General features: G+C 41.2%; 52 protein-coding genes, 1 other RNA gene and 4 pseudogenes (2 of these 57 cut by a window edge). 30 read left to right on the top strand and 27 right to left on the bottom strand.

All coding sequences use genetic code 11. The annotated features are described in order from the left end of the window. Positions 1-762, top strand: the 3' end of a protein-coding gene (locus C9J12_RS01490; RefSeq protein WP_107241086.1) for an ABC transporter transmembrane domain-containing protein. The gene continues 981 nt to the left of window position 1, outside the view; only the last 762 of its 1743 coding nucleotides appear in the window; its start codon lies off the left edge, out of view; the stop codon is at positions 760-762. Continuing rightward, positions 762-2540 (top strand): SmdB family multidrug efflux ABC transporter permease/ATP-binding protein, encoded by a 1779-nt coding sequence (locus C9J12_RS01485; RefSeq protein WP_107241085.1) that lies wholly within the window; start codon positions 762-764, stop codon positions 2538-2540. Before C9J12_RS01490 ends, C9J12_RS01485 begins: the two co-directional genes overlap by 1 nt. Before the next feature lie 64 nt (positions 2541-2604). On the opposite strand, the gene tesB is transcribed toward C9J12_RS01485, so the two are convergent. After that, positions 2605-3474, bottom strand: a complete 870-nt coding sequence (tesB, locus tag C9J12_RS01480; protein ID WP_107241084.1) for an acyl-CoA thioesterase II — start codon at positions 3472-3474, stop codon at positions 2605-2607. Between the two features lie 121 nt (positions 3475-3595). Between tesB and C9J12_RS01475 the strand changes: the two genes are divergently transcribed. Next, on the top strand, positions 3596-4015 hold the full coding sequence (locus C9J12_RS01475; protein ID WP_107241083.1) for a YbaY family lipoprotein: 420 nt from the start codon (positions 3596-3598) through the stop codon (positions 4013-4015). Between the two features lie 88 nt (positions 4016-4103). Here C9J12_RS01475 and C9J12_RS01470 read toward each other — a convergent pair whose 3' ends face one another. Further along, on the bottom strand, positions 4104-4415 hold the full coding sequence (locus tag C9J12_RS01470) for an MGMT family protein (RefSeq protein WP_107241216.1): 312 nt from the start codon (positions 4413-4415) through the stop codon (positions 4104-4106). Between the two features lie 97 nt (positions 4416-4512). Here C9J12_RS01470 and C9J12_RS01465 point away from each other — a divergent pair, with 97 nt between their 5' ends. The 4 genes from C9J12_RS01465 (at position 4513) to C9J12_RS01450 (ending at position 6431) form a co-directional block, all read left to right on the top strand. Further along, positions 4513-5244 carry a VP0952 family biofilm-associated protein gene (locus tag C9J12_RS01465; RefSeq protein WP_107241082.1) on the top strand — a complete coding sequence of 244 codons (732 nt, stop codon included), beginning with the start codon at positions 4513-4515 and terminating at the stop codon, positions 5242-5244. Positions 5245-5411: 167 nt separating this feature from the next. Next, positions 5412-5508, top strand: an RNA gene (ffs, locus tag C9J12_RS01460) — signal recognition particle sRNA small type. Positions 5509-5835: 327 nt separating this feature from the next. Continuing rightward, on the top strand, positions 5836-5991 hold the full coding sequence (locus tag C9J12_RS30585; protein WP_170111695.1) for a hypothetical protein: 156 nt from the start codon (positions 5836-5838) through the stop codon (positions 5989-5991). Between the two features lie 158 nt (positions 5992-6149). After that, positions 6150-6431 (top strand): tRNA modification GTPase, encoded by a 282-nt coding sequence (locus C9J12_RS01450; protein WP_107241081.1) that lies wholly within the window; start codon positions 6150-6152, stop codon positions 6429-6431. 172 nt (positions 6432-6603) lie between these two features. Here C9J12_RS01450 and C9J12_RS01445 read toward each other — a convergent pair. The 5 genes and pseudogenes from C9J12_RS01445 to C9J12_RS01430 form a co-directional block, all read right to left on the bottom strand. Further along, positions 6604-6822, bottom strand: a pseudogene (locus tag C9J12_RS01445) (IS6 family transposase); the annotation flags it as partial. 126 nt (positions 6823-6948) lie between these two features. Further along, positions 6949-7533: an SGNH/GDSL hydrolase family protein gene (locus C9J12_RS01440; protein WP_227876246.1), complete on the bottom strand. Its 585-nt coding sequence runs from the start codon at positions 7531-7533 to the stop codon at positions 6949-6951. Beyond that, positions 7472-7627, bottom strand: a complete 156-nt coding sequence (locus tag C9J12_RS31005) for a hypothetical protein (protein ID WP_227876245.1) — start codon at positions 7625-7627, stop codon at positions 7472-7474. The genes C9J12_RS01440 and C9J12_RS31005 overlap by 62 nt, the downstream gene beginning before the upstream one ends. An 89-nt stretch (positions 7628-7716) precedes the next feature. Next, positions 7717-8379 carry a CatA-like O-acetyltransferase gene (locus tag C9J12_RS01435; RefSeq protein WP_107241080.1) on the bottom strand — a complete coding sequence of 221 codons (663 nt, stop codon included), beginning with the start codon at positions 8377-8379 and terminating at the stop codon, positions 7717-7719. Between the two features lie 207 nt (positions 8380-8586). After that, the gene (locus C9J12_RS01430) at positions 8587-9624 is read right to left on the bottom strand and encodes an alkene reductase (RefSeq protein WP_107241079.1); all 1038 of its coding nucleotides are present in this window, start codon (positions 9622-9624) and stop codon (positions 8587-8589) included. A gap of 157 nt (positions 9625-9781) precedes the next feature. Here C9J12_RS01430 and C9J12_RS01425 point away from each other — a divergent pair, with 157 nt between their 5' ends. Next, a complete protein-coding gene (locus C9J12_RS01425; RefSeq protein ID WP_107241078.1) occupies positions 9782-10681 on the top strand; it encodes a LysR family transcriptional regulator in 900 nt (299 codons plus the stop codon). A gap of 78 nt (positions 10682-10759) precedes the next feature. Here the strand turns inward: C9J12_RS01425 and C9J12_RS01420 are convergent, their stop codons facing one another. Beyond that, on the bottom strand, positions 10760-11293 hold the full coding sequence (locus C9J12_RS01420; protein WP_107241077.1) for a peroxiredoxin-like family protein: 534 nt from the start codon (positions 11291-11293) through the stop codon (positions 10760-10762). 13 nt (positions 11294-11306) lie between these two features. Then, positions 11307-11864, bottom strand: a complete 558-nt coding sequence (locus C9J12_RS01415) for a nuclear transport factor 2 family protein (protein WP_227876244.1) — start codon at positions 11862-11864, stop codon at positions 11307-11309. Positions 11865-12457: 593 nt separating this feature from the next. Between C9J12_RS01415 and C9J12_RS01410 the strand changes: the two are divergent. Beyond that, a pseudogene (locus C9J12_RS01410) lies at positions 12458-12694 on the top strand (carbohydrate porin); the annotation flags it as partial. 49 nt (positions 12695-12743) lie between these two features. On the opposite strand, the gene C9J12_RS01405 reads toward C9J12_RS01410, so the two are convergent. Next, on the bottom strand, positions 12744-13730 hold the full coding sequence (locus C9J12_RS01405; RefSeq protein ID WP_107241075.1) for a LacI family DNA-binding transcriptional regulator: 987 nt from the start codon (positions 13728-13730) through the stop codon (positions 12744-12746). Between the two features lie 248 nt (positions 13731-13978). Here C9J12_RS01405 and C9J12_RS01400 point away from each other — a divergent pair, with 248 nt between their 5' ends. The 3 genes from C9J12_RS01400 (at position 13979) to C9J12_RS01390 (ending at position 18029) form a co-directional block, all read left to right on the top strand. Then, entirely contained in the window at positions 13979-15418 is a 1440-nt protein-coding gene (locus C9J12_RS01400; protein ID WP_107241074.1) for a sucrose-specific PTS transporter subunit IIBC, read from the top strand. A gap of 191 nt (positions 15419-15609) precedes the next feature. Further along, positions 15610-16533, top strand: coding sequence for an aminoimidazole riboside kinase (locus tag C9J12_RS01395; RefSeq protein WP_107241073.1), 924 nt, complete (start codon positions 15610-15612; stop codon positions 16531-16533). Positions 16534-16574: 41 nt separating this feature from the next. Continuing rightward, entirely contained in the window at positions 16575-18029 is a 1455-nt protein-coding gene (locus C9J12_RS01390; protein WP_107241072.1) for a sucrose-6-phosphate hydrolase, read from the top strand. Between the two features lie 328 nt (positions 18030-18357). Here C9J12_RS01390 and C9J12_RS01385 read toward each other — a convergent pair whose 3' ends face one another. Continuing rightward, positions 18358-19155, bottom strand: a complete 798-nt coding sequence (locus C9J12_RS01385; RefSeq protein ID WP_107241071.1) for a hypothetical protein — start codon at positions 19153-19155, stop codon at positions 18358-18360. Positions 19156-19436: 281 nt separating this feature from the next. On the opposite strand from C9J12_RS01385, the gene C9J12_RS01380 reads away from it, so the two are divergent. After that, the gene (locus tag C9J12_RS01380; protein WP_107241070.1) at positions 19437-20321 is read left to right on the top strand and encodes a DMT family transporter; all 885 of its coding nucleotides are present in this window, start codon (positions 19437-19439) and stop codon (positions 20319-20321) included. A 186-nt stretch (positions 20322-20507) separates the two neighbouring features. Here C9J12_RS01380 and C9J12_RS01375 read toward each other — a convergent pair whose 3' ends face one another. Beyond that, the gene (locus C9J12_RS01375; protein WP_107241069.1) at positions 20508-21398 is read right to left on the bottom strand and encodes a LysR family transcriptional regulator; all 891 of its coding nucleotides are present in this window, start codon (positions 21396-21398) and stop codon (positions 20508-20510) included. A 130-nt stretch (positions 21399-21528) separates the two neighbouring features. On the opposite strand from C9J12_RS01375, the gene C9J12_RS01370 reads away from it, so the two are divergent. From C9J12_RS01370 to C9J12_RS01350, 6 genes and pseudogenes are all read left to right on the top strand, one after another. After that, positions 21529-22077, top strand: a complete 549-nt coding sequence (locus tag C9J12_RS01370; RefSeq protein WP_107241068.1) for an NADPH-dependent FMN reductase — start codon at positions 21529-21531, stop codon at positions 22075-22077. A gap of 8 nt (positions 22078-22085) precedes the next feature. Further along, positions 22086-22190, top strand: a pseudogene (locus tag C9J12_RS31500) (DNA starvation/stationary phase protection protein); the annotation flags it as partial. Positions 22191-22275: 85 nt separating this feature from the next. Beyond that, positions 22276-23157 carry a glutathione S-transferase C-terminal domain-containing protein gene (locus C9J12_RS01360; RefSeq protein WP_107241067.1) on the top strand — a complete coding sequence of 294 codons (882 nt, stop codon included), beginning with the start codon at positions 22276-22278 and terminating at the stop codon, positions 23155-23157. Positions 23158-23510: 353 nt separating this feature from the next. Then, the gene (locus tag C9J12_RS30580; RefSeq protein ID WP_170111694.1) at positions 23511-23663 is read left to right on the top strand and encodes a hypothetical protein; all 153 of its coding nucleotides are present in this window, start codon (positions 23511-23513) and stop codon (positions 23661-23663) included. Then, a complete protein-coding gene (locus C9J12_RS01355) occupies positions 23660-24595 on the top strand; it encodes a DMT family transporter (RefSeq protein ID WP_011217735.1) in 936 nt (311 codons plus the stop codon). Before C9J12_RS30580 ends, C9J12_RS01355 begins: the two co-directional genes overlap by 4 nt. Positions 24596-24607: 12 nt before the next feature. Continuing rightward, positions 24608-26068 (top strand): sodium:solute symporter family protein, encoded by a 1461-nt coding sequence (locus tag C9J12_RS01350; protein WP_107241066.1) that lies wholly within the window; start codon positions 24608-24610, stop codon positions 26066-26068. Positions 26069-26173: 105 nt separating this feature from the next. On the opposite strand, the gene C9J12_RS01345 is transcribed toward C9J12_RS01350, so the two are convergent. Continuing rightward, positions 26174-27085 (bottom strand): AraC family transcriptional regulator, encoded by a 912-nt coding sequence (locus tag C9J12_RS01345; RefSeq protein ID WP_107241065.1) that lies wholly within the window; start codon positions 27083-27085, stop codon positions 26174-26176. 499 nt (positions 27086-27584) lie between these two features. Between C9J12_RS01345 and C9J12_RS01340 the strand changes: the two genes are divergently transcribed. After that, the gene (locus C9J12_RS01340; protein ID WP_107241064.1) at positions 27585-28817 is read left to right on the top strand and encodes a serine/threonine protein kinase; all 1233 of its coding nucleotides are present in this window, start codon (positions 27585-27587) and stop codon (positions 28815-28817) included. A 423-nt stretch (positions 28818-29240) separates the two neighbouring features. After that, entirely contained in the window at positions 29241-31283 is a 2043-nt protein-coding gene (locus C9J12_RS01335) for a DUF885 domain-containing protein (protein WP_107241063.1), read from the top strand. An 80-nt stretch (positions 31284-31363) separates the two neighbouring features. Here the strand turns inward: C9J12_RS01335 and C9J12_RS01330 are convergent, their stop codons facing one another. Beyond that, positions 31364-32152 carry an AraC family transcriptional regulator gene (locus C9J12_RS01330; protein WP_107241062.1) on the bottom strand — a complete coding sequence of 263 codons (789 nt, stop codon included), beginning with the start codon at positions 32150-32152 and terminating at the stop codon, positions 31364-31366. A gap of 98 nt (positions 32153-32250) precedes the next feature. Between C9J12_RS01330 and C9J12_RS01325 the strand changes: the two genes are divergently transcribed. Continuing rightward, on the top strand, positions 32251-33549 hold the full coding sequence (locus C9J12_RS01325; protein ID WP_227876243.1) for an MFS transporter: 1299 nt from the start codon (positions 32251-32253) through the stop codon (positions 33547-33549). Positions 33550-33964: 415 nt separating this feature from the next. Further along, a complete protein-coding gene (locus C9J12_RS01320; RefSeq protein WP_107241061.1) occupies positions 33965-34453 on the top strand; it encodes a hypothetical protein in 489 nt (162 codons plus the stop codon). A 141-nt stretch (positions 34454-34594) separates the two neighbouring features. On the opposite strand, the gene C9J12_RS01315 is transcribed toward C9J12_RS01320, so the two are convergent. After that, positions 34595-36484, bottom strand: coding sequence for an ATP-dependent zinc protease family protein (locus C9J12_RS01315; protein ID WP_227876242.1), 1890 nt, complete (start codon positions 36482-36484; stop codon positions 34595-34597). 300 nt (positions 36485-36784) lie between these two features. On the opposite strand from C9J12_RS01315, the gene C9J12_RS01310 reads away from it, so the two are divergent. Next, positions 36785-37177: a DUF3316 domain-containing protein gene (locus tag C9J12_RS01310; protein WP_107241060.1), complete on the top strand. Its 393-nt coding sequence runs from the start codon at positions 36785-36787 to the stop codon at positions 37175-37177. Positions 37178-37224: 47 nt separating this feature from the next. On the opposite strand, the gene C9J12_RS01305 is transcribed toward C9J12_RS01310, so the two are convergent. The 7 genes and pseudogenes from C9J12_RS01305 to C9J12_RS01275 all read right to left on the bottom strand — a co-directional run bounded on the left by C9J12_RS01305 (position 37225) and on the right by C9J12_RS01275 (position 46681). Beyond that, positions 37225-38592, bottom strand: coding sequence for a heavy metal sensor histidine kinase (locus tag C9J12_RS01305; RefSeq protein WP_107241059.1), 1368 nt, complete (start codon positions 38590-38592; stop codon positions 37225-37227). Next, the gene (locus C9J12_RS01300; protein WP_107241058.1) at positions 38589-39266 is read right to left on the bottom strand and encodes a heavy metal response regulator transcription factor; all 678 of its coding nucleotides are present in this window, start codon (positions 39264-39266) and stop codon (positions 38589-38591) included. The genes C9J12_RS01305 and C9J12_RS01300 overlap by 4 nt, the downstream gene beginning before the upstream one ends. Before the next feature lie 54 nt (positions 39267-39320). Beyond that, positions 39321-39884 carry a cupredoxin family protein gene (locus C9J12_RS01295; protein ID WP_107241057.1) on the bottom strand — a complete coding sequence of 188 codons (564 nt, stop codon included), beginning with the start codon at positions 39882-39884 and terminating at the stop codon, positions 39321-39323. A gap of 124 nt (positions 39885-40008) precedes the next feature. Beyond that, positions 40009-43133: pseudogene (locus tag C9J12_RS01290) on the bottom strand (efflux RND transporter permease subunit). Then, positions 43130-44671 carry an efflux RND transporter periplasmic adaptor subunit gene (locus tag C9J12_RS01285; RefSeq protein ID WP_107241056.1) on the bottom strand — a complete coding sequence of 514 codons (1542 nt, stop codon included), beginning with the start codon at positions 44669-44671 and terminating at the stop codon, positions 43130-43132. The pseudogene C9J12_RS01290 and the gene C9J12_RS01285 overlap by 4 nt, the downstream one beginning before the upstream one ends. Positions 44672-44679: 8 nt before the next feature. Continuing rightward, positions 44680-46032, bottom strand: coding sequence for a TolC family protein (locus C9J12_RS01280; protein WP_107241055.1), 1353 nt, complete (start codon positions 46030-46032; stop codon positions 44680-44682). A 193-nt stretch (positions 46033-46225) separates the two neighbouring features. After that, a complete protein-coding gene (locus C9J12_RS01275; RefSeq protein WP_227876241.1) occupies positions 46226-46681 on the bottom strand; it encodes a hypothetical protein in 456 nt (151 codons plus the stop codon). Between the two features lie 568 nt (positions 46682-47249). Here C9J12_RS01275 and dmeF point away from each other — a divergent pair. Continuing rightward, on the top strand, positions 47250-48206 hold the full coding sequence (dmeF, locus tag C9J12_RS01270; protein ID WP_107241054.1) for a CDF family Co(II)/Ni(II) efflux transporter DmeF: 957 nt from the start codon (positions 47250-47252) through the stop codon (positions 48204-48206). 19 nt (positions 48207-48225) lie between these two features. Continuing rightward, positions 48226-48642, top strand: a complete 417-nt coding sequence (locus C9J12_RS01265; protein ID WP_107241053.1) for a MarR family winged helix-turn-helix transcriptional regulator — start codon at positions 48226-48228, stop codon at positions 48640-48642. 92 nt (positions 48643-48734) lie between these two features. On the opposite strand, the gene C9J12_RS01260 is transcribed toward C9J12_RS01265, so the two are convergent. The 4 genes from C9J12_RS01260 to dinG form a co-directional block, all read right to left on the bottom strand. Then, a complete protein-coding gene (locus C9J12_RS01260; protein WP_107241052.1) occupies positions 48735-49991 on the bottom strand; it encodes a hypothetical protein in 1257 nt (418 codons plus the stop codon). A gap of 247 nt (positions 49992-50238) precedes the next feature. Next, positions 50239-50415, bottom strand: coding sequence for a pleiotropic regulatory protein RsmS (rsmS, locus tag C9J12_RS01255; protein WP_107241213.1), 177 nt, complete (start codon positions 50413-50415; stop codon positions 50239-50241). A gap of 149 nt (positions 50416-50564) precedes the next feature. Beyond that, positions 50565-51116 (bottom strand): primosomal replication protein PriC, encoded by a 552-nt coding sequence (priC, locus tag C9J12_RS01250; protein ID WP_107241051.1) that lies wholly within the window; start codon positions 51114-51116, stop codon positions 50565-50567. 118 nt (positions 51117-51234) lie between these two features. Beyond that, positions 51235-53313: an ATP-dependent DNA helicase DinG gene (dinG, locus tag C9J12_RS01245; protein WP_107241050.1), complete on the bottom strand. Its 2079-nt coding sequence runs from the start codon at positions 53311-53313 to the stop codon at positions 51235-51237. Between the two features lie 537 nt (positions 53314-53850). Between dinG and C9J12_RS01240 the strand changes: the two genes are divergently transcribed. Further along, positions 53851-54852 carry a porin gene (locus C9J12_RS01240; protein ID WP_107241049.1) on the top strand — a complete coding sequence of 334 codons (1002 nt, stop codon included), beginning with the start codon at positions 53851-53853 and terminating at the stop codon, positions 54850-54852. 179 nt (positions 54853-55031) lie between these two features. Beyond that, positions 55032-55682, top strand: coding sequence for a YccT family protein (locus C9J12_RS01235; RefSeq protein ID WP_107241048.1), 651 nt, complete (start codon positions 55032-55034; stop codon positions 55680-55682). Positions 55683-55838: 156 nt separating this feature from the next. Here the strand turns inward: C9J12_RS01235 and C9J12_RS01230 are convergent, their stop codons facing one another. Then, complete coding sequence (locus tag C9J12_RS01230) at positions 55839-56201, bottom strand: TraR/DksA C4-type zinc finger protein (protein ID WP_107241047.1); 363 nt, start codon at positions 56199-56201, stop codon at positions 55839-55841. 542 nt (positions 56202-56743) lie between these two features. Between C9J12_RS01230 and C9J12_RS01225 the strand changes: the two genes are divergently transcribed. Together C9J12_RS01225 and apt are read left to right on the top strand one after the other, a co-directional pair. Continuing rightward, entirely contained in the window at positions 56744-57142 is a 399-nt protein-coding gene (locus C9J12_RS01225; protein WP_107241046.1) for a YbaN family protein, read from the top strand. A gap of 155 nt (positions 57143-57297) precedes the next feature. Beyond that, positions 57298-57671, top strand: the 5' portion of a protein-coding gene (apt, locus tag C9J12_RS01220) for an adenine phosphoribosyltransferase (protein WP_041393955.1). It continues 187 nt past the right edge of the window; 374 of the gene's 561 nt are visible here — the first part of the coding sequence; it begins with the start codon at positions 57298-57300; the stop codon falls past the right edge of the window.

The following is a 57671-nucleotide window of genomic DNA, read 5'->3' as shown; positions in this document are numbered from 1 at the left end:
CTTGAAATGACAGGCCAAACATTGCATGTGGATATTGAGCGATTTCATTGGGGCAAACAAGAACAAGCGGCAATGCAGCACGTCCTATTTGATTTAAGTGCTGGGCAGATGCTGGGTGTTGCAGGGCCAATAGGCAGTGGTAAGTCAACACTGCTGGCGTTATTACTGCGTCAGCAAGAATTACAGCATGGGCAGGTTATGTATGGAGATGTATCAATAAAAGCGGCTGATTTACATCAGTGGCGCAGTCGATTTGCTGTAGTGAGCCAAACGCCATTTTTATTTTCTCGTTCTATTGCTGACAACATTGCACTTGGTCGACCTGAAGCCACTCATGAGCAGATTCGCCATGCGGCACAATTAGCGTGTATCGATGACGATATTCTTCAATTTCCGGAAGGGTATTACACCTTAGTGGGTGAAAAAGGGATCACACTGTCTGGTGGGCAAAAACAGCGTATTGCCATTGCACGGGCCTTATTGCTTGAGGCAGAAATATTGGTATTGGACGATGCACTGTCTGCGGTTGACGGTAAAACCGAACATACAATCTTGCAGAATTTACAAGCAACGAAAACAAAGCAAACAGTGATAGTGATTGCTCACCGTTTAACTGCATTAGAACAAGCAGATCAAATCTTAGTGTTGCAGCATGGTCAGGTTGTTGAACAAGGCAAACATCAGAACCTGATTAAAGACGATGCTTGGTATGCAGAGATGCATCGTTATCAGCAATTAGAACGCGCAATCAAGGAGGCATAATGGAGAATAAAGCCGTCAACAAAGCCGTTTTAGTGCGTCTATTACAGTATGCCTTGAACGATAAAAAGAAATTATCCATCGCGATTGGGCTTTTGTTCGCAGGGGCTCTGGCTGATGTATCAGGGCCATGGTTAATTCACCATTTTATTGATAACTATATTGCGAAAGATAATTACCCGATAGAAGCCATCGCTATGTTAGCTGCTGCCTATATTGGTTTAATGATTATTGGGGCTGGGTTGAAATACGCTCAATCCATTCGTTTTAATACGATTGCGATTGGTGTAGTGCAGACAGTACGCAAACAGCTCTTTGGTAAAGTACTTAATCAACCATTATCTGCCTTTGACTACATGCCTACGGGCAAGCTTATTTCGCGAATTACCAATGATACTGAATCAATTAAAGATTTTTATGTCTTTGTTATTGCTACGGTATTAAAAAATGTCACTCTGATCAGTGTCATGCTGGTGGTCATGAGTTTCTTAAGTTGGCGTTTAACCGTTATTGTCTTGATCTTATTACCCATTGTTATTTTTATCATGGTGATTTATCAGCGAAAAAGTGCAGATGCGTATCGAAAAATGCGTGATTTGTTGGCTGATATTAATGCCTCGATGAGTGAATCTATTCAGGGAATGAGCTTAATTCAATTGATGCGCCAAGAACGTGCGTTCAGCGAACAGTTTTCATCACTGACCAATAATCATTTACGGGCACAAGTCGGGGTGATGAAATTAAACGGTTTGTTATTGCGCCCACTTATCGATTTGCTATCGGGAATCGCCTTAATATCATTGGTCGCATTATTTGGAGTGAGCGGTGTTGAGTTAATCGGGGTCGGTGTGCTTTATGCGTTTATCAGCTACTTGGGGCGGGTAACGGAACCATTAATTGAAATGACGCAGCAATTATCCTTATTGCAGCAAGCCTTAGTTGCCAGTGAGCGTATTTTTGCCCTGATCGATGCAAAGCAGCAAGACTACGGTGATGACGAACAAGCGATCCTGCGGGGTGAATTGCAATGCCAGAATATCAGTTTTAGTTACGACGGTGAACAGACTGTCTTAAACAATATTAATTTACACCTGCATCATCGTGGTTTCTTGGCATTAGTTGGGCATACCGGCAGTGGTAAAAGTACATTAGCCTCGTTGATGATGGGTTTTTATCCTGCATCACAAGGGCAAATTTTGGTTGATAAGCGTCCACTTACTCACCTACATAAAACCGTATTTCGTGATGGTATCGCGATGGTGCAGCAAGACCCGCATATTCTGAGTGACACAGTACGGGAAAACATCCAATTAGGGCGTAATGTTACAGACGCTGTGATTTGGGACGCTTTAGACAAAGTCGGGCTGGCCGAGCAAATTCGACAATATTCAGACGGTCTAGATACGTTATTTGGCAGTGGAGAGGCGAACCTGTCGGCGGGTCAAAAGCAGCTACTTGCATTGGCTCGAGTGCTGGTGGCGAAACCGAAAATCTTGATTTTAGATGAAGCGACAGCAAACATTGATTCAGGAACAGAGAAGAAAATTCAGCTGGCGTTAAATGTATTGCGTAAAGATATGAGTATTGTGGTTATCGCTCACCGTTTATCAACCATTATGGATGCAGATGAAATTGTGGTACTGCATCGTGGCGATATTACCGAGCGTGGAACGCATCAGCAGCTATTGACGGAGCAAGGGCATTATTGGCAGATGTATCAACTGCAACAGGCGAGTGAGCATTTACATCAGTTAGAAGAAGAGAAGATAGTCGCTATTTAGGGCGAGCTCAAGAATAGAAAGATAAAACGGAGGGTGATTATGACAAATAATCACCCTCCGTTTTTTACTCAGAAGCCTGATGCTGACGCATTAAGCCTTCTTGAACGGCTGAAGCTACAAGCTCACCTTTTTGGTTGTAAATTTCACCACGTACCAAGCCTCGCGCACCACTGGCTGATGGGCTTTCGATAACATACAGTAGCCACTCATCAAGACGGAAAGGACGGTGGAACCACATAGAATGATCAATTGTAGCAACCTGCATTTTCGGGGTTAAAAGCGTAACGCCATGTGGTTGTAAGGCTGTAACCAGAAAGCCCCAATCAGATGCATAAGCCAATACATACTGGTGGATACGAGGATCATTCGGCATCTCGCCATTAGCCTTAATCCAAAGGTATTGTTTGGGATCTGCAGCTTTAGGTTTTAGTGGATTAACAACGGTAACAGGGCGTACTTCGATAGGGCGGTCACGACCAAAGGTTTCAACGGCTTTTTTAGGAAGATACTGCGCAATAGATTGAACAAGTTCCTTTTCTGATGCTAACCCTTCGGGGCCCGCAACATTTGGCATTGTTGATTGATGATCAAATCCTGCTTCTTCTGCTTGATAAGAGGCCGTTAAGTAAAAAATGGGTCTGCCATTTTGAATGGCTTTCACTCGGCGTGTACTGAAGCTTTTACCATCTCGAAGTTTTTCAACATCGTAAATAATTGGTTTTTCAGGATCACCAGGTAATAAAAAGTAGCTGTGAAATGAATGAACATGGCGCAGGCTATCAACCGTTTCTTTTGCGGCAGAAAGAGACTGACCGATAACTTGACCACCATAAACCTGAGGTAAGCCCAAATGTTCACTCTGTCCACGGAATAAACCTTGCTCCAGTCGTTCTAATTGTAAAAGATTGAGAAGTTCATTCAGTTCTTTACTCATTGTGGATCCTATTACCATGTTATTATTAAGGAGTTATTACCAAACTAGAACACAAACTTATGTGTTATTAAACAGTAATTACATTTCAGCTTAATGGAGTTTTAGTTTTTAAGGGTTAATCATGAAAAAGTTTTTTGCACTATTGTTTACGCTGATTTTAGCTCTTGTTATTACAGCGTGTACCACTTTAGTGCCAAATGACAATGATATGGGTACTGTAACGGGCTCTCTAGCTTATCGTGAGCGTATTGCGCTTCCTGATAATGCGCGTATTACAGTGGCCTTATCTGATGTATCGAAAATGGATGTAGCTGCGGAAGTCATTAGTAGTCAGGCATTTATGTCTGAAGGCAAGCAAGCTCCTTATGACTTTTCACTTGGGTATAAACTCCAAGATATTAAAAGTAATCATACTTATGCGATTAGTGCTCGTATTGAAGTAAACGGTAAATTGATTTTTATTACCGACACCGCAAACCATGTGATTACAGATGCGTCTACAACCAATAATCTAGATTTAATGTTGGTTAAAGTACAATAAAAGAAACAACCTGAATTCGACCTTTACAGCCTGATTAAAATATTATGCTGTAAAGGTAAGCTATCTTGTTTATTACATACATCGTTCACTACACTGGGTCACCGTTCCATCGGTAATGACGCAGCGATATTTTTCCGCTTTCTGATACATCGATACCCTCTGCAAGCAACTTTTCTCGCTGACGAATCAGATCATTACCGGCTAACGAAATCATCCCTTTAGCATTAACGACTCGGTGCCAAGGAATTGTCGACCCTTCTGGCAACGTTGCCATTAAGCGTCCAACATGACGTGCATAACCAGGAAAACCTGAAAATTTAGCGATTTCTCCATAGGTAGATACTTTTCCATATGGAATTTGATGTACTTGGGTGTAGATTTGAGCTGAAAAATCGTCCATATTTAAACCTGATGTAAAATAAATTTGATATTGACCGATAGCTGCTGTTTTCAATGTATTTCAATAACACTATCGGATAACGCAAGGAGGTGCTGCCATGTTGTATGCCGCGTTACTCGTTTTTGTCAGCATAGTTTTGACTGTATTAGGTGTTACTGCCTTAGGTTATAGTCAAGGAGATGTTCCTGCACTCGCTTTAGCGATTCCAGCCCTGTGGTTGCTCCCTCAAGGTGGAGCCGCTGCTTGGCTTTTATTGATTGGCTTAGCCTCTTTTGGTGCTGTATTGCCGGAGCAATCTTTAGCATTATCAATTAGCCTTTTTATGATGTTACCCATTTTTTCTGTCACCTTCTCGCCTAAAAGCAATTGGCAATTAGGCGCATTACTTGTTTCTGTTGTTCTTGCAATGGATGTGGGGTTAATGGCTTTGCAAGGTGAAGGGAAATTGCCTGGTAGCGTTGGTGCTACCGTCGTACAAATTGTTGCTGTATGTATTATTTGGTATGCCGCTCGATCTTGGCGCACTGTAGAAGGAAATACGTGGTGGCCATTATTTTTAGTGGTACCGCTATGGGTTGGGGGATTACAGCATGCTGCGTTAGTTGCCTTGTGTATCACAGGGTTAATTGCGGCACTGCAAGGTATGAAAAAGGTTAAAGTCGGAGATTGGGTGCCTCGCTTGGCTTGGGTATTACCTGCAGTTGGGTTTGCGACATTAGTGATTGTGCCGCAGTTTGACGTGCCTAACCCTGTCTTAGTTGCATGGCTATTGATACTTGGTGGGGCGTTATTGGGTGAATTCCTATTGGAAGACCCTGAAGAAGTATAGGGCGATACCTAGCTGATTTGTAATCACTTTTTAATCACAACAAATCACTTTGAGTAATAATTCAGCAGTTGATTCGGTGAAGTGATATAACACCTTGCATTGTATGCAGCCTTGGTAGATAATCCTTCCCGTTCTCAAGAAGAACTGAAAGAATCTATGGAGGCCCCCATTGGTCCTCCCGCAACACTAACCTGTGAACTCGGCCAGACCCGGAAGGGAGCAACCGCAGCAGGTGACGTGTGTGCCGGGATGTGGCTGGTGGGGGCTTCCACCCATCTAGCGTTTGGTGTTTTCACCATAAGCCTGCATATCTTCCCTAACACCTTGTATAAGTTATTTTTGTTGTAGTAACACAACAAACGGGCAGCTCTATTTGTATCGCCGAAAGCTAAAACATTCCCGCGTAAAGAACCTTTTTAAGTTTGTCAGTGCTAAAATGAATCAAGTCATATCTTGAGTTTGATGCTTGCTTCCACCTCGAATAATTCATCATCCATAAAGTCTTTTATTGCCCAGCCTGAAGGTTTTATTTATATCGTTCTAATTAGATAAACAATACTATCTATACTAATCACCAAAAAGGATTAAAAAATGACTGTAAAACACACCCCTACAGGTATCGTACATAAAGGCACTAAAGGTGGAACTACAGGATGTCGTATTAATACAAAAGTTCGTTCAAAGCATTGGGTAGCCTCAACAGAAAAAGTTACTTGCGATAAGTATGGATGTAGAAACGAAAAATAATATTTTAACTGCGATTTTTCGAAAGGCTGCCAACTGGCGGCCTTTTTTGTTTCTGAGTGCGCAAAAGCATTTCATCAGACTTTAACTTACACGTTGCAATTAATTGCTTTTAATGGCTTAATAATACATCGTTTTATTGTATTTCAAATGGATTAAAAATGAAAAAATTATTATTACTGCCTCTAATTGCTTTCGGCTTGTCTGGCTGTTCTGGTATTCATCAAACAGACAAAGCGTTTGATGCACATGCAGAAAGTGTCAATGTGTTGTTTTTGCAATTCCCTGGTGGTGATACTCAAGAGCGTGCTATGGATTTAGTACCTAGTAATGCTGAAATCGTTACGGTTAAATCGACTGTTTCGGATACATCCTCATTCCTTGGTGTACTAAATCGCATCATCGGTATGGATCAAACTAAAGTTGCTGGCGTAATCAAATAATAAGACTGAAAATCCACCCTATGGCGTACGGATTTTATATCGACTGTCTAGTCCTAAAATAGGTTGACGCTTTTATGAAGTCAGTTGGTATTCCCTACTGGCTTTTTTGTGCACTTCACTTGGTGGTCCCACTCCCAAACTCATGTGCGGCCTTAAGTCGTTATAAATAGTTATCGACTCTTCTACACACCGACTTCTTCATCTTACGAGCCCGATGCACTAATAAGGGAGCATATTTGATAACCCACCGATTCAAGGTAGAGTGATCAACATGGATGCCGTGCTCTGCAAATATTTCTTCTACTTTACGATAGCTGAGTCTATAAGAAGCGTAATAGCGAACAACTTGAAGGATGATGTCGGACGAAAAGTGATGGCCTGAAAAATTGATAGTTGTTGTGCTAGAAGCAGTGAGTGGTGACGGAGATCATATCTCACGGCTTCAGTTTGCGATAAAACCGTTAAAGCAAGGGCGAATGCCGCAACAACTTATTAAGATATCACCAAAACTATGCCGTTATAACCAGCGTGCTCTAATGACTTGAGCAACAGCATTTCCCCAGTGTTGATAGATATTAGGTCCAGGATGGAATCCATCACTCGCCATTTGATCGGGTTCTAATTGATGCTCAATAGTAATTATTTCGCAATCACTTTGAGTAGAGATCCAGAGTGCAAGCTTTCGATTAAAGGCTTTGGCTTTACTGCCTAAATACCAACGAAGCGGGTTGGGAAGCGCAGGAAACTTATCCATCGGGGGGATCTTGGTGAGAATAATTTGTTGGCAAGAAAAGTAATCACGTAACTGAGCAACGAGGTACTTTTGCTGTTTCATCCATTCGCTTGAACTCAACTGCGTCGTCACATCGTTCACTCCTAAAGAGACAATAACAATGTCGTAATCTTGCTTAGGGTGTTCAGAAAGCTTTCGCCACACTTTCTTTGTCGTAGCACCCGTTTTAGCGATTAACTGCCAATCAATTCTAAATTGATCACATAGCGCGCTAATAAGCTGCCCTGATAACGCCTGTGATTGATGTTCAAAGCGGCAGAATCGCCAATAAGAAGTAGGCGAGAGGCTTACCTTGTTCTTCAATTCCATGACGTGGACCTGCAGCTTCTTTTAATCTACACATGGAAATCCCTTGCGGTAACAATACCGGAGCCATAAGCAATAGTACTAATTGATGTAACATGACATTTCCTTATCAAATGTATTTCTCACCTGTGCTATGGATGAAAAGTAGGTCACAGAGGTGACCTTTTTCTAATTCGTTTTACCCATTTAATTGTTTAAATCTAACAACGATGGCTGATTGAATAATACTTGTAAGATATTAATGAATTGGCCGACATGAAGACCATCCATCATCCCGTGGTGTACTTCTATCGAAAGAGGCATTCTCATGCGATCACCATTTTGAGTTAATTTTCCTAACGCCATTTTTGGAATACTGTCTGGATGTTTGGTGTCTCTTGCGTGCGTCATGCTGGTGAAATCAACCCAGGGTAGTACTGTCATATGGATAGTATCTTGGCGTATTTCTTGGCCAATAAACTGTTCCACAATAAACGGCGAGTTTTTTATTCTTATTTCAGTTTTAGTCGCACTCTGGGTGAATTTTTTAAAAATAGACGCATAGGGGAGGTCGCAAAATCTTACCGTATCGTCATTGGCGAGCAAGGCGACGCTGACACACATTGGTGAATAGATGCGCACTTCATCTTCTACAATGCGATATGCCATCGGCTCAAATTGGTTAAGGGCTTGTTGAGTTAGGAAAAGGTAAGCATGGAAAAAACGATGACCGTGCTGCTTACAATAATGATATAGCTCAGTAACATCGATGTTTGAACAGATGTTATACCAAGGATGAGTGAAATCTTGGTAGAACTTGAAATGTTCTGCGCGTAACCATTGGCTTGTATCCTGTGTTTTATATGTCATTGAATTTCAGTTTAAATCTATATCTATGATGATTGCGATGATGATATTGTTTATCGAAAAAATTGGAAATAAAAATTTCCCCACAGTTTGTTGGCCAAATAGAAGTAACGACCTGTTTTCTAAAATGGTTAGAAAATCAGTGGCTCTAAGAAGCAGAGCCACAAATACGCAGCAACAATTGAGTTTGAATCGTGGCTTTTCAGTATCTTAAAAAAGCTGGTTTAGCATCTCAACGTCGTATGAGACCAAAGGTAGCTGTTGGCGAACTTTTATTACATAATCAGGGTTTGCGATCAATGGACGACCAATTGCGACTAAATCTGCATCTCCATCAATAAGCGCTTTGCCCCCCGTCTCAGCACTATATCCACCACATGCAATAACAGTCCCTTTGTATAGTCGTTTTATATATTGGGTTACGGTAGCATTCAAATGTGGCTGATAATTATCTTCGAACATTCCGGTGTGAACATAAGCTAAGCCATATTCGTTTAAATGTTTGAGTACATAATCGGACACTTGAATATCACGTTCATCATGATCTAAATGCAAGTATGCGGTAGGTGAAAGTCGCACACCGACATGTCCAATTTCTTTTTTTACCTTTCTAATAACTTCAAATAGTATACGGCTCATGTTTTCTGGTGTACCGCCCCATTGATCAGTACGACGGTTCGTATCCCAGTGCAAGAATTGGTCAAGCAGATATCCGTTGGCCGCGTGGATCTCAACACCGTCAAATCCCGCTTTTTTGGCATTTGCAGCTGCATGAGTAAAATCTGAGATTATTTTCTTAATTTCTTCGCTTGTCATTGCTCTTGGTGTTTCATACTGTAAATCTGCTGTACGTGGAACGCGCCCCTTTAGGGGAACGGCTGAAGGAGCTAGAGGCTTCTCACCGTTTAAATAAATAGGATGGGATACTCGACCTGTATGCCATATCTGAGCAAAGATTTTTCCGCCATTACGATGAACCTTTTCTGTTACTGCTTTCCAACCCTCTACTTGCTCAGGTGAATAAATCGCAGGTGTATTTGGATAGCCTTGAGCTGTTGTCGAAATCATCAAGGATTCAGTGATGATTAGTCCTGTATCAGCTCGGCGAGCATAATAGTCTGCCATTGCTGATGTCGGAATAAAGTTATCATCAGCCATGCTACGGTTCATAGGGGCCATCACTATGCGATTCTTTAACGTCATATTCTGATTTAGTTGGTATGGTTCGAATAAGATGTTATGAGTCATCTGTAACTCCAAAAGTATGCTTTGAAAGATGTTCAAACTATAAACCGCCAAAGAAGCGAATAGAACTAAGGCAAATAGAACACCATGTATTCCAATATAGAATAGCTTGGCGATAATTGAGTATAATCGGCCTTAGAGAATTTAATCAGGAGAGCATATGGATCAGTTGGGTGCGATGCGAGCTTTTGTGCGAGTGGTGCAAATGGGCAGCTTTTCAGCGGCAGCAAGAGAGCAAGATACCACCCAAGCGACCATCAGTAAGAAGGTTGCAGCATTAGAAAAAAAATTAGGAGCGAAATTATTGTCGCGTACCAGTCGAGAACTGTCTTTAACCGAAGTCGGGGCTGATTATTATGAAAACTGCGTGATTATTCTCAGTGAGCTCGATGAAGCGGAAGCCCAAGTTCGTTCACAAATTGCTTTGCCATCGGGGTTGTTACGTGTTGCAGCCCCCGTTGTATTTGGCCGCCAGTTTATGGCTCCCATTTTAGTTGAATTCTTAAATGCTTACCCAGAGATTAAAGTTGATCTGATGCTAAATGATAAGCATATTGACTTGATAGCCGATGGTGTAGATGTCGCGATACGAGCCAAGCAATTGGAAGATTCTACTCTTGTGGCAAGACACTTATTCAATAACCCATTGGTTGTGGTTGCATCTCCTGAATATCTTCAGAAAAATACGAAACCTCAGAATCCAGATGAGTTGAAAAATCACAATTGCATCGTTTACTCGATGTTGAAGTCGATCAATATTTGGCATTTTGAGAAGGGGAATAACAATATTTCTGTACCTGTGACAGGCAGTTTTCGGTGTGATAATGGTGATGTGATATTACAGTTGGTACTTGATGGTGCAGGTATTGCGCAGTTACCTGTATGGATGGTGGATGAGCATATTCGCTCTGGTAAATTAGCAATGGTGTTAGAAGGGTATATATCAAAACCTCTGCCATTTAACGCCATTTACCCTCAAAATCGATATGTACCGCTAAAAGTACGTTGCTTTATTGAGTATTTGAAGCAAAAGCTAGCAGATAATCCGTTGTACCAATGATATTCCTTATACTGTTCACGAAACAATGAAGGTGATGATATCGCCTTCATTGTTTCGTAAGTATTATTGTATTTTAACTTACACAAAAGTCCCGCGGATTGGGTAATTATTATTGGGATTGCGAATAAATTTTAACCCCTGTAACAATACATTCAGATCAGGCCGTGCAAAAGGTCCATTCGACATGTCCAATACTTGCACTTTTCCTTCATGATTGATTACAAATAACGCAGGCTCCGCAAATGGGTGATCCGTTTCTTGTTCCGATCTAGGAGTAGAAATATATAGCCCTAACGTTTGCATTTGCTCGGGGCTTAAATCGTAAGCTAATGGGTAACTGATTTTCAGTTCTTCTTTGTGTTGACGAGCTTGCGTTTCGCTATCCGCAGAAACCGCAATGACATCAATGCCAATATTTCTGTATTCTTCAACTAATGTTTCCAGATCATTGAGGTAGCGTGTGCACAATGGGCAATGTTTGCCACGATAAACGACAACCATTTTCCAATCGTATCGTCCTTCTGGTTTACCTAATGTGATGTCTTTACCTTCTAATGTCTGAACTAAGATATTAGGGAAGGTGGCACCTGCTTCAAATTTTAAGGCTGACATAACTTTATCTCATTTATTGATGTTTTAGGTAATTGTAGCTATCGTCATTCTTATCACGTTTGCCACGGTATTTATCACTGTAGCTCTCTGCCCAGATGGCAGTTGCATCTTGATTTTGGTTCCAATCAAAAACAGTAGAACGATGTTTGATTTTCCATACGCCATCGCGACGCTCGAAACGGAAATGGTGGCGACCACCTAAAATGCCTTCTTTGTCTACGCCATTTTCCTCATGCACATGGTAAGCCCATACGTAACACTCTGCTGTGGCTGTATCACCATCAATTTCAATCAGTGGGTTGCTGATGCGGTGCTGAGTGGTTTTTAACGCTCGGAATCCTTCCATCGCAGGCTCAACAAATGCGTGGGCATTATCATTGTAGAAAAATAAATCAGGAAAAATAGGATCTTGGTGCTCTTCAATGGCATCTTCCCAGTAAGTTGACTTCATCAGTTTTCCATCTACTCGGTCCAGAGCACGAGCGAACTTGTACGTGATCTCTGTCATCTCTTGTTTGTCTAATAGTTGTTGTAGTTGCTGCTGCATTTCCATCATCATTTCCTCGGTCATTTTTAGTAGCCATGCTACTTAGCAAAAGTTGGTGTTGAGGCGTAACCCCATTAAGTGATGAGATGATAATATCGATTCCATTAGGCGTTGATAAGGAGGCTAAAATGCATAACAAGAATTCCATTTTGGAATGGATTGATTATAAAAACGAAGTGCTGACAAGCGTTGAGATAAAGTTGACACCGATAATTAATGGAATTGGTATTACTACGTATTTCATCCTCTTTTGCTTGCTCTGCAAGAAGACGTTTTAATTTAGCAAGGCGTCAAATTTCAGTTATTACTGCGCGACTCTGCGTTTCATACTATGTAAAACGACTATTAACGTGATTGTAATTACATTTTCCACATTGTTTCGGGATCGTTCCCGAAAGTTTATGTATATTCTTCGAGTAACTATAAAGTGTACGAGTAATCAGTTCACTTTATGAGTTACGGGTTACTTTATATGCCTGCTTACAGTAGGAATAATATTTCATCTGCTTGTATTTGTATAAATGGGAACGTTTGCAATTCGATGCCTATTTGCAATCCAAAACGGAGAAATATAACAATGAAAATGAATACGCTTACCTTAGCAGTGGTGTTAGGGCTTAGATAACGCAACAGATAAAGCGAGTGGTAGCTTCTACAAAGCGACGATTGCACCAACCTTGAAGTTATCTACCAGTAAGGGATTCTTTGACCGTCCTGAATTACGTTTTGCGGTAAGTTATGTGGATTGGAGCGAAGATCTTAATGATTACGCGGTCAGTCTTGATGCAGATGCTGCAACCATGGGTGATGGTGGCGAAGTACTATTCGCGCTTCAAATGGAAACGTGGTTCTAAAAGATACACCATAATTCGCCAGCCTTGGAGGCTGGCGTTGTTATAACGATTAACAGGTCTCACGTTCAATATTTTGAAAAGTAAGTACCACTTTACTCATTTCGAAACCTTGGTTGTTGATTCGCTCTAATAGTAACTTGGCTGCATTTTCACCAGCTTTATCAAAGGCATAATTAAACGTTGATAGGGAAGGGGTGCAAACAGAAGCAAGTTCGTCGTTACCTACACCAAGTACTTTTATCTCCTTTCCTGGTGTGATTCCATTTTCTTGAATTGCGCGTATTGCTCCTACGGCAATTCGGTCTGTCGCACAAAAAATCCCATCGGTTTCGGTGAATTTGCTTAAATATTCTTTCGCTGTTTCGTAACCCGATTCGATGGAGAAGTCTCCACGAGCGTGGAAAAGTAACGAGAGCTGGTTAAATTCAAGCGCTTGAGCTAGACCCTGAGAGCGCAGCCTATCCACCGCTAAATCGTCGCCCTGAACACCAATAAAGCCAATTTTTTTACAGCCTTTTGCTGTCAGTCGGTTTCCTGCCTCATAGCCAACGCGGTAGTCATCATGAACAATACTCGGAATATTATGCATAGAACCATCTTGACCCACTAATACCACTGGTACGTTTGATATTTGAATTGCATTAACAAGGGTTTTGTCGAGATGTGTCGCGTATAGGATGATCCCTTCCACGCGTTTTTGGTTAAAGATCTGTATATATTCGAGTTCTTTTTGATGTTCTTGGTGCGTACTGGCAAGTAATACGTGCTTTCCTGCTTTATCAAGAATACTAGTTAATCCATCTACCCCTAACGCCGTGGCGTGAGAAGAGACGCGTGGAACAATAACGCCAACTAAATTAGTTTTCTGTGATTTAAGATCTTTAGCGACTTGATTGGGAATATAACCACATTCTGAAATAGCCTTTTGTACCTTGATCTTTGTCGCGCCTTTTACGCCGTACTCGTCATTAATAACTCGTGACACCGTTGATTTTGATACCCCAGCAATTAGGGCGACATCGTGTAGGCTTGCCATCTGCGTTAATCCATCTCGTTATACTTTCATTAAACTGGGATTGTTTGCAATTTTTCAGCTATGAATCCCTTTGTTAAAGCCGATTCTACAGTGCTTTCTGCTCATGATGGAGACTTTTAGACGATCAATTTCACACAATTTGTTGTTTCCCTTTGACGATCTAGGCTAGATCAGCAAAAATCTTTATTGCAAACGTTCCCAGAAAAGATTCAGGCATAGTTAAATTAGATATAAAATCGGGGTCTGTAATGAATTATCCATCAATAGCAAAAGAGCTAATCACTCATTTAGGTGGCAAGAGCAATATTACCGCACTGGCGCACTGCGCGACGCGTTTGCGTTTGGCTGTAGCCGATGAGTCTTTGATTGATGAAAATGCAATCGACAACTTAGAAGGCGTGAAAGGGCAGTTTAAAATCGCAGGTCAGTATCAAGTGATTTTTGGCTCTGGCATTGTGAACCAAGTTTATGCAGAAATGGCAAAGTTAACTGGCATGAGTGAAATGTCGACCAATGATGTTGCTTCTGCGGGGGCACAAAAACAAAACATTTTACAGCGCGCAGTAAAAGGTCTTTCTGACATTTTTGTACCCATTATTCCAGCAATTGTTGCTGGTGGTTTATTAATGGGTATCTACAACCTTCTGACCGCTCAGGGCCTTTTTATTGATGGGCTCTCTTTGATTGATGCAAACCCTGGTCTAACTGACCTTGCAAGCATGATCAATACTTTTGCTAATGCGCCTTTTGTGTACTTGCCAATTTTACTTGCGTTCTCGGCTAGCAAGAAGTTTGGGGGCAACCCATTTTTGGGCGCAGCTCTCGGTATGTTGATGGTGCACCCAGACTTACTCAATGGGTGGGGTTTTGGTGGTGCTTCAGTGTCCAGCACGATTCCTGTGTGGAATATTTTGGGCTTGGAGATCGAGAAGGTTGGCTATCAGGGTTCGGTGCTTCCTGTTTTGGTTGCGGCTTTCATTCTGGCGAAAGTTGAACTTGGTTTAAGAAAAGTGATTCCGTCGGTATTGGATAACCTACTGACCCCAATGTTAGCTATTTTTATCACTGGTTTTCTGACCTTTACTATTGTTGGTCCATTTACTCGTGATATTGGTTTCTTATTGGGTGATGGTCTTAACTGGCTATATAACACCGCTGGTTTCATTGGTGGTGCGTTGTTTGGCGTTATTTATGCGCCATTTGTTATTACTGGCATGCACCACAGCTTCATTGCTATTGAAACGCAGTTACTGGCTGATATAGCCATTACTGGTGGCACATTCATTTTCCCTATCGCTGCGATGTCAAACGTCTCTCAGGGTGCAGCAGCATTAGCTGTTGGTGTAATGAGCAAAGATAAGAAGATGAAAGGCATTGCAATTCCATCTGGCATAACTGGTCTGTTAGGTATTACCGAACCTGCAATGTTTGGTGTGAACTTAAAGCTTCGCTACCCATTTATAGCCGCTATCACGGCAGCTGGTCTATCTAGTGCGTTTATCACCATGTTTAACGTTAAAGCACAAGCTCTTGGTGCTGCTGGTATACCGGGCATTATCTCAATCGCCCCAGATCAAATTGGCTACTACGTAGTAGGGATGCTTATTGCATTTGTTACAGCATTTGGCTTAACGATAGTTTTAGGATTACGTGAGCAGGCTAAGCAAAATGTAAAAGTTACCGCTTAACCAATCTTTAGTAACGACATTTATTTCTGTTGCCTCCGGAGTAAGCTGCTCCCCCTTTTGCAGCTTCTCTTTTCCTAGTTTTAGGGCTGCTAGTCAAGCCGGTAGTTTGACTAGCATTTTTAGAATATTCCTGTTGCTGAACGGTCAAATTCAGCAACGAGCAATTATTAGTCTTTTCAATGGTGAGTATTATGAGTCGAGTATGGGTTACTGGGGATGCAGTTGTGGATCTGATCTCTGATTCAAGCAATACCTTATTGAAGTGTCCGGGTGGTGCGCCGGCTAATGTCGCGGTTGCAATTTCCCGGCTTGGCGGAAACGCAGCCTTTTTTGGTCGTGTTGGTAATGATCCCTTTGGGCATTTCATGGCTATGACGCTGTCAGACGAACAGGTCGATACACATTATTTGGTTAAAGACGACAATCAGCGTACATCCACGGTATTAGTCGATTTAGATGAAGATGGTGAGCGAACATTTACGTTTATGGTTAAACCAAGCGCTGACCAATTCACTCAGGTCAAAGATATACCAGAGTTTACTGCCGGGGAATGGCTGCACGTATGTTCTATTGCATTAGCTAATGAACCAAGCCGTTCTTCGACATTAACAGCACTTAAAAAAGTGAAAGCCGCATGTGGTTACATCAGTTTCGACCCGAACTTACGCGATGAAGTTTGGAATAATCCAGCTGAGATTAAGTCCGTGGTATTGGATGCCATTCAACTTGCTGATGTTGTTAAATTTTCAGAAGAAGAATTGGCGTTTCTTACCGATACGAACTGCCTTGCTGAAGGGCTAGATGTCATTGAGTCTTTTGGTAATAAACTGGTATTGGTTACTCAAGGCGCTAAGGGCGTTCTTATCGCTGTTGATGGAGTGCGAGAACTGGTTTCGGGCACGGTCGTTAAGCCCGTAGACACAACAGGAGCTGGGGATGCGTTTGTTGGAGGACTACTGGCGAAGTTGTCTCAAACTCCAGAGTGGCAGAGCACTTCGGCGATCCAAGCTGCAATACTGTGGGCAAATGCTTGTGGCGCGTTAGCCACAACTCAAAAGGGTGCGATGAGTGCACTACCGACCGAAAAAGAGCTGTCTGACTTTATAAACAACTAGGTAAATGAATCACTCACTGTCGAAATAACTGGTTTAAGTGTATGGCTAGAGAAGCAAAGAAAAACTGGACGGTTGGACAAAGATATCGTCGTTTAGAGGACATTTCCCATACTCAAATCACTGAGATGATGGAAAAAAGAAGCCTTGATAATGGGTACCCAAACTATCATATCGCCCCTGCTTTTGGCTTATTAAATGACCCAAATGGTTTGTGCTACTTTAATAGTGAACATCATATTTTTTATCAATGGACGCCTGTTGGTCCCGTTCATGGCATGAAGTATTGGTATCACCTTTCTACCAAAGATTTTATCCATTTCACCGATCATGGTGCCGCTATTCATCCAGATCAAGATCACGACTCGCATGGCGTGTACTCAGGTGGCGCGATTGTGGAAAACGATAAAGCATTGTTGTTCTTTACAGGCAATAAACGTGATGAGAATTGGAAACGCATTCCAACACAATGTTACGCAACGATGAATACAGCAGGTGAGATAGAAAAGAAAGGAATCATCATTGAAAATGACCACTACACAGAACATTTCCGAGATCCAAAAGTGTGGAAACAAGGTGATGATTACTACATGGTGGTTGGTGCTCAAACACAAGATCTAAAAGGAGCGATGATCCTTTATCATAGTCAGGATCTGTCGAAGTGGGAGCATAAGGGACCAATCAAAACGACGCACAATGATTTTGGTTACATGTGGGAGTGCCCTGACTTTTTTGAGCTAGATGGACAAGCTGTGATGTTGTTTTCACCGCAAGGTGTGTCATCGTCTAATCCTTATGATTTTAAAAATGTTTTTTCCGTGACTTACTTGGTTGGTGACCGAGTGAACTTTAGCTCGATGGAGCTAGAGGGCGAGCAGAGTATTCGACAGCCTGATTATGGTTTTGATTTTTATGCCCCCCAAACCTATGTCGATGATAAAGGGCGTCGTATTCTCTACGCATGGGTAGGGTTACCTGAAATCGACACCCCTTCGGTGAAACACGAATGGGCAGGAATGTTATCACTCCCTAGAGAGCTGAGAATAGAAAATGGGTTTATGGTTCAAAAAGCATTAGAAGAGTTAGAAGCGCTGCGAGGTGAGGCCATTGAGTTTACAGGTACTCTCCAACAGCCAAGCAACAGTTTCTATTTAAGTCTTGATATCGACATCGTGGAATTTTCTATTGAGTTAGGGAACAGTGTTGGAGATAAAATCGAATTCAAAGTGACAGAAGATGAATTTACTCTCGACCGTTCACAGATGAGTGAGATTTACGCTGAAGAGTTTGGTTTAACTCGTAAAGCTCCAAGGTTAAGCCTAACCCAACAAATTGAAGTGTATGTTGACCAGTCGGTGATAGAGATATTTATCAATGGTGGTAAGCATACGATGACGAGTCGTTTCTTTATTGACGATTTGAGCTACCTTAAAGTATCTACATCACTTAAATCGACTTATTACCCAATGAAATCATTAAGCGGTTTTAACTTGAAATAGTTGAGTCTTCAATTAAAAAAGCACTGCAAAATAGCAGTGCTTTACTATTTCAGCTTTTGGGGTTTGCACCATAATCCGGCATAAGATATTTTTGTTATAGTAAAACAACAAACGGGCAGCTCAATTTTGTATCGCTGCAAAAATTAAATATAATATTCGCACTATGCATCACGGGAAATCTACCCAAAAGGTCACTGCGGTGGCTTCCTTATTTCTAATCCAAATAAACCTAGACATGGTCTAATATGCTCATTAGTTGTTAGTGAAAATGGAAAATGCCCGAAGATATTTCGGGCGTAGTTACTGGGTAAGCGACTTAGTTTTTATCTCAGTCGATTAATTTTGGAATATCGTTAGATAAATCGATCCAAGGGTTTCCTCCGAGAGTTTTTGCTCCTTGAACGCTTGGCTCTTCATATCGCATAACAAAATGCTCAGGACCATGTGCATAAGCAACAACTAAACCGTAAGGTGCATCTAGGAAACCGCCATGTGGACCTAGCCCTGGGTAGCTAATGCGCCAAGCTTTACCGTCCGTTGGTACAAAGCCTAGCGTTAACTTACCTACTACATCATTAGGCAAAGTAAAAAACCAAGTCCAATCTCCACCAGAGACAATGGTCATTACTTCGTCAATACCTTGGCCATTGTCTGCACTATTAACATGTAACTTGCCAAACTTTTCTTGCAGATACTGCATTACTTCTGGTGTCATCGCCTTCATATCGTAAACTTTCGGGTAAGGAGCAACGCCGACTTCAGATGTTGAAAGATAACCACCGCGATGCACTTCAGGTTTTCGACCTGCCTGTTCAATCTGATCTAGCAGTTCCCCGCGATGTAAGGAAAAGATTGAGATCAACTTATCAGTTTCTTGCTTGTTAATTGCTCGCTCTTTAGATACTTCAATAATTGGCTTTGCGGCGTCTGGAATCGCGACAGTGCTGACTCTGACACCAACTGAAGAGAGTACTTCATTTACATTTTCAACGCCTACTGCATTTTCTCTTCCGTCGCTAAAAGAAAGGATCAGTTGGCCTGAATTTGTGACACTTTTTGCAAAGCCTTGAGTCGCTGGCAGTGCAGCTATTATTCCAATTAGGGTTAATTTCATCCACTTCTTCATACTTCATTCCTCACTTAAGGTTTGGCTTTACGCCGTGTTTTCGATAGTGAGTGTAGATCTGGATGTTTCGTCGATAAACCGTAGTTAAGTGAACTTATTGATTACCATTGGTAAATAATCCTATGTTTTTTGTACCTTTTACATTCAAGTCTTTAAGGATTGTATTGATTTGGTGAACTATTAAATTACTCAACGGCGGTTTATCTACTTTCTAGAGGGCGTAATCTAGCGGCTTATACCTAATGAAACGCAGTGAATACACTGAGGAAGATGGAATCATCATGAAAGAACTTAAATATCACCTTTTATCCTTGTTAGTGACTGCGCTTGTTGCGGGATCATTCATATCTTCTGCTGAACTCTCTGGAGTGATAAATCCATTTTCACTCACGTTACTGAGGTTCTCGCTCGCTGCACTAATGATGTCTCCATTTATTTTTATACGCTTTGAACGAATAAAAATAGCGCGAAAAGTGTTTCCTAGAAGCTTAGTGATGAGTTTCTTCTTTTCTCTATTTTTTATATGTATGTTTGAAGCGCTAACGACAACAACAGCGCTGAATACTGGCACGCTTTATACATTGGTTCCGTTTCTTACCGCAATCGCTGGGGCTGCCATATTTAAACAGAAGCTCTCACCTAAGCTTTTACTCATCTACATATTAGCCGCTGTTGGCACATGCTGGGTGATTGCAAAAGGGGATTACTCTGTTTTACTTGCGTTGGATTTTAACTATGGCGATGTGATTTTTTTACTCGGCTGTGTTTCGATGGTCTGCTTTTCTCTGTCAATGAAAGTCTTGAACCGCGGTGAAGAATCATTGGTCACGGTGTTTTGTATTTTGATTGGCGGAATGGTGTGGATGACATTAGCGATGATTGTATTTCAGCAACCTTTAGGATGGGAGGCTCTTAGCTTCAATTTGGGTGCTCACATGATGTATCTAGCACTTTTCGCAACTCTTGCGTCGACATACATTATTCATAAGACAACGATAGTGTTAGGACCAACTAAAGTCATGGCGTATATCTATTTAAGCCCTGTATTCGTCGCGTTGTTCATGTTGTTGTTCAGTGGGCAACAGATACCACTCGCCGTTTATCCTGGGATCTTATTATCGATCGCGAGCACATGTCTTCTTCAAATATTTAATAGGCAGTCGTAATCTAAGGGTTGGATTACGAAGGTTTATTCTTGAAGCACGCCAATGAACGTTTGTTTATTGGCGTGTTTTTGTTTTAAGGGCGTTATCGTTGAACGAACGATTTCTAAATACATTGATTTTGAATGCACTAGTTCCATATGGACATGCTTCACACATTAGGCTCCTTAAAATATGCCTTATAGGGAGCTAGTGTTCAAAGTGTTTAACGATAAAATTAATGAAGGTGCGAACTTTCTGGGATTGCTCTTTATGATAAGGGTATACCAAATATAACGAATGATTATCGGCTTTCCACTCGGGTAATATCTCGATTAGTGTTTGGCTTTCCAATTCGTCTTTTATAAATAATTCAGGTGTTAACATAATCCCGTGACCTAAGCTTGCCGTTTGTTTCAAGGCTAAGCCATTGTTGACTACATAGGAACCTTGTGGGATCTCTATCTCTTCAATACGCTCATTATTTCTAAGTACCCATCGTCTAGCTGATGACGAAAAGCTATAGATTAAACAGTTGTGCTTAGCTAAGTCGGCCGGGTGATTAATCGATCCCGAACGAGCAAGATATTCTGGTGAAGCACAAAGTATACGCCTTAAATCCGTGAGCTTACGAGAACGAAGGCTAGAGCTCGATAGCTCACCGCCACCTCTAATTGCAATATCAATCCCTTGTTCGATGAGGTCTACAAATTGGTCGTTCATCACCAGTTCAATAGACAGTTCAGGGTGTTCTGTCATAAATTCGCAGATAATAGGATTGATCTCAACGAGACTTAGCGACATTGGCGCGCTGATCTTTAACGAGCCCTTTAAGGTGTGCGAAGACTCAATTATCGATAAGTCAGCATGCTGCAGGCTGTCTAGTATATTACAAACTTGATTGTAATATAGCTGACCATTCTCTGTTATATGTAGTTTTCGAGTGGTTCTGTTTATTAAAGCGCTTTGTAAATAATCTTCTAGTTCATTGATATTTTTACTTATTGCGGCTTTAGATAGATTAAGATCTTCTGCTGCATCTTTAAAACTTCCAAGTTCTATTACTCTTCTAAAAACGGTCAACGCTCTAATTTTATCCATCGATAACGGCCTGCTATTGTTTACTTATAGTGAACTATTTTGTCACTAGTATAGTGTTTATCTACTGAATCTTGTCAATTAGCATGTGTGTTATGCAATGTCATCACCCAATAATTGAGTAGGTAAAGGTATGAAAAAGATACTCGCGTTCTCTGGCAGTAACCACAGTCAATCAATTCACAGCGTATTGATTAATACGTTAGCCGCAAAAGCAATTTCAACACAAGTTACCACGATTAATTTAATGGACTTTGAATTACCAATGTACGGTATTGATGTTGAATCTAACGGGATCCCTGAGACGCTGATTAAGCTTAAGAAAATAATGAGCGAATACGATGCGTTAATTATTGCTTCGCCTGAACACAATGGTTCTATGCCTGTTTTCTTAAAAAACGTGATTGATTGGCTTTCGCGTATTGCCGAGCCGGGACAATCATTCTTTGGTTCCAATAAAACGCCAATTCTATTGGTGAGCGCATCTCCTGGTGAAAATGGTGGTGCAACGAATTTAAAAATAATGGCTGAGCTTATGCCTTGGTGGGGTGCTGATGTTAAAGGCACCTACAGTCTTGGTCATTATCACGACAAATTAATGAATGGTTCGTTTGATATTCCGACTCAAGGCCGGTTAACGACGCTAATGGCTGACTTTGAAAACTCACTGGGAGAAAAATGATATGCAAGTTGATATTGGCGCAAGATGGTAACGATGAGTCAACCGCCTCATTGGTGTCAGACCGAATGCGTGAGCATGAAAAAACAGCGTGGATGTTACGCTCTATGCTTTAAGTCTATCGATACCTTCCACAGTGAGTAGGGTTGTACTTCGCATCTGAAATGCAGTCTCCCCCCAATTACATTTAAGGAGCTACGCATGGCAGTTTTAGACAAAGGGGTGTGGTACCCAAACAAAGAACCCCACGAACTAGCGTTTGAAGATACTTTTGATACGGTGATGGAAGTCGAACCAAATCGTTATCATTTGTACATGTCATACGCTTGTCCATTTGCTCATCGTCCATACTTGGTGATCAATTACTTAGGGTTGGAAGAGGCAATTTCAGTGTCCTCTGTTGCCGCTAAGCGGTATGACGATGGCTGGCTGTTTGACGATGAAAATCAAGACCCTATTCACGGTGCTCAAACGTTAGCAGAGCTGCACGTACATGCTAAACCTGATTACACCGGGCGTGTGACGGTGCCTCTGCTTTGGGATAAACAAAATGCCTGTATCGTAGGAAATGACTCTTTAGAGCTTGCAATGGAATTGGCGACCAAATGGCTACCATTGGCGAAAAATAAAGTGGAACTCGTACCTCGTGCTTTAAAAGATGATATTGAACAGCTAAACCCTTGGTTACATACCAATGTGAATCGCAAAGTGTACCAGGTTGGCTTTGCTACCAATCAATCAGACTACGATAAAGCGAGCGACGACTTGTTTAATGCATTAGACGTTCTAGATAGACGATTAGCACAGTCTAAGTATCTACATGGAAGTAGAGCAACGCTGTCTGATCTATTTCTTTTACCTACGTTAGTGAGGTTTGAAGCTGTCTACGAAGTCCACTTCAAAGCAAACAAAAAACCAATTAAAGAATTCGAACACTTATATCGCTATATGCTGGGTCTTGTTAGTGATAAGCGTATTCGTAGCACTATTGATATTGAATACATGAAGCTTCACTACTATTTTTCGCATAAGCACATTAACCCGTTTGGTATTGTACCTAGTGGCCCAAATATTCGTTGGTAAATACCTGACACTGTGATTTGGAGAGATTAAGTGGTAAAAAAACAATCTTTTCCCCTTATCTAGCAATGTGATCTCTACGAGAAGCGAATATTGCAATTCGTACCGTTCGACATGATTTTTTAATAAATTGCTCATTTATGATGGTATCAATCGTATTTTCCATCGCCTCCAAACGGCAGCCTTCGGGCTGCCTTTTTTGATCGTGTTTTCAACTATTGAGCAGTAATTAGCAAGTAGACGGCAGGTTTTGACTAGTTATTGAGTCAGTACTCAATCAATATAAATATCAATCACAACATACTTCATTGCTTATTTTCGTATGTTGTTATTTTAGCCTTGAAAAGGGAATGAAGATGCTTACAGGATATTGGTCTGTCGATGTATTTATACTCGCTAATGTTGCTCTATGTGTGGTGGTAATGCTGGTGTACGGTTATTACCAAACCACTGGCGGTGGAATGCTCTGCGATCATCCTGATGACAATAATCAAAGGAGTAAATCATGAACACCAAAACGTTGGGCTATTCCACGATGATAGTTTCGGCAGCCCTGATGGGGTGTGTTGGATTGTTTGCCAGAAATATTAATACTAGCGGTGATGTTATCGCATTTACCCGCATGACTGTTGGCGCGATTTGTATTTTAGGTCTGATGTTTTATCAAGGTAAAACATCGCTGATAAAAGCCACCAAAATAACACCAACGGTTATTGCAAGCGGTGCCTGTTTGGGGTTATGTCTAGCGGCTTATGTTTCTTCTACTCAATACACAACTTTAGCCAATGCGGTATTTCTTATCTACACCGGTCCGGTGTTTTCTACCATTTTGGCGGCTATTTTTCTGAAAGAAAAAATATCTAAGTTGACTGCTTCATTATTAACAGCAGTATTCATTGGGTGTTTATTTATCATCGGGATTATTAATTACAGTGCGACTTCTGGGTTAACTGTATCCCTGTCTTTCTCAAAAGAGAACTTCATCGGCGATATGCTTGGGCTAGCTTCAGGGGTAGGTTACGGTTTGTATTTGTTCTTCAGTCGCTATCGTACTGATGTAAGCTCAGACTCACGCTCTTTCTTCAACTTCTTGTTTGGTGCTGTGGCTATTGGGGTATGTTTTGTCGTTAAACCTCCTTCACTTGCCGATATGAATACCAGTTCTTGGATTTGGTTAATTTCGATGGGGTTCTTCATTGGGTTTGGTGCCCTGACTCTACTGACTATTGCAGCTAAACACCTGAAAGCAGCTGAGTTAGCGTGTGTGTCATACCTTGAAACTGTAGTGGGAGCTGGCATTGGTATTGCGATGTTTGGTGAATCACTTACGTTACTTCAAAGTATTGGTGGCATCTTAGTGATAGGCGGCGGCATGGGCGAGATTGTTATCAGTATGACCAAGAAGCGTGTTGCTCTCAAAAATAGTCAACTAGAGCATTAATCGGAGGCTACGATGATCACCTCATTAAACTGGGTGCTCCTATTGGTGACGGTGAGCATCATGGTGGGACTCGCGCTGTACAGTAATAAAATCATGAAAACTGGTGATGGCGAAGGTGGATTTTTATTAGCCGCCAATTGCCTTGGCCCTTTCATTGGTGCAGCGACGATTGTTGCGACAGGGTTTTCAGGCTGGGGATTCATGGGATCCCCAGGTGTTGCCTATAAATACGGTGCAATTGAACTCGTTGGTAACTTCTTTTTTGCACCCGCGATGGTATTTGCCGTTTTATTTTGTGCGCGTTTTTTACATCAGAAAGCAGAACAAATGGGCAGTTTCACCATTCCTGAATATATTGCCCGTAGTCACGAAGGTCCCGAAATTGTTAAGCGCTTCACCCAAGCCTTTGCTGCCATTATCACGATTATTTTATTGCTGGTTTTCTTGGTAGGGCAAATAAAGGCACTTGGGTTATTGGCTGGGCAATGGTTAGGTATCGAGCAAGAAACAGCTGCGTTATTAATGGTGGGTATCATTATTTTGTATACCTCTATTGGTGGGCTGGCGGCTGTCGCATTTACCGATGCCTTTATGGTGGTAGGAATGTGCGTATCAGCACTTATTATTGTTGTGACTATTTTTTCCGATATGTCACCCAGTGAGCTGATTTCAGGTTTAAACGCGATTGACCCTGAATTACTCGCGCCAACTGATTCCGGCCCCTATGGTTCCTCGGTTTGGCATGTACTCATGGTATTGCCTTACGCGTTTATTTACAGTGCAACATTACCTTATATGTCTGTTCGGTTTATGGCGCTGGCAAAAACCACCAAGCTACACCATGTGGCAGCTTATATGACCCCCATTGCCTGTTTGCTTAGCCTCGTGCCCTTAGCAGGATTATATACACGCTTAAAAGTACCCGGTCTAGCAACACCTGATGAAGCGATGCCTACCTTTCTCGCCAATTTTTTATCCCCTTCGACGTCAGCAGTTGTCACCCTGTTTATTTTATTTGCTATGAAGTCGACAGCTAATTCTGTTTTGCATGCCATTGCGGGTTCTGTATCACACGACTTGCGTCAGGCTATTTGGCCTAACTGTCGGTTATCAGAAAAATCGTTATTAATATTGAATCGAAGTGCAGTGTGGCTATTAGGTGGAACGGGGTTTGTGCTTATGTTGCTTGCTCCTCCTTTTATGCTGTCTATGTTGGCAATACTGGGCTCAGGCACACTAATGGCTGCATTGGTTGCCCCTACATTGCTTGCTCATTTTGTGCCTGCCAATATATATGCAGCGTTATTTTCGATGATCATCGGATTTAGTTCAGGGTGTCTTTTATTTTTACAATTCAACCTAGGCTGGGTTGAAGCGCCAATTTATTCCTCATTATTTGCTTGTGGTACTTATTGGTTAGTTGCAAAATATTTTAATCATCAGCCATCAACGGTTTCGTTCCCTTCTCACTAATAAAAAGAGAGTAGCAAGTTATTGCTACTCTCTTTTAAAATACTCAACGCTATTTAGTGAAACCTAGTTATAAAAAGCTATTTATTGAAAAGTCATCGGTGGCAGTTATAGCATTGTATCTGATAGCTGTTTTTGTATTTGGCCTTCTACAGCACGACTACTTTCAATATCTTTACGCATATCAATATGGCTCGCACGGTATTCTCGTGGCGTAACGCGTAATAGACTTTTAAACTTAGAATTAAAGTTTGATAAAGATGAAAAACCTACTTCAGAGCCGATATGAGCAATAGTCCAATCTGTCATGACTAAATACCTCGCCGCTTGTCTAACACGTTGTTCTATAACATATTGCCGGAAAGTAACCCCAAGGTTAGCATGGAAAAATCGCGAGAATGTACTATCAGCCATATGAAGCTGTTCTGCTACCAATGCAACAGATAACTGCTCAGCTAAATTATTCGCAATATATTCTTGTGCAATATGGACGCGGCTTTCTGTGCGTTTAATATTATTCACTTCGAAACGGTTATTAGCAAGATAGCGGGCTGGTGTCATTGCTGATAATTTTTCGAGTAAACCAAGCAAATTAAGTACTTGAGAAAACTCAAAAGAATTTTTCATCTTATCTAAGATATGGTGGATATCTGAAATACCCTGACCTTCGAATAGAGTACCATTGCGTGACTGCTCTAGCATGGTTTTGATGGTAAAGAATTGAACACTATCAACGAATGTTTGTCCCATTGCATTTAATCTAAAATGCAATGTATCACAGTCGGTTGGCTCCTTTTGATGCTGGTCTAGTGATAGCCTAAATGGGTTGAATGGGGCTAGTAATATCAGTTGTCCTACTCTTAACTGGAAGTGGGTATTGGCTAAATGCAGCGTGCATCCCGCCGTCTTAGGGCGTATCAATATATAGTCCGCTCCAAATATCATGTGTTCGGTTTCTTCTATTTTTTGTAAGTCGAACATCTGAAATTTAGGGGTGTTGGCAATAACACGTTGACACATAAACATACCTCCCTCGTCGTATCGCATTATATTTACCCTTGAAAAAAAACAATGCCAACTAATCACTTTATAAATGTGATGTTACACAGTTATAAATAGTATCAATGCGATGCCACTATGGAATATGAGTAATAACAATCTTCTATTTAAAAGGGTAGATTTGTGAATAATTATGCGGCATGTGAATATTTCGTGATGAATTGTATTGTTTATCAGCTATCGAAATGAATATTTTATTGGTTATATAATAAAAACAACATCAGAGCAGAGAACAGTCAGTTGTTAGCAGTAAATGACTATTATCAGTCGGCATTTAGCGCGATATTAGTGTTATTGAAGAGCAGCGAATATAACTGCTAATCAGAATAAAGAAATTATTACTAATAATATTTATCATGGATTATGGCTGGTATATTGTTGCTTAAATATAAAGTAACAACATTAAAAATATATGGAAGCACGACTTCTTGATTTATATTCATTCTATTGGAGATTTGTAATGAGTATTTCTAACGATCTATATCCTAATGCCTCTTTACCACCAGAAAGAAAAGATTCTGGTGTACCTTATGTAAGACAAGGTCTGCATGTTGAATCTTATAATGACTTCGATCCACTTCGTCACGTTATTGTTGGTATAGCGGATAATCAACATATTCCGGAAGCTTGCCCGGCAAGTAATGAAAAAATACCAGCTGGTTCTCCAATGAGGGGGGGTAAAGCAGGTCGTCGTACTCAAGAATCTATCGAACGTGCTAATGAATGCTTGAATGGTTTTGCGAAAATTTTAGAAGATCGTAACATCATTGTTGACCGCCCAGGGGCAGTAGACTGGCATGAGCGCATTACCACACCTGATTTCAGCATCAGTTCTGGTTTTGGTGTAATGCCACCACGTGACTGCCTACTTACTATGGGTAAGAGCATGCTGATGGCTCCAATGAGCTTCCGTAGTCGTTACTTTGAATATTTGGCTTACGTAGATTTGATGCGTGAGTATTTTGAATCTGATCCAAATTGTATGATTGAGCAAGCACCGCGTCCACGTTTGTCTGATGATAGCTTCCGTATGGATTATGTTGCGGCTTACGAATACTTGTCTGATGCAGAAACCATGGAGCGTTCACTGCGTAAAGAGTACAGCACCAAAGAAACAGATATTCTGTTTGATGCCGCTGATGTAATGCGTTTAGGTAAAGATATTTTTGTGCAGCACGGTCTTACCACTAACTTAGCGGGTATTCGTTGGATAAAGCGTAAGTATGAGTCTCAAGGTTACCGTGTTCACACGCTAAGCTTTGAAGATAATCATCCAATTCATATTGATGCGACCTTCTGCCCGCTACGTCCTGGCTTAATGTTGCTGAACCCTAATCGTCCATTATTCAAAGGTCAGCGTGAGATCTTCGAGAAAAATGATTGGGAAATTGTGGAAGCGGTCAGCCCAGCGTGGGATAACCCACCAGCGCTTTGTTACTCAAGCACTTGGTTGTCGATGAATACGTTGATCTTAGATCATAAAACAGTCTGTGTTGAAGCGTCTGAAACCGGACAAATGGAGCAATTCGATAAGCTTGGCTTTGATGTCATTCCGGTTGATTTACGTGATGCTTACGCATTTGGTGGTGGTCTACACTGTGCAACAGCCGATGTATGGCGTGAAGGTACATGTGAAGATTATTTCCCGAACCAATTCTCTGGTGCTCACAGTCTTGAGCACTGGGAATACTAGTCGTCATAACTAGATAATATAGTGGCTTCTTCGGAAGCCATTTTTTTACCTGTCATTTGTCATTTGTCATTTGTGATTTCTCAGCTTTATTCTATTTATTGAAATAATATCTGCGTTGAGTTCACACTTGATTCAATAAGTTTGATCTTCAATCAAGCTTTGGACTTTACTTCACTCGACTTCATTTTTATATATGCACCAGCCCTTTGTATTCATGCAATTAAGAGCTCGCTTTATCTGCCCTTCTTATTAGCGCGTTGAATAAAAACACGTAAACAAGAATAAGCACTTAATTGAATAAAAGTGCGACGTTTAATAGCGTGAATACGTTCACAATATCGACATATGTATTCCTTTAGCCTTGCCGATGAATTGCATTACTCATCAATGAGATACGGTTATAAAAATAATAAGGAATATAAAATGAAACATAGTGGAACTATGCGCTTGTCTTCTTTGTCGTTGGCGATATTAGCGTTAACTACGCTCGCAGGTTGTAACGACGAAACCAACATTATTGAGCAGCCAAAACTAACACCAGATGTTGCGGTAGATATGAGGGGCGTTTTTTCTGGTTACCAAGAGGCGATGGATATACTCGATAATACGACGTTTGGTCAGATAACCGATCAGATGGCTTCTTCGCGACAGTCAGTAGATAGGCTATACCTAGATAAACTTGAAGCGCTCGATCGCAGTGCATTATCCGATGAAGATAAAATTTATTACGACACGTTCCGTTTTGACCGAAATATCGGCATTCGTGGAGCGTCGTTGCCTAATACCCGTTTTGGTAATTTTACGGTTCCGATTACCCATTTTTATAACTATATTGAGTCGAATGCAGAATCGGCGGGTGCTAAGCAAAAAGATGTCGAAACGTATAAAAGCCATGTTCAGGTTGTTCGTGAATTTACAGCATGGGTTAACAATTTACATTCCCAGTATGCGATGGGTGAGATTGAGCACTCACAGTTGCCTAAAGTGCTGATTCAACGCTTGATTGAGAGTACAGAAGATACAGTAACTAAAGATAGTTATGCCTTACTTCAAATCGGTCTGAATGATATTACTAGCCACAGCGGTGATTATGAACCAGCCTTTATTGCTGAATATCAACGAGCAGTGGATGATGCGATTGACGCAACAAAAGCTCTGGTGACGTATCTGAAAGTCGATTTCATGGATGCGGCTCGTGGTAGTGGTTCGGAAGGGGCGTTGACTGATACCAACATAGGCTGGGGCGATTTACCTAATGGGCAGGCATGGTATCAGTGGCAACTGGATCGCAACAGTACCACGGGTAAACCAGCGATGGAGCTCAGCCAGTTGGGTGAAGATCTTGTGGCAGACGCTAAAGCCGAGATGGAACGAGTCGCTAAGCTGATTGTAGCAAAGCGCGGCAAAACGGTGAAAGCAAATTGGCGAGAAGCTGACGACTCTATTACTTATGATAAAACGTTCACGCTAGCAGACGATAATGGCAAGATTGACCTTGCTGAATTTTTTGACTATCTGAACAGTGAAACTTTCTTCTATGGCCGAGATGGACGAACTATTACGGGTACGCCGTATGCGCAAGCCTGTACCTCTGCATCAGTACCGTCTGCCTGTGAGGCAGCATTGGTCGACTACTACAAGTTTAAAAATGATGCTAACGATGTAGTAGCTAAGTACTTTAAGCCAATTGAAACTGATTACAGTATTGTACCTGTGCCTGATAGTCGTGAGTTGTATGACGGAGTAGCCTCTTACGGTGGTAATGAATTTAACCTAAATACCAATCCTTACTACAGCCTGCAAAAGTGGAATGTCTCTACTTTGTTGCTGCATGAAGCAGCACCGGGCCACCACTTCCAAAATGCCTATTCTATTGAATATCCACCAGCCAATAAGCCGGAATATATTGAGAATGTTTGGTATACCGCCTATGCAGAAGGGTGGGCGTTATATACCGAATGGCTTGGTATGGAAATGGGTATATATGGTGAGTTGAATGAAGAGGGCAAGCCTACTTTTGTTAATGCGACCGGTATGTGTAAAGTGGATCTGAACTATGATGATTTCCAAGGTGGGATTTATCAAGATGCCGAAGAGTGTAATGCCTTACAGTATTTTGGTAGTTTGAATGAAGCTCAACTCCGAAATATGCGCTTGGCTGTCGATACCGGTATTCATGCCAAGGGGTGGAGTATTAAAGAGGCTCGTGAGTATATGAGTAGTAACTCTGCGTTGGGTGAGGGTGATATCGAATCGGAAAGTTTCCGTTATGCTGCGTATGTTGGTCAGGCTGTTTCGTACAAATCTGGCTATTTAGTGATCAAAGAAATGCTGGAGAAAGCAAAGTCTGAATTAGGTAATGACTTCGACTGGGCAGAGTTTCATGACCAGCTGCTTAAATACGGAGATCAACCCATGGAAGTGGTCGAAACAAGTATTGATAATTGGATCAAATCTAAAGGTTAAGCCAATACGCGTTTAACTTAAATACGATGAAGCCGCTATGTTCTGAGAGGAACTAGCGGCTTTATTTTTTTAGTTAGTAACTAGGCTTCACGCCCTTTCATATATTGTTTTGGGGGGCGTCCGAGGGTTTTCTTAAAAAACGTAATAAATGCACTAACCGATTCATACCCTAAGTGATCTGCAATCCGCTGTACTGAATCGCCTGACGCTAGTTTTTGTAGTGCGACCACGATATGCAGTTGTCCGCGCCATTTTCCAAACGTTAACCCAACCTCTTGTTTGACTAAGCGTGCCAAGGTACGTTCACTCATTGCAAATTGTGCAGCCCATTCACCGACCGTACGTCGATCTGATGGATCAATGAGTAATCTTAAAGCGATCGCATTCAGCCTTGGTTCTACTGGAATAGGAAAATCAAAGTGTTCTGTTGGCATAGTGGTTAACTGCTCGATCAATACATCCACGAGTCGTGCAGTTTGGCTGGTGGGTAAGTAATGTTGATCTTGCATCGTGAGATGAACGATTAATTCTCGCACCAATGGTGAGATGGAAATCGTGCAGCTCTGATCGGGCATAACGACTGCATCAGGATCGATAAAAAGCATACAGACATTCGCGTCAGCCGAGATCTTGTTGCTATGTGGTACGTGGCTTGGGATCCACACTGCACAATGTGGGGGCACCATCCAAATAGCATCTGCTATTTTGCATTTCACGAAGCCTGTTAAGGGGATCACGAGCTGACATTTTCGGTGCTGATGAAACGGTGTTTCGGCTTCTTTTTCACCTCCGGTAAGTTGCAAAGCAACAACTTTTTGAGGGTACTCGTCAGAGTCGAATTCGGGAAAGTAAGGCTGAAAAGGTAACATATAATGACTGTTTATAGATATATATTGTCAATATAGCCCAATACGGTAAAGGAAATGAAGAGTAATCTAGTGCTATTCTGAATAACAGGAGCATTCTTATGCCACAACCGCTTTTATCTTCAACGCCTCCAATATTACCAACTCCCCCAAAAGCGTCGACACCTTTTCTGCTTATTGTAGGCATTTTACTGATATCACTTAACTTACGTAGTCCTATAACTGGTGTTGGTCCTTTGCTGGACGTTATTCGCGAACAGTTACATTTATCTGCGATGCAAGCAGGCATGTTAACCACCTTGCCATTATTAGCGTTTGCTTTTTTCTCTCCTATTGCGTCAATTCTGGGGCGTAATCGTGGGCTTGAACAATCATTGATGGCTGCACTGGTGTTAATACTGACGGGCATTATTGTAAGGTCGTTGGGCTCTGCCAGTTGGCTGTTTATCGGCACTGTGATTATTGGTGCCGGTATTGCTATCGCGAATGTTTTACTGCCCAGTTTATTGAAGCGTGATTTCCCCAATAAGGTGGCGACGATTACCGCTGTGTATGTATTGATGATGGGGGTTGGTTCAACGTTAAGTGCAAGTTTGGCGATTCCAGTGATGAATATGGCAGATACATTATCTATTACTGTTATCCCTGATTGGTCACTATCTTTGGGGGGAATTGTTATCTTCCCAGTTATTGCGATTGGGCTTTGGCTACCACAATTAAAAAAACATAGCGCCCCAACAGCAGATACGGCAGAGATTGATAGTCATAGCTACCTTTGGCGTTCAACCAGTGCTTGGCATATTACTATTTTCTTAGCGTTGAACTCGCTGCTGATGTATATCTTTATCAGTTGGTTACCCGTTATTTTGATCGACTATGGTTATAGCCATCAAGAAGCAGGATTTATCCACGGCATGCTTCAATTGGCAACGGCTGTACCTGCGATTATTTTGATCCCTTTGATGGCTAAAATTCACGACAAACGTGCGTTGACAGTATGCATGGCCTTACTGGTTTTCATCGGCATTGTTGGATTGATCACTATGCCTTCACTAGCCATGCTTTGGGTAATGGTATTTGGTGTAGGGACGGGTGGTGGTTTTATTCTTGCGCTCGCATTCGTGAGTCTTCGCACGCAAAACGCACATCAAGCGGCGGCATTATCAGGCATGGCACAATGCTGTGGCTATCTATTAGCGGCGTCAGGACCTATTGCAATGGGGGCGTTGCACGAATCAGTAGGGAATTGGGTGTTACCGTTGAGTATCTGTGCCGGGCTCAGTGTGGTGTGGAGTTTTTTTGCACTGTTAGCTGCGAAAGGTAGCCCTATACCCAAGCTACCTCAAGATGCTCGTTTCAGCGAGAATTTATTGGGCTCTAGGAAAGGCGCTAATTTATAGACCTAGTGGTTCTACGTTGAAAATTAGCAACACCACATAGAGCCCAATAAAACTCGCCCTTCGGGAATGACTCAACGTGTCTACTCCTGTAAAAACCTCGACCGTGTACATAAAAGCGGAAGATTGTTGAAAGAAGAAAGTAAGTGGATAACCGCTATAATGAAAGGGTGACACTGTTTTATAGGGTTGCCATTATCTGCATATTTAGCCGTGAAATATTCCTTTTGTAATCTGTCTGTCGGATTCATTGCAGCAGTGCAGGGGGATATTATCGCTGAATATGTGCAATAATTTGTCAAACCTTAGACCTCTGTCACTCTATTCAACTTAAATATTGATAAAACGCATAGTCCTGTAGGAACTAAATGCATAATGTCTGTGATGTTCCGTATTATTCTAGTTAAAGGCCACAAATATGTCTGATGTACCAGTGTCTGTTACAAATACTGCCGAGGTGATTCAACCAGTTGTTGAGTCGTCAGGTTCTATCTGGGGTTACGTAGCGGGTGGTGTTGCCTTACTCATTCTTGCAGGTTTCGTCGCTTATAAGAAACTTAACACGCCTGCATTTATTATCAATCGAGTAAGAAAGAGAAACCAGAAAGAGATGAAGAAACAGGGTGTAGAAAACTCTGATTTCATGATTGATTTGGACAAGCTGTTCGATTCAATTCTTAAGTATGCTAATGAGAATAAAAAAACAGGTGGCGATGTCATTAAAATTATCGCACCACTTAATGACACAGCACGCATTAAGACTCCGCGTGATATGTATCAATCAATGATTTATATTGCGAATGATATCCATGATGTCGCATTGGCGCGTGAATTGAAGAATAAATCTAAGCAAGTGAAAGCAAGCTCATCATTAATGAATGGCTTATTGAAGCGTGCTGGTGTGTAAACTTAACAACTTGATTTTTTAGTTATTAAAAAAAGCGGCATTATCGGTCAATCTATGGATTGATCGGTAATGCCGCTTTTTAATACAAATCGATTAACTGTTTATACTTATAAACAGACACTTATTTAGAGGTTTTTTACCCTATAAAGAAGCGTTACTGGTTAGAATGAATTGCTGATCACTGTTAACTATAATGTCATTATTTAAGAAATTCTTACCCAGTATCATGCTGTACTTAAAACGGCTACGATCTCGAAGGTTCACTGCAATTTCTTTTTCAACACTCCCTACTTTGACCAGCATACTTACGACAGGTCGCACGTTAGACTTCTCGCCCACTCGGCCTTTAATTCGCATTTCATCTATAACTTCTTCAGTTAGTGTTTTCTTTACGTTACTTGTATTCGTGTAGGTAAATGACACCCATTGTTTGTCATCTTTAACGAATGCTTTTATATCAGTGGCATGCATTGAGCTTACGTCGGCACCAGTATCAAGCTTTACCGGGAAAGATAAACCTGCAACTTGAGCTTGTTCAATATAGCCGGCTTTCAATGCGGCATGACTATGAATTAAATGGGTTGTACGTGTATTGATCAGTAATGACCCATGCACTAGGTTTGGCGTAACGTCAAAACGAGATGGATCATTATCATTGGCTGACATCGCTTTTAAAGCGATATCTTTGATCAGCAATGAAGACGGTAAGGTGATCTCTGAAACAACAATAGGGCGAACATCATCTCCCACTTTAATTTTCCGTTTGATCGGTTTTTCGAATGTATGGACGTTATTGTTAATATCCGTTAACTCGTAGCTGACCATGCGGCTGGTGTCTTTTTTGTCTTCAAAAATGTGAGAGACTTTAAGCAACGGTGTTTTGATTATCGCAGAGGGCTTGGCATTTACTGTAATACCATCAATGGTGATTTGTTCTTTAGGGCTCATTATAAATGAGGTTTTATCGCCGGAAACAGAGCTGAATAGTGCAATAGGGCGCTCTGTAAGATACGTACTGCCTAAATCGACGATAAAGTTCTGGTTAAGTGCTTCAGTACCTAAACGTAGCTGGCTACTATTTTTAGACCTATCACGTAAGTAAACCAATATTGGCTTGTTGAATGCGTTGTCGTCTATTGAGCCGAGTTGTACTGGTATATAAACCAGTGGACGTTGAGCATTACTAAATTTAAGCATTTTAACTAAAGGTACGGTCATCTTTTTATGCTGTTTATTATCCCCTTCGAGTGTAAAGCTTACTTGCTTGGCTTTTTCATCCACTTTGATATTCAATGCATGCAAGATGCTGTATCGGCTAGTAAAAGATACGCTGGTCTCAAGGGAGATATCATTGATAAGTGCACGCTCTTTACGACCGATGACGAGTGCCGTGTCTTGTTCTTGTAAGTAGTCATAGCCAGCATTAACCCACGCCGTATCCCGTAAGAAGGTTTTACCGATGAGTATTGGGTATGAAAAGCGTGTGCGGTCAGTTAGGTTGACCTCGGTAAGCACTGTTTTTCCTGCAATCTGTAGACTCAACTCAACAACGGGGCGAGCGAGGTGGCCTTCACCGCGGCTTTTTATCATAGCTAGGCGAAATAACGGCAAGGTAACAGCGATAGTGTCGCCACTATAAGGATGAATAAGATCGAATCTCACCATAATATCGGTTTTATCTTCGCGATCTCGCAGCTTAGTGCTAGTTAACGCATCAAATTCAATGGCTATTGCATCCAGTAATGCTTTACCTTCTAAACCGCTAAATAGCGGGTCGGTAGCTGTTATTTTGATGTTTTCGGCGTGAATAGAGGTTGAATCAGCCCCCGTATCAATTTTGGCTGGAATACCAATATTGTTCAGGGCGGTAATATTGGGCAAGTAGACTTTTTCTGTTCGACCAAGTACGACTTTGTCATCAATCACTGTGAGCTCTTTTTTCGTGGCTTCTTGTGGTAGCTCTTGAGCAATGCTCGGTGATATTGATATGACAGATAAGCACAAAGCTGTGATTAATCGGAGAAATGCCATTATTGTCCTATACGATTTAATGAGGGGTATTTTTTGTCGCATTATACGGATTATTAACAGAATTGGTGGCGGGGATTGGCTCTAATTCAGTTATGGTTCAGAATTTACTCACTGAATATGATGGGTTCTTTTATTTGTTCTGTAGATATTAACGCTGCATTGAATATAGATAATAGCCTCGTGATTTCTTCTTTTAATATATTCAATTCAACCTGACAAAAATGTAATTTTCATGACAGCTAGCTGTCAATTTACTTGGTTATTATTGTTGGTAAGAAATAACAATAAAGGAAAGTAAAGATGAAGAAAACATTATTGACAGTTACCGCGTTAGTATTAATGAGTACGCAAGTGATGGCGAGTTCAACTGAATCTATGGATAAAACCTATATGAGATCAGCCGCTAACTATACAGTGCAAACGGGAACGGCAACTTTATTGTCTGATGTAATGTCAACGCGTAGTTCAGCGTATCAGCAAGGTTATGATATTTTAAATAATCTACATGGAAAGTCGTCAGCGGAGCTAAGACCTATTCTTAACGTTTCTTCACGCGATTTAGATGTTAAATCTATCATGGTTGAAGATAAAGAAGTGACAGTGAAAGAGTTTGCTAAACAGCCAAATGTGATTGAATATCAAGCCTTAGTAAAGGTGAAGTATCATTACCGTATCCACGACACGAATAACTAGGTATGACAGAGGGAGGTATAGTTACCCTCCCTGTTTTTATCCTATTTTTAATCATATTTAATGGGGAGGGTAACCGTAAAGGTTGTCTCTCTGTTTTTTGAATATAGCGTTATTTTTCCTCCCATTGCTTTGATGATGGTTTGGCATATATTGAGTCCTACACCAATATTTACTTCTGTAGAATTAATATTACTTGAGGCGGGACTACGATATTGATGTTGATAAATAAGGTGCTGCTCATTAATGTTGATAGACTTGCCTTGATTGGTCACTGAAAAAGTGACGAGTTCTTTATTTGGTATGATTACGATAGTAATTTCACTATCAGGATCTGCGTGACGAGTTGCATTCGAGAGTAAGTTACCAATGATACGGCGTAGATGGGCGCTGTCATGATGAACGATGCAATCACCGATAATTGTGAATTTTACGCCTTTCTCTTCCGCTAAAAGTTGATAGTATTCACTTACTTTTTCGACGAGATGCTTAAGTTCAATCACCTCTATTTTAAACGGTAATTGGTTACTTTGCGCTTTTGTGAGCAACAGTATATCGGTAACAGTTTTAGATAAGAATTCCAGCTCTTCAAGGTTAGAACGAAGGGCATCTTGATACGTTTTTTTATCGCGTTCATTTTGTAGTAGTACTTGGTTTTGCAAAATAATGGCTGAGAGTGGTGTACGTAGTTCGTGAGCGAGGTGGGTACTAAAAAATGATAATTGGGAAAATGAACTTTCAATACGAGCAAGCATTTCATTAAAGGCATTGACCAAAGGTGCGAGCTCTTGGTGTGTAATTTTAGCGTTAAGTCGAGTTGATAATGATGACGCATTAATTTGAGTGAGTGTTACTCCCAAGTTTCTTAATGGTTTTAGTGCTCGCCATGCGATGTAGTATCCACCAACACTTAAGCTGATTGCGGTAATCGTAAAAATTGAAAAAAGTAGGGTGTACATTTTATTTAAAAACTGTTGATGTACTTCTTTATTCATAACCACTGAAATAAAAACGGGTGTAGAGATATCATTGTCACTCGATATTTTTATACCTCGATATTGATTTTCATTTTGGCTCCAATTGTTGATTACGTCCAGCTTCCATTGTGCAGGAGAGAGCAATAAATGTGATTGTGTATCTTGAAATAATAACGTCCCCTTCTTATTGTAGATAAAAAGGCTTATGTTTTTTTCATTCTTAATAATAGTATTAAGCGTTGAATAAGAATTGCTAATTGTCTGCTCTTTAATTAAATCTTGTGCTGTATTTGCAATGGCGTGCAATTTTTCTTTATCCAAGGCATTGAAATGGCTATAGAGAGAGGCACTAATAATGCAAGCTACAATAGTAACGGTAAACAATAAGCTTAAGCCAAACCAGACTGCAATATTTATTGTTAATGATGATCGTTTATTCACTCTCGACTCTCCATTACATATCCCATGCCGCGTAAGGTATGAATGAGCTTGAATTCAAATGGGTCATCTACTTTTTTGCGAAGCCGTCGAATCGCCACCTCAATAACATTAGTATCACTATCAAAATTCATATCCCACACTTTACTGGCAATAAATGCCTTAGATAGCACCTCTTTTTCACGTGAAACCAATAGTTCGAGCAATAGAAACTCTTTCGCTGTTAGATCGATATGTTGGTCATTACGTGTTACGCGTCGGCGAAGAAGATCGACGTGTAAATCCCCAATGGTAAGCATTGTTTTTACTGCTACATTTTCATTTTTCCGAACTTGGTTTTGTATACGAGCAATAAGCTCAATAAATGCAAAGGGTTTAACTAAATAATCATCTGCGCCTAACTGTAAGCCTTTTACCCGATCTTCAACACTGTCTCGTGCTGTCAGCATGATTATTGGGCGTGCTGGATAGTGTGTTTTAATTTGAGTTAATATCTTCCATCCATCAAGATCTGGCAACATTACATCAAGAAGGATTAAATCATATTCAGGCGACATGGCTTGATGTAATCCATCCAAACCATTATTTACCCAATCGGTGGTGAAGCTACTTTCATTTAATCCGAGTTGGAGATATTTACCTAGTTTGGTTTCATCTTCAATAATGAGTATTTTCATAAAATTGATAACTGTTCAGGAGAAAAAGCGCATCAGATTGATGCGCGTTATAATTTATTTTGCAGCTAAGACGAAATTCATTTTCATTCCAGCTTCAGCATGTCCGGGAATATTACATGCCACTTCAACGAAGGGTTGCCCCATGAAATGCCATGTTATCTCGCCTTTCTCTCCCGATTTTAAGCTGATCGTGCTGCCATCGCTGTGTTCCATGTTCGGCATTGATCGCATCATGTCGCGGTGCTTTTTCTGTTCATCAATACTGCCAATTGAAAACTCATGAGGTATTTGTCCATTATTGGTGATAACAAAACGAACAATATCACCTTGTTTAAGATTCAGTGATGGTTCAAATTTTAGTTTCATATCATCGCTTAGGCTAACCTGAATTGTCTGAGTTGCTTGCTCAGCAGGTGCGGGCATACCCACAGCTGACATCATAGCGCCATGATCCATTTTACCGTGATCCATGTCGCCATGATTCATCTTGCTATGATCCATACCTGCCATATTCTTCATGTCCATACTATCGTGGTTCATACCAGCATGATCACCTGCTGCGAAAGCGGTGGTAGAAGAAAGAGCCAAAGTCAGTGCGAGTAATGTAAATACTTTCATTATTAATTCCTTGTCATTTTAGTTATTGGCTGTGCTACTTGAGCTAGAAATAACACAGCCTTTCTACTTTGTTAGTTACTTTATGAGTTGCCTACTTCGTTAGTTAACGAGATAAAGAATGGCATTATTTCAGCTGATGGCTTACTTCTTTCCATAGTTTAAAGACCGCAGGCAATACAACGAGCGTAAGCAGTAACGCAGATGCCATGCCTCCGATCATGGGTGCTGCGATACGCTGCATGACTTCAGAGCCTGTACCACCACCGTACATGATGGGGATTAGACCGATAATGACGGTTGCAACGGTCATCATTACAGGGCGAACACGTAGACCTGCGCCTTCTTTGATTGCCGTCGCGAGGTCGGCTTTGTTCAAGGTTTGTTGGTTTTCTTCAGCGTGAAGCTGTTTGTAGTGCCAAGCTTGGTTGAGGTAAACCAACATGATGACCCCGATTTCGACGGCAACACCTGATAAGGCTATGAAACCAACGCCAACAGCAATAGAGAAGTTATAGTTGAGGATATGCATAAGCCACAGACCACCTACCATCGCGAGTGGCAATGTACCCATGATAATCATGACTTCGCCCACACGACGGAAGCTGAGGTACAGTAATACCATTATGATCGCGATGGTTGCTGGAACCACTGTGGTTAAGCGGGCTTTGGCACGCTCCATGTATTCATATTGTCCTGACCAGACAAGTGAATAACCGGCAGGCAGCTTGAGCTGTTCAGCCACACGTTGCTGAGCCTCTTTCACGTACGAACCTAAATCTCGACCTTCAATATCGATAAATACCCAGCCATTTGGACGTGCATTTTCAGTTTTGATCATCGGTGGACCATCTTCGAAACGAACATCAGCAACATCTGCCAGTGCAATACGCGCCCCATTGGGGGTAACAAGCGGTAAGTTTTGTAACTTGTCTAATGAATCTCGATATTCTTGTGGGTAGCGTACATTGATGGGGTAGCGCTCTAAGCCTTCAATGGTTTCACCGACATTCATGCCGCCAACCGCGGCACTGATCACTTGTTGGATATCCTGAATGTTTAGCCCGTAACGCGCAGCAGCACGACGTTTAATATCGATAGTAAGGTAACGCCCACCCGCGACACGTTCTGCATATACAGAGGTCGTGCCATCGATATCTTTCAGCACTTGTTCAAGGCGTTCGCCAATACCTTCAATTTCTTTTAGGTCTGGCCCAGCAATTTTGACGCCAATGGGGGTCTTAATGCCTGTCGCCAGCATGTCAATACGGGTTTTAATTGGCATTACCCAGGCATTTGTTACACCAGGAAATTGCACTAATGCATCGAGTTCTTTACGTAAGCTTGCTTTGGTGACACCTTCACGCCATTCGCTTTCAGGCTTAAATTGAATGATAGTTTCAACCATGGTTAATGGTGCCGGATCGGTTGCCGTTTCAGCGCGACCAATTTTGCCCCATACGGTTTTGACTTCAGGGATTGTTTTTATCAGTTTATCGGTTTGTTGCAGTAGCTCTCTGGCTTTACCAATTGAAATACCCGGGTAGGTGGTTGGCATGTACATCAAATCGCCTTCATCCAATGGCGGGATGAACTCACTGCCCATTTTGTGTATTGGATAATAAGCTGACGCCATTAAAGCAATAGCAACGATAATGATTGCTTTTGGAAAGCGCAGGCTAAGGTTCAGCAATGGTCGGTATAAACCGACAACAGCACGGTTAACGGGGTTTTTGTGTTCAGGCAAAATATTGCCACGAATAAAATATCCCATTAACACAGGCACTAATGTGATCGCCAAACCAGCAGAAGCGGCCATCGCGTAGGTTTTAGTGAATGCTAACGGCGAGAACATCTTGCCTTCTTGACCTTCAAGGGCAAATACGGGTACAAAGCTTAATGTAATGATTAATAACGAGAAGAACAGTGGCGCACCGACTTCTTCTGCCGCTTTGGTGATCACTTGCCAACGGTTTTTATTGGTTAGCGGTGTTCGCTCAATATGTTTATGCACGTTTTCTATCATGACGATCGCGCCATCGACCATTGCACCAATAGCAATGGCAATACCTCCGAGTGACATGATGTTGGCATTAATGCCTTGCCAGTGCATGATGATAAATGCGACTAAAATACCAATAGGCATGCTGATCATAATGACCAGTGATGAACGAATGTGGAATAAGAACAGTGCGCAAACAACGATTACGACAATGAATTCTTCCATCAATTTTTTATAGAGGTTTTCTACGGCATTATCGATGAGCCCTGAGCGATCATAAGTGGGTACTATTTCAACGCCATCAGGCAAACTGCGCTGTAGCTCGGCAAGTTTTGCTTTAACGTTATGGATCACTTCACGAGCATTTTCACCGTAACGCATCACAATGATGCCACCGACAGCTTCACCTTCACCGTTTAACTCGGAAATACCTCGGCGCATTTGTGGACCAAGATTAATATCAGCAATATCACGAGTAGTAGTGGTGTGCCTTTGTCCGTGACTTTCAACGGTACGTTTTTAAGATCCGATATATTTGAAATATACCCTGTTGCTCGCACCATATGCTCAGCTTCAGCCACTTCAATGACTGACGCGCCAGCTTCTTGATTGCCAGCCTGAATCGCTTTATTAACTTGCTGTAAGGTCAGGTTATAAGCGCGTAATTTTGAAGGTTCAATCTGTACTTGATATTGCTTAACCATACCGCCTACGGTCGCAATTTCAGATACTCCATCAACGGTTTGCAGCTCATACTTTAAGAACCAATCTTGCATGCTGCGTAATTCGCTTAAATCGTGCTTACCTGATTTGTCAGTCAGTACGTAGCTGTATACCCAGCCCACACCAGTGGCATCGGGCCCTAGGGTAGGTTTTGCGCTAGGCGGCAACTTCGGTGCGACCTGGCTTAAATACTCCAAAACACGCGAACGAGCCCAGTACATGTCGGTATCATCGTTAAAAATGATATAAACATAGGAGTCGCCAAAAAAGGAATACCCCCGCACGGTTTCAGCCCCCGGTACCGCCAACATGGCTGTTGTTAATGGATAAGTGACCTGATCTTCAACGACTTGCGGTGCTTGCCCTGGGTAACTGGTTTTGATAATAACCTGAACATCTGAGAGGTCAGGAATGGCATCGATCGGGGTGTTTTTAACGCTGTATATACCGGCGGCAACCAGAAATAACGTGGCAACAAGTACCATGAAACGGTTTTTGACCGACCAGCGAATGATGGCACTGATCATTGTGCAACCTCCGCATTGTTATTGTCTTGCTCAACGTCTGCGACGACATATTGTCCATTCGCTGTTTTTTCGATCAGAAATCGGATGCTTTGACCGCCGACAAATTGGTTCATATCAACATCGTCTTTTACCATGAAGTCCATTTGCATTGCGGGCCATTGCCACTCTGGAATAGGGGAGTGTTGGATGGTCAGCATTCTATGATCAAGCATTACGCTGCGAATGACACCTGTTGTCCAAGCCGAATTGTCGTCAGATTGCTCTGTTGAATGACTTGCCATATCGTGTACTGGTGCGCTTACTGCGGCTTTGGTTTCGTTACGGTTACTTATTCGGCTGAGATCGGCGCTTAAGCTAGATTCAGAATCTAATAAGAAATGTGAAGACGTAACAATGGTATCGTTTGGATTGAGCCCTTTAATGATTTCGATTTGATTGCCTGATTCACGACCTGTTTCAACGCGCGTTGAACGGAATTTTCCATCACCAAGCGCCAATACCACGCGAGACATACCTGCAGAACGGATAACGGCCTGGTTAGGAACGGTCAATACCTTGTTATTGCTTTGCGGCATCAAGGTAACATTGGCAAACATATTCGGTTTCAGATCGCCATTGGCATTGGAGAATTTAAGGCGTACACGTAAAGTACGGGTATTAGGATCAAGGATTGGGTAGACATAATCGACCTTACCTTGCCAATGTTTACCGGGTAAGGCACCAAGCGTCATGTCTGCTGTTGTACCAGACTGTATCCAGCTAGATTGGCGTTCGAATACTTCGACATCAACCCAAATGTTGTCTAATGAACCACCACTGATCACACTCTGTGCGGGTGATAAATAAGCACCATTTCGTACGTTTAGGGTAGCAATAATGCCATCAGCAGGGGCTTTGATTGCGATATTCTTAAAGGATTTACCTCTTCGCAATATGGCATTGATCTGGTTGTTGTCGACCCCTAGAGAAGAGAGGCGTTCTTTTGCTCCCTGTACAAGTACAGCTTTTCCAATGCGCTTTGCGTTCAGTAATTCTTCTTGTGCCCGAACCAGTTCTGGTGAATAAAGCTCGAACAAAACATCGCCCTTTTGTACTTTTTCGCCAATGGCATTGATATTCAGTTTTTGGATCCAACCACTCACGCGGCTGTTAACTTGCCATAGCTGACTCTCATCAAAAGTGATGTAACCGACGGTATCGATTTTTGGGGTTAATTTTTCATTAACGACGTTGGCAGTTTTTACCCCTAAATTATTTTCAACCGCAGGAGAGATAGAGACAGTTCCCGCGGGATCTTTCTTCCCGCCGCTTTGTTCTTCTGCGTAGAATGGAACTAGATCCATCCCCATTGGTGATTTACCGGGTTTGTCACGCTGATAGTTAGGATCCATGGGGGCTACCCAGTACAAGGGTTGTTTTTCACCGGATACAGCGGCTTCCTGAGCATCATTATGTTGAGGAAAGGTTGTTGCGGCAAAGTAGCCAAGTGCGCCGCCAATAGCCAATGTGATGACTGCTACTGAAAATGTCTTATTCATTGTTATTCCTAAAATTTATTTAATAGGTAAGCCAAGCTACTATTTGTTTTTTGTAAATCAGCTTGAAGGCGCTCTTGTTCGATAGCCAATGTGAGTTCATCACTGGCGGCACGAATATATTCATCTAACTGGCTAGTATTGTTTTGATAGCCGCGTTCAATGGCGTGCGTTTTTTCTTTTGCCCGTTTTAACAATGAATCTTGATAGCGTTCGATACGTTGTTCTAGGTTGTAGCGATCAACCGTTAGTGCATTTATTTTGGCGTTCATTTGTCGAAGAAGAAGATCGCGTTGCGCCTTCGCTGCGCCAAGTTGATGCTGCGCTGAAGATAATTTTTTATCTTGGCGTTTTTCCGTAAACAGTGGGATATCCATGGTGAGGTAGACGCTCAGTAAATCCGATGCCGGTTGGCCTCCCATGCCGTTGGCTTGTCGATAGCCATACATGACTTCAACACCAAATTCAGGTAGATACGCTTCGTTGGCAATATCGATGCCTGTTTCACTGCTTTTGATTAGCAAATCACTCATACGAATAGATGGGTGGTTGACTAATGCTTGGTAATTACTTTCAGGCGTTGTCGATGAATTAGCCCCTGCATTTGTCGATAAATAGCCATTCAGTACTACCCAATCAGGGTAGTTATTGGCTTGCATTGTAAAAGCATTATCGCCAACCCACTCTGACAGCTGCGCTTTGATTTTTTGCTGCATTTGTTGATTAGCTTGCAGCTTGTCATCAATCAGGCCGATTTGGAGCTGGGCTTGAATAATATCTTGGGCTTGATTTGAACCAACGCCGTAATTAGTGCTGAGGTAATGTTCAAGCTCTCTAAATAGCGTCTGATTTTGCTGTAATAAGCCATAAACGTTTTGCTGGAAAACGAGTTCGTTCCATTGAGTTGTAATCGCGTTTTCTAATTCGAGATCTCGAACATCGGCTTTCTCGCGAATGCTATTAGCTTGTTGATCACTCTGCTTCTGTTTTAAACCAAGTGTATTACCGCGACCAAACTGCTGCATTAATCCAACAGAAATATTGGTCATCGGATCGTCATCAAAGGCAAAGCTATCAACCGGTAAACCACCAACACCCACTTTGAGTTTTGGATCCATCCACTGAGAGGTTGCTACACCCATATCTTGGAGAGCATCTGCTTGATAGTGTATTTGCTGAATACCCGCGTCATGCTCGATAGCCCAACTGATTAATTGTTTAAGTTCAGTATTCGCATTCATTGATGCATTTATTTGGGCATGAGTCGGCCCTGAATTTGTTATATCCGTAGTCGCAAACACGGGCTGCGCAGTGGCTGTCATGAGTGTGAGTGCCAATACGCGGGAAAGTATGCTTGGTTGCATAAATACATCCACTTTGTAGGTTTGATCCCCATTTAAACAAGTGATTGATGGTCGACTTATTCAGAATAGGATTACTGCTTATTCAAATAATGTTCATTATCTAAATGGTTTGATTACTGCGTAGCGACATACCGGAATGTGTTCAATATTCTAGATACAGTTTTATAGCTGGCAGTAGGGTTACAGCGGGGAGTTATGCTATTGGTGGGCGAAATAAGGTTTCTGTTCGCGCTATCGGATAGAGATTAAGCGTAGATGGGATCTGGTTGGTACGAGGTAAGTGCGTAATAAAAGTGAGATTAGTCGGAATCCAACCAGAAATCACACTACATTGCGTCATGTCACAGCAAGAATCACTCATTTGCTCAGAGTGAGAAGTACAACTCATCATATTCATTGATGTTTGTACTGCTGCCGTGCTGGTCGTTGCTTGGTTTTCTCCCATCATACCGTGACAGCCCATAGGCATGTTCATCACCGTTTTAGAGGCTGCTTTTTTTGCTTCCGACGCATTCATTGATATTGATGAAAGGGTATCACTCATTGGTTCCATACTGACAGACATGCCCATTACTGGCTTTGCAATCAAACTAATGATTACAACCAGTACGACAGCAAACAAATTGTCTGAACAGTATTTAACATTCATGTTTTAGTGCTATTACCTAAGTCATGATTAACTAAGCCACAAGCATGGCTGCATAATGAGATAGTCGAAGTTTAAACCTTTCCCTAAGGGTAAGGTCAAGTGATTGAAGTATAGTAATCGTAGTATTTATTTGTGGCTCATTTTTGCGAATTAATTGAACAAAAAAGCCAACAACATGATGACAGCAAACAGCACCGCAATAACTTTCAAGAGTAACCCTATATTATTTGAACCGCCATTCGGTGGTTGATTGCAGCATCCCATTCTTATTTCCTTAATCTTAGCTGGTTATTACTAGAGGAGTAGTGGCTTAGATATAGGTATGCCTAATGATTGTATTTGTCATCGATAGATTTCTATTTTTATTACGTAAGCGATAAAAACGATGTTTCGTGCTTGAGGTTACTCTAGGGTTAAGGCGTATCGTAATGGGTTTTGTTTAAAAATATACTTTGATAATCAAACTATATAGTGTCAGTATACTTTGATTATCAAAGTATATATCTATCAAATCATTTGTTTTGTCGCATTATATGATTTCAAGATAGAACGTTTAAACGAAGTGGATATGGAGAAGTTGGTGAACACGCAATCATTAGCAGCATGGAAACATAAACATGATTTTGTCTCATTAAATCATAGCGGTGAGAGGCGAACATATTATGTGTTATGCCTAACATTCGTGATGATGGTGGCAGAGATTGTTGCGGGTACGGTATTTGGTTCTATGGCGTTACTAGCTGATGGCTGGCATATGGGTACACACGCCGCGGCATTCATGATCACGATTTTTGCCTATCGTTATGCTCGCAAACATGCGAATAGTGATGGTTTTTCTTTTGGTACTGGCAAGGTGAGTGTACTTGGAGGCTTTACCAGTGCGGTAGCCTTAGGGCTGGTGGCATTGGTTATGATGGTTGAATCATTACAGCGCTTATGGTCACCAGAGGCGATTCAATTTAATGAAGCGATTGCTGTCGCGGTATTAGGTTTAATCATCAATATTGTGAGTGTGTTTTTGCTGAAAGATGATCACCATCATGATCATTCACATCACCATCATGGGCATGCCTGCGATCATCAAGGTGAGCATCATCATGATCACAACTTGAAAGCGGCTTATTTTCACGTAATGGCAGATGCCCTTACATCATTATTGGCTATTGTCGCGCTTATTTTTGGTAAGTATTTAGGTTGGAACTGGCTTGATGCCTTAATGGGTATCGTTGGGGCGGTTATTATTACCCGTTGGGCTTATGGGCTAATGAAGCAGACGGGGCCTATATTGTTAGATCAAAGCATTGATGATGATTACCGTCAGAAAATCATCAGTCAATTAGAGGCCGATAATGATGACCGAGTCAGTGATATTCATATTTGGAAAGTCAGTGCCGATCATTATGCAGCAATGATTTCAGTCGTGAGTGCAAAGCCTAAATTGGCTGAGGAATACAAGCAATTACTGGCAAATTTCGCTAAGATTAGCCACCTGACTATTGAAGTTAATGAGTGTCGAAGTACTTAGCTTCGGCTGCGGATATTGAATGAAAGATATTGAACAGTTAAATCACACGATCATTGAATTTTACGAGAAGCTGTCATCTTGGGAGCAATCTGTTGTGCGCGGGAAAGGCTTTTCTTTGCCACAGGTACATATTGTTGAAATTCTGGGTGCTCATGGCGCAATGCGAATGAAAGAGCTGGCAGATAAAATTGGTGTAACAACAGGTACGTTAACTGTTCAAGTCGATAAAATGGTGCAGGCTGAATTAATACAGCGCCGTCCGCATGAGTCAGATCGCCGTTCTATTCTCGTTGATTTAACCGAGAAAGGGGTAGAGATGTATCAAGAGCACGATCATTTACATTTATCATTAACTCAAGATATTACCGCTAAGTTAGACGATACTGAGCGAAAAAACTTACTGATGTATCTAACAAAGATGAATCAAGAGTTTTAAGGGATCTTGGTACAGAGTGTTGAGAAATGTAAAGGAGAGGTGCCCCCTCTCCTTTATTGTTACTAGCAGTAAGTCAAATGTTCTAATTCGAGTTATGCAGTTGTTTCATCGACTTCATCTTCTATGATTTCCGCTTCAACTGTTTCGGCCGCAGGTGTTTCTGAGATTATTTCAGCTTCAACCGTTTCAGTAGTAGGCGCTTCTACGCTGACTTCCGCTTCAACGGTTTCAGTTGCAATTGTTTCAATTACAGCTGCTGTTTTTACCTCTTCCGTTTTAGTTGAGGCTAGCATTGTCGTTTTTTGAGCCATAACGGCTTCTGCTAATTGTGACTCTAAAGCGGCAACAAGGTCATTTTGACTTTTTTGGTTAGCTTTGATGGAGGCCACAACGTGTTTTCCTTGTTGAAGAACAGGTTGGTCACGTACATCACCTGAATCTAGAGCGGCACTAATATCAGTTAAGATATGCTCATAACTTAGAATATGGCGTTCATAATCTTTATCTGGCATGGCTTTTAGATTTTGTACGGCGGTTGCTATTAGCTGCGAGTGAGCAAGCTCAAAACGGGTTTCTTCTGCTTTCTGTGTAATGGAAGAAATAGCGCGAGGCTCTGTTGCAATAAATGTTTCAGACGCTTTTAGTTTTGCTTCAGCATGTCGTAATGTTTTTGGCGCGTGTTGTGCGACACCAGCCGTCTTCTGGCGTTGAAGTTCTTTTTGGTTATCAGATAAATAGATTTTTGTGATTGTTCTTACTTCTAGATTATGCTGTTTTCGAACAAGTTCCGGTTGGGATTTAATCGCTCGATCTTTATTATCGTTAGCCATGTAATCAACCAATGTTTTAAGTTGACGTTCTAGCTGCTGTGCTGTTTTAGGATAATGTTTTTTAGCATCAATTTTTTCAAGTTGTTTTCGGTAGTTTAATGCATCTTCTAATACAGTCGCCGTTTCAGCATATATTGATTTTGCTTTATTTAAATTATCTGTAAACGTATCTAATGATTCTGTTGTTGCTTGGAGGTATGTTGTAGATGTGAAAAGTCCAATGCTATTATTCATCGTTGAAGAATCAGATTCATACTCTGAAAAATATTCCTTGGCTTCTTTTAATGCGTCTTTAGCGTCGGTAATTTGACGCGTGGCAAACCATGCCAGGTCTTTAGCTCCCACTGCCTTTAATGCGCTTTCTGCGTCGTTAATCTCTGTTTTAAAAGAACTAATCTGTTCTTGTAGTTGTGCCTGATTGGTTTGTGGGTCCACATTTGCTGTAGCATCTGAATCTGATGCACAGCCTGATAACGTAATTGCCGCAGCAAGTGCAGCAATACGAAATTCCTTTTTCATAAATAAACCTTATGTGACGAAGTACATGAGAAATAAAAAACGGTCACCAATAAATTATTTATATTTTATAGCATAGTGACATAAGCTTTTATTATAAGGTTTTTAAATTCAGTCGGGAATGAAATTATATATATAATGCTAAAAACAAGATTTTAATGAAAAATTGCCATTATATTGTCAAAAAAGAGTCAATATAATGACTCCGTTGTTTCAGGGTATTCTTAGGAACTAGGGAATAAATCGACAATTATTGTATTTTTGATTCTAGATCTTTTTTGACAATTTCAAGAGCGGCAAGTGCTATTTCTGGCTTAATATCATTACTTTCTAATAAGTAAATCAGATCTACGGCAAGTTGAACGTCTTCTGGTGCATCAGAAAGAGATGAAGGGGTCTTATCTTTGGTTCTAATATCTTTTGACATAATAGAGCTCTGCGTTGACTGTTGATAATTGATCATACAGCAATGGTGTTATTTATACCCAAGTTACCTCACTCTGAGTCCTGCATCGTGAGGTATCTTGGGTATATAAACATCGAGAGCGGCATGAATATCGACTCCCGCATCATCAATTAACGACCTCGCTCGCTGTAGCCAATACTTTTTTCAATATTTGCTAATGATGAACGGCACCGAGTTAACCTACCTTCAAGTGCTAATACTTCTTTTTGCATACTTTGTTGTTCTGCGAAAGTCGCACTACGACTCAGTTGCATTTCTTTATCGCGAACCATTGCGGCTAATCGGCTTTCCCATTCTTTGTGTTTAGCCAGATCTTGGCGTAATTCATTAATGGGTTTGCGCCAACCTGCTTTTTTTCTCGGTTCGTTTTTACGAATATTTTGTGTGGCTATTTCTCGTTGAACCGCTTGAATCTGAGCGACAATACTTTCACAGATGTATTGAGTACGCGATGCGAGTAACTTTCCTGCTTGACGTTCTTTGCGTAAAACCGATATCTCATGCTGGATTTCTTTAACGCAAGGTGTCAATAATTTACTGCGACAATGAAATAACTGCTCATCAAACAAAGGGTATTTCGCTTCTTTTCGTTGGCGATCAATCTGTATCGCTTCGTGAAGGAGCTGGTCTACGATAGCTTCTAAACGTGAAAGATCAGACATAAAAAAATACCTTAATTAAAACCAAGCTTGCCAAGCAAGTTTACCAGCAAGAATAACCACCACAGTGACAAATACTGGGCGAATAAATTTAGCACCAAAACAACTTACCTAGAATGTATTAGCTGTATTCTATAACGCGTTTAAATGGTGGTAGTGAATCCAATAAGGCTTTACCGTAACGACGGTTTATTATTCTACGATCAAGCAGCACGACTCGACCCGTGTCTTCTTCTTTTCGAATTAATCTACCCACAGATTGAATCAGCTTTTTACTGGCTTCTGGCACTGAAATTTGCATAAACGGATTACCACCACAGCTTTCAATATATTCCGCATGGGCTTCTTCGACTGGTGAGGTTGGCACACCGAAAGGAATTTTTGTGATTATCAGGTTTTTTAATAAATCGCCTGGTAAATCAAGCCCTTCAGAGAAGCTTCCGGTACCAAACAAAATGCTTGGCTTACCGTTTTTACAATTATCTTTATGTTTTTTTAGAGTTATGTGGCGTGATTCTTCACCTTGTACCAATAATTCCCATTTGTTTTTCTTGGCGAGTGGGCGTAATTCATCGGCAACTTTATTCATCTGCCAGTATGATGAAAAGAGTACGAGACTGGCGGTTTCACCTTCTAAATATTCTGGCAATGTTTTGATTAGTAGATCGGTAAATTTATCAGCCTGAGGTTCAAGGGATAATGCTGGAATAACTAAGCGAGCGTTATTTTGATAATCAAACGGTGAAGCAAGGGCTAAAAAGCGCGTGCTGTCCATTTCATAGATACCCACTTGACGACAAAAGTAAGTAAATTGGTTTAAAGCACGCAGCGTTGCTGATACCAAAATGGCACCTGCCGCACGGCTCCATAATAACTGATCTAAACGGTAACCGACTTCAAGTGGTGAAACCTGAATAATATAGTCCCCTTCGTTATCAGGGTTCTTTTCTATCCAGCGTGCGAGTGGGGCACCTTTATCTTTTTTGGGCTGTGCCATCAATGCCCATACTTTTTCTAAATTTTCTAAACGTTGTAGATAAACACCTGATTCGGCAAGGGCTTGTTCACCTAAACGTTGTTGGATTTCGTTATCTTTCAAACGTTCAGAAATTAAGTCGTGTATCTTACCTAATGATTGTAAGGCTTTTTTACTGGCATCTTTGCAGCCTTTTGCTTCTTGTTCTAACCATGCTGGTAATTCACCGTGTTCAAAACGGTAGATACCGTCTTTACTGAACATACTGGCATCAACATTGTTGGCTACTTGCCGTAATGTTGGAATAAGGTGCTGAATATTTTCTAAGATAGCATCTTGGAAGCGAGCTGCTTTTTTGTATTCGGCCAGCTCTGCCAGTTTACCAATAGTTTGATTTAACTTTTCTAACCAAGTCGCTGCACCTTTTAAGCTTGATGCCGCTGAAGAGAAGTCTCGCGCGACCTTTGGTAAGTGGTGCGCTTCATCAATCACATAAATGGTTTGCTCTGGTTCGGGCAAAATCACCCCACCACCTAATTCAATATCTGCCATTAGCAAAGCATGGTTAGCAATAATGACATCGGCTTTGTCTAAGTGTTCTCTCGCTTTCGCAAATGGACAACTACGGTGCTGGGGTAAACCGGCATGGCAGCTGTGTTTATCTGCCATTATTTGTGGCCAGACACGATCTGGAATGGTTGTCGGCCAACTGTCGCGATCACCATCCCATTTACCGTCTTGAGTAGCTTTAAGCATTCTTCTTAAAAGATCTAAATCCGACTTTTTAGGTTTTTCTTCCCATAATGCCACTTGTTGGTCGTTATTTGTGGCACAACAAGCCTCTAATTTGTGGTTGCAGCAATAGCGCTGACGCCCTTTAGCCAGAATGAAGCTGAATTCTTTTGGGTAAATACGATTAAACAATGGCAAATCTTTGTTAATTAATTGTTCTTGTAATGCCACTGTTGCGGTCGAAATCAGTAACTTCTTATTATTGAAAAGTGCAAAGGGGATCCCTCCAAGCAAGTAAGCGAGTGACTTACCAATACCTGTACCTGCTTCACCCACCAACATTCGGTGTTTCTGATGATATTCACCAGCCAGTGTTTTAGCAATTTCAGCTACAAGGTAGTTCTGTGCACGACGGGGGATAAAGTTATCCAGCTGGTTTCCCAGGTTCTCATAGCATTGTTTGATATCACTTTTAATCTGACTGTGTAACATCACTGAAACTTCATAATGGTAAGGAAGGGCATTATAGCACGAAGCTCTAAATGTGAGCGGAGACTAATTTCTGTATATTTTATAAATAAAGTGCGACGGATATCACGAAATTAGATTGAACCTTATAAAACAGTTATCTAAATATACCAAAGCAGAATAAAAAAACTATAAAAACCGGTGTTTTATAATATTAAAGGCCTGGTTTTAGTGCGTAATAATCATTATTTCAGTGTTTTATCCTGTTTATTGCAGTTTGGAAATTAGGTTGATCTGGTGGGTTTTACTGCAATTAGCGGTCATCATGTGGCCCTTTTATATTTATATCTTTGTTTTTTAATGAGTTTTATGTTTTTTGTTTTTTAATTTAGAGTATTTGACACGTAGAATGAAACTCTGTCAGGATGAGCTCAACAAGTTACTCGCTCTTGGTATACTTTTTCTGTTTACATTTCAAACAGAGAGTTAGCCGAGGGAATATAAGAAAAGGAATTCTTTAAACGGAATTTCACTCTAAATAATAAAAGGCAGTGGATTATCATGAAAAAGACTCTTGTAGCACTAGCAATTCTAACAGCAGCTGGTTCAGCAAATGCGGGCATCAACCTATATGATGCAGACGGCGTTAAAGTCGATCTGTCTGGCGCGGCTGAAGTTCAATACCACCAGGGCTTTGCTAAATCAGTAGATAAAACAGATACAAATGCTAAAGGTCTGACTGAAGCTGACGGTGAAATCCGCCTTGATGATGGTGATATCGCATTCAACACAACAGTTGCAGTTTCTGACAACATGAACGCAGTTGCTGCTCTTGCGTTTGAAATGGAAAGTGGCAAAGTTACTAACGATGAACTATGGGTTGGTATTTCTGGTGACTTCGGTACAATGACTTTCGGTCGTCAATACCTGATCGCGGATGATTCTGGTATCGGTAAAGACATCGAACTAGGTGGTGAAGCGATTGACTTTGTTGTCGCTGACGGTGACCAAACTGTTAAATATGTATTCGACAATGGCCAGTTCTATGCTGGTGTGTCTGCACTACTGAATTCTGATGGTAAAGACCAAACATCTGATGAAGGCCAGGTTATTGACGGTCGTCTAGGTGCGCGTTTCGGTGATCTAGATGCACGTGTATACCTATATTCTTCAGAAGATATGTCTGGCGCAAATTCATCTCGTGACGGCTTCAACCTAGAAGCTGAATACAACATCAATGCATTCAGCCTAGCTGCTTCTTATGGCCAAATCGAAGATGAAACATCAGCTAAAGCGAAGACTGACATTGACGTAATCATGCTTGCTGGTTCATACACTATGAACAAGACAACATTTGCTGGTGGTTACAACAACTACAGCGTTGATACTTCAGGTACTGACGATATCAACACTTTCTACGCTAACGTTACTCAGCAGCTTCACAGCAACGTGAAAGTTTACGGTGAAGTAGGTTACACTGATCTAGAATACACAGATGTGTTAACTAACAAGAAAGTTGATGATGGCTTCGGTTATGTAGTGGGTATGGAAGTAACTTTCTAAGATTGATTCAATCTAAGATAACTTCTTAAGAAAGCCGCCTTTTTGGCGGCTTTCTGCTATCTACACCCCATTCATTTTGTTTCTTTTTATTTATTGTTTAATGCTATGCAGTCTAAGTACAAAATAGTGGCAAAATGAATGGGTATATTATTTGCCGTTTTACGAAAGGATTTATTAACATGAAAAAATGTGTGCTTTTAACATCGTTGGCAATCATGGCGTTTGTGAGTGCTGGAGCGCAAGCTGCAACTCTATCGACCAGTAAGAATATTGAGTTGTTAGTGGTTGATGGTAAAAAGGTGGAATCGTCTTATTGGTCACCCACTGAGAGTGTGGAACTGGCCGATGGTAAACATCAAATCGTTGTTCGCTTTGATGGTGAAGTAAAAAATGGCTCAAAAAATACCATTTACACCACACGCCCTTATTTGTTTGATCTTAATGTCGCAGATAAAGATGCCAAGGTTGTATTGCCAACATTGACGACACTTTCACAAACTACGGCTTACTTTGAACGTGGTGCAGATTGGGCTCTGGAATATACCGATGGCTCAAAAGAAGTGCTTAAAACCGTAGAGCTGAAAGGTGATGGTTTTGGCTCTTTCAGTAATATGGAAGAGTTAGTTGCTAAGTACAACAGTAAGCATGGCATTGTATTTGAGCAAGGCTATGCGGTTGATTTAGAACAAGTCGCAGTGATGGTCGATGAGGCAGGAAAAATAGAAATCACGGGTGATTCTTTAACTCAGCTTAAAATGTGGTATACCAAGGCATCAACCAAAGAAAAGAAAGCATTTAAGGTTTGGGCAGCAGAGCATGATTTTAACTAACAGTTAACAGTTAATAGGGGCAGGAGTACGAGTCCTTTATTCGCACTTTGTTTTTAAGCCGTTAACAAGATGAGGGCGAGGGGTCTAAAAAGATTCGTTGCCCTTTTCTTGTTTGTTGCTTTTTTCTTGCTTAGGGGGGGACTGGCTATGTAATGCCTAATCATGATGATAACGGCTATGATCACAACAAGCATGGCAGCGCGGTTGTGCAGGATCGGCTTTTAGCTCTGATTCATCAATTTCTTCTTCGCAATCGACACATAAGCCATACATGCCTAATTTTATTGAGCATACCGCGGCATCCACTTTTTCCATTCGAATAGCCAGATCAAACAAGTTAGGAATAAAAGAGGATTTTGCCATCATGATCAGGTTATTAAGATCGGCATTTTCAATAGCTAATGCTGATGGTACTAGTGTATTGAGCTGCATTTCGTGTTTGAGATCTTTTGAGAGCATCAGATGCTCTTGTTCTAGGTTACTTTGCAATTCTTGGTAAATAATGTCTGACGTTGTCATAGCTGCTTTATTTTCTTAGTGGTGGTGAATTCAGTCTAGATCGCATTTATTCTTTGATTGTGATTTGAATCAAACCTTTATGACTCTTTGCTCGAATACCCTCATTTTCCTTCGGTTTTTGTCACTTTCTTTATTCGCTATAGTAGCCAGACAATAAATGGAGCTCGAAGAAGCTTCGAATCGAAATTTTATCAGTCGCTCAAAATAGTCGAAGAAGGAAGTATAAAATGGAACAGGATTTTAAAGACCCGTACAATTTCACCTATTTTGTTGGTTTTTTAGCAGTATTATTAATTCCGACTCTACCAGCAAGTTTAACATTAATCGGTATGTTTACGCGTTAATGTTGCGCCTGTCATTTGTACAATTAGGTATAGTTACTCGCGTCCCTTGTTATTGCCTGTTGTACAGATGATTATCACACTTACAAATGGAGACTGTCTCTCTTTTCTCTTTTCTCTTTATTATATTCGATTAATTTTAGGCTGCGTTTTTTGTTACTTGGCATTAGAATCAGAAAATGTCGTACTCTGGAGTAGATAATGAGGGATTTGATTAAACGGACATTGCTGATAACGACAGGTTGGATTTGTGTTGTACTCGGTGTTATCGGTATCTTTCTGCCTTTATTACCCACTACGCCATTTCTATTGTTAGCGAGTGCCTGTTTCATGCGAGGTTCGCCGCGTTTAAGTCGTTGGCTACATAGGCATCCTCATTTTGGTCCCCTTTTAAACAATTGGCACCAACATCGTGCTGTATCTACTGTTGTAAAACGTCGAGCAAATATTTCGATAGTGCTGAGTTTTGCTTTTTCAATTTATATCGTCCCGCTTCTTTGGCATAAAATGATGCTGATTGTGATCGCTGCGACACTCCTTATTTGGTTTAATCGATTGCCTGTAATGGAGTCGGTTGCTACAACTCAAGAAAAGCAATAAAATTGCTGGCTGTAAGAATACCAAACTGAACCATTCTCTTTGATTAAGCAGATAATCATTCAGTTTGGTATTTTTGTTTAAGCCTGCCAACGCTGGCATTTACTTCGCTTTTAGCATTCAACTCGTAGAGTATATTGGGTGCGTGGAAAACTACTATGACTAAAGAAACCGTAAATAACGAACAACTAACGTTGATTAGAAACAGTATTAAATCAATTTCTGATTACCCTAAGCCAGGTATCTTATTCCGTGATGTAACAAGCCTGATGGAAGATCCTGAAGCTTATCGTGCCACTATGCAGGTGCTGATTGAGCGTTACAGCAATACAGGAATTACCAAGGTCATTGGTACTGAAGCGCGTGGTTTTCTGTTTGGTGCTCCTTTAGCATTAGAGTTAGGTGTGGGTTTTGTGCCAGTGCGTAAACCGGGTAAATTACCACGCGAAGTTATTTCTGAAAGCTATGAATTGGAATACGGCAAAGACATACTTGAAATTCACGTCGATGCTATTGTAGAAGGTGACAAGGT

The organism is Photobacterium frigidiphilum (genome assembly GCF_003025615.1).
Lineage (GTDB): Bacteria > Pseudomonadota > Gammaproteobacteria > Enterobacterales > Vibrionaceae > Photobacterium > Photobacterium frigidiphilum.
The sequence above is the reverse complement of the archived record's forward strand: the minus strand, read 5'-3'. Positions and strand labels throughout refer to the sequence as shown.

Bases quoted from the DNA above. Each gene is read 5' to 3' on its own strand.
- C9J12_RS01315 (WP_227876242.1), bottom strand. From the start codon at position 36,484: ATGGCATTTCTCCGATTAATCACAGCTTTGTGCTTATCTGTCATATCA.
- dinG (WP_107241050.1), bottom strand. From the start codon at position 53,313: ATGTTACACAGTCAGATTAAAAGTGATATCAAACAATGCTATGAGAAC.
- C9J12_RS01320 (WP_107241061.1), top strand. From the start codon at position 33,965: ATGTCTGATGTACCAGTGTCTGTTACAAATACTGCCGAGGTGATTCAA.
- C9J12_RS01295 (WP_107241057.1), bottom strand. From the start codon at position 39,884: ATGAAAGTATTTACATTACTCGCACTGACTTTGGCTCTTTCTTCTACC.
- C9J12_RS01450 (WP_107241081.1), top strand. From the start codon at position 6,150: ATGAAAAAATTATTATTACTGCCTCTAATTGCTTTCGGCTTGTCTGGC.
- C9J12_RS01335 (WP_107241063.1), top strand. From the start codon at position 29,241: ATGAAACATAGTGGAACTATGCGCTTGTCTTCTTTGTCGTTGGCGATA.
- C9J12_RS01375 (WP_107241069.1), bottom strand. From the start codon at position 21,398: ATGGATAAAATTAGAGCGTTGACCGTTTTTAGAAGAGTAATAGAACTT.
- C9J12_RS01425 (WP_107241078.1), top strand. From the start codon at position 9,782: ATGGATCAGTTGGGTGCGATGCGAGCTTTTGTGCGAGTGGTGCAAATG.
- C9J12_RS01235 (WP_107241048.1), top strand. From the start codon at position 55,032: ATGAAAAAATGTGTGCTTTTAACATCGTTGGCAATCATGGCGTTTGTG.
- C9J12_RS01415 (WP_227876244.1), bottom strand. From the start codon at position 11,864: ATGACCGAGGAAATGATGATGGAAATGCAGCAGCAACTACAACAACTA.
- C9J12_RS01390 (WP_107241072.1), top strand. From the start codon at position 16,575: ATGGCTAGAGAAGCAAAGAAAAACTGGACGGTTGGACAAAGATATCGT.
- C9J12_RS01350 (WP_107241066.1), top strand. From the start codon at position 24,608: ATGATCACCTCATTAAACTGGGTGCTCCTATTGGTGACGGTGAGCATC.
- C9J12_RS01330 (WP_107241062.1), bottom strand. From the start codon at position 32,152: ATGTTACCTTTTCAGCCTTACTTTCCCGAATTCGACTCTGACGAGTAC.
- C9J12_RS01280 (WP_107241055.1), bottom strand. From the start codon at position 46,032: ATGCAACCAAGCATACTTTCCCGCGTATTGGCACTCACACTCATGACA.
- C9J12_RS01340 (WP_107241064.1), top strand. From the start codon at position 27,585: ATGAGTATTTCTAACGATCTATATCCTAATGCCTCTTTACCACCAGAA.
- C9J12_RS01370 (WP_107241068.1), top strand. From the start codon at position 21,529: ATGAAAAAGATACTCGCGTTCTCTGGCAGTAACCACAGTCAATCAATT.
- C9J12_RS30585 (WP_170111695.1), top strand. From the start codon at position 5,836: ATGACTGTAAAACACACCCCTACAGGTATCGTACATAAAGGCACTAAA.
- C9J12_RS01325 (WP_227876243.1), top strand. From the start codon at position 32,251: ATGCCACAACCGCTTTTATCTTCAACGCCTCCAATATTACCAACTCCC.
- C9J12_RS01225 (WP_107241046.1), top strand. From the start codon at position 56,744: ATGAGGGATTTGATTAAACGGACATTGCTGATAACGACAGGTTGGATT.
- C9J12_RS01230 (WP_107241047.1), bottom strand. From the start codon at position 56,201: ATGACAACGTCAGACATTATTTACCAAGAATTGCAAAGTAACCTAGAA.
- C9J12_RS01355 (WP_011217735.1), top strand. From the start codon at position 23,660: ATGAACACCAAAACGTTGGGCTATTCCACGATGATAGTTTCGGCAGCC.
- rsmS (WP_107241213.1), bottom strand. From the start codon at position 50,415: ATGTCAAAAGATATTAGAACCAAAGATAAGACCCCTTCATCTCTTTCT.
- C9J12_RS01385 (WP_107241071.1), bottom strand. From the start codon at position 19,155: ATGAAGAAGTGGATGAAATTAACCCTAATTGGAATAATAGCTGCACTG.
- priC (WP_107241051.1), bottom strand. From the start codon at position 51,116: ATGTCTGATCTTTCACGTTTAGAAGCTATCGTAGACCAGCTCCTTCAC.
- C9J12_RS01475 (WP_107241083.1), top strand. From the start codon at position 3,596: ATGAAAAAGTTTTTTGCACTATTGTTTACGCTGATTTTAGCTCTTGTT.
- C9J12_RS01465 (WP_107241082.1), top strand. From the start codon at position 4,513: ATGTTGTATGCCGCGTTACTCGTTTTTGTCAGCATAGTTTTGACTGTA.
- C9J12_RS01360 (WP_107241067.1), top strand. From the start codon at position 22,276: ATGGCAGTTTTAGACAAAGGGGTGTGGTACCCAAACAAAGAACCCCAC.
- C9J12_RS01420 (WP_107241077.1), bottom strand. From the start codon at position 11,293: ATGTCAGCCTTAAAATTTGAAGCAGGTGCCACCTTCCCTAATATCTTA.
- C9J12_RS31005 (WP_227876245.1), bottom strand. From the start codon at position 7,627: ATGTTACATCAATTAGTACTATTGCTTATGGCTCCGGTATTGTTACCG.
- C9J12_RS30580 (WP_170111694.1), top strand. From the start codon at position 23,511: ATGCTTACAGGATATTGGTCTGTCGATGTATTTATACTCGCTAATGTT.
- C9J12_RS01430 (WP_107241079.1), bottom strand. From the start codon at position 9,624: ATGACTCATAACATCTTATTCGAACCATACCAACTAAATCAGAATATG.
- C9J12_RS01265 (WP_107241053.1), top strand. From the start codon at position 48,226: ATGAAAGATATTGAACAGTTAAATCACACGATCATTGAATTTTACGAG.
- C9J12_RS01240 (WP_107241049.1), top strand. From the start codon at position 53,851: ATGAAAAAGACTCTTGTAGCACTAGCAATTCTAACAGCAGCTGGTTCA.
- C9J12_RS01310 (WP_107241060.1), top strand. From the start codon at position 36,785: ATGAAGAAAACATTATTGACAGTTACCGCGTTAGTATTAATGAGTACG.
- C9J12_RS01405 (WP_107241075.1), bottom strand. From the start codon at position 13,730: ATGGCAAGCCTACACGATGTCGCCCTAATTGCTGGGGTATCAAAATCA.
- C9J12_RS01400 (WP_107241074.1), top strand. From the start codon at position 13,979: ATGAATTATCCATCAATAGCAAAAGAGCTAATCACTCATTTAGGTGGC.
- C9J12_RS01470 (WP_107241216.1), bottom strand. From the start codon at position 4,415: ATGGACGATTTTTCAGCTCAAATCTACACCCAAGTACATCAAATTCCA.
- dmeF (WP_107241054.1), top strand. From the start codon at position 47,250: ATGGAGAAGTTGGTGAACACGCAATCATTAGCAGCATGGAAACATAAA.
- C9J12_RS01435 (WP_107241080.1), bottom strand. From the start codon at position 8,379: ATGACATATAAAACACAGGATACAAGCCAATGGTTACGCGCAGAACAT.
- C9J12_RS01485 (WP_107241085.1), top strand. From the start codon at position 762: ATGGAGAATAAAGCCGTCAACAAAGCCGTTTTAGTGCGTCTATTACAG.
- C9J12_RS01395 (WP_107241073.1), top strand. From the start codon at position 15,610: ATGAGTCGAGTATGGGTTACTGGGGATGCAGTTGTGGATCTGATCTCT.
- C9J12_RS01260 (WP_107241052.1), bottom strand. From the start codon at position 49,991: ATGAAAAAGGAATTTCGTATTGCTGCACTTGCTGCGGCAATTACGTTA.
- C9J12_RS01300 (WP_107241058.1), bottom strand. From the start codon at position 39,266: ATGAAAATACTCATTATTGAAGATGAAACCAAACTAGGTAAATATCTC.
- C9J12_RS01440 (WP_227876246.1), bottom strand. From the start codon at position 7,533: ATGGAATTGAAGAACAAGGTAAGCCTCTCGCCTACTTCTTATTGGCGA.
- C9J12_RS01285 (WP_107241056.1), bottom strand. From the start codon at position 44,671: ATGAATAAGACATTTTCAGTAGCAGTCATCACATTGGCTATTGGCGGC.
- C9J12_RS01345 (WP_107241065.1), bottom strand. From the start codon at position 27,085: ATGTGTCAACGTGTTATTGCCAACACCCCTAAATTTCAGATGTTCGAC.
- C9J12_RS01380 (WP_107241070.1), top strand. From the start codon at position 19,437: ATGAAAGAACTTAAATATCACCTTTTATCCTTGTTAGTGACTGCGCTT.
- tesB (WP_107241084.1), bottom strand. From the start codon at position 3,474: ATGAGTAAAGAACTGAATGAACTTCTCAATCTTTTACAATTAGAACGA.
- C9J12_RS01275 (WP_227876241.1), bottom strand. From the start codon at position 46,681: ATGAATGTTAAATACTGTTCAGACAATTTGTTTGCTGTCGTACTGGTT.